Source organism: Puniceicoccales bacterium, from assembly GCA_031255005.1.
Taxonomy (GTDB): domain Bacteria; phylum Verrucomicrobiota; class Verrucomicrobiia; order Opitutales; family LL51; genus JAIRTH01.
In genome coordinates, this window is sequence record JAIRTH010000011.1 from 1 (window position 1) to 57671 (window position 57671).

The following is a 57671-nucleotide window of genomic DNA, read 5'->3' on the forward strand; positions in this document are numbered from 1 at the left end:
GTTGAATAATGGGTAATGGATGAGGTCCTTTTGGTAAGAGGAGTTTGTGTCATATTTTCTTTATTAGTGTTTAATTTCTCCATTATATACTTTTTGCTGGAGAAAAGTGCCGTGATCGTCGCTCCAAAACGTGTTTTGCAGGTGTTATTTTCCAGCAGCTTATTGACTGTCTCAAAGAAACTAACGTTCTGGCCACTAATATTAATACCCCCTATCATGATGCACTGATTATATTTTACAGAATTTGGATGTCAAATTTTTCTTTAATAATTTTAGTTGACGGAAGTTTATTTTTTTATAAAGCGCCAATGCGGTTGATATGAATCGCCGAGCGATGGATGCATTTATTTAATCTATTGTCATTGTTAAATCTACTGTATTATTTGCTTGGCCATATGATTTCGCCGCCAGTTCTTTAGGGTTTTCCGGATATTTACTTTTTGCCCAGGAGCACTTCGGTTTGTTTCCTTTCATATTATTGTCCATGTTTCTGCAGGTCTTATTTGGCGATGGCAGATTTAGCAGCTTACCGAGGACAGTGGTTCTTTTTGGAAATATTTAGAAAGTTTTGTGAATAAAAAATAGCTATGGCAGTGTATTCATGATGTTCAGGACGTTTTGTAATGCGTTGGTCATGGATTGCAAGCTACCCTTTTCACCTCTTAACATGACGCGCAGAATTGACTTACTTTTTTCGTCGAGAGGAGTGAATTCTGATTTTATGAGTTTCTCAAGAAGTGGTGAAAGCTGGATGAGATTGCTTTGGATCTGCATTAGGTCTACTTTTTGATCTGAATTTATATTAATTGCGCCGCCGTTGCTTTTTATCAAAACCACAGCTCCCTGGATATTGTCTGCTATTGAAAGAATTTCGTCGCGAAGTGTATTAATGTTAACATTTTGGCTGTCGATCATCTTTTTGATCGAATCTGTGCTATTTTGTATATTGTTAGATGCTTCTCTCGTTGATATGGATGTGTTCAATGGTTGTTGATTTGTATTGTCATAGAGGCCACTGACTTCATTTGGCTCCTGGTGATTGTTTTCATTAATTCCCTTTATTTCTGGAGTATTTGCTATAGCTTCCGATTTATTTTCTTCAAAATCTGGAGAATGGGTAATGGATGAGGTCCTTTTGGTAAGAAAAGTTTGTGTCATATTTTCTTTATTAGTGTTTAATTTCTCCATTATATACTTTTTGCTGGAGAAAAGTACCGTGATCGTTGCTCCAAAACGTGTTTTGCAGGTGTTATTTTTCAGTAGCTTATTGACTGTCTCAAAGAAACTAACATTCTGGCCACTAATATTAATACTTCCTATCATAATGCGCTGATTATATTTTATAGAATTTAGGTGTCAAACTTTTTTTTGATAATTTTAGTTGACGGAAGTTTATTTTTTTATAAAGCGCCAATGCGATGGATGCATTTATTTATTGTCATCGTTAAAAGTTCTTCGATAAAAAGAATTAAAAATGTCAACTTGGGTATTAAGATCAGTGATAGCTGTTTCTAACTTTGCAACTGCTTTTTTTAATTCTTCGTCCTCCTGATTCTGTGGTAATTTTTCTAATACTATAGCTTTAGCCTTTTGTGCAAACTCTAGTGCATTATTGGCCTCATTGCCTATTTTTTTTGTGCAATCATAATCGGTGGAGATCTGGGTATCTTCCAGGGCTTTTTTGTATTTTTTTACGGTTTCAGTGAGTTCGAGAATTCGTTCATTGGGAATTTCATGTTTGGTGATGTTATGTGGAGTAATTGCTGGTTCATTTGTAATAGTAGTGGTATTTGTTTGTGCTTTGGGTTTGCTCGTAAAATTTTTCGTATAATTTTTTATTTTATTGCGAAAATTACTCCATGCTTTCTTGTCAGATCTCTTTGGGTTTTGTTTGGTCAAGGATTTGTTTGGAACATTTGGTTGTTGTGATTTATTTATTGCATTACATAACATTTCATTTACTTTATCCCTTGGTTGAAATGTCAAGAGTAGAGCGCCAAAATAGCTAGTTTTATTGTTTTTCAATTGATTAGCTGCTTCAAAGCGATTACAATTGGCGCCATTAGCGTTAAATCTAGCAAAAACCATAACATAGTAATTATATTTAATATGTCCAAATTGTCAATTTTGAAATATTTTATTGGACAAGTATTTATTTTTTCATAGAAAAGTTAGTGCAAGTGGAGAGAGTAGTGAAGTTGTTTTTAGGTTTCTTAGGTGGCATGGCAATTAGTTCTATGGCTATGGCTGCTGGTGCCCATGGTGCTGCAGCAGAAACTTCCTCTCTGTCAGCCAGTCCAGAAGTGGTTTTTGGTCAAGGCATAACGGATACTCTGGTCACGAGCTGGGTCATTTCATTGGCCATAATATTATTAATGAAGTGGTTGGTTGGCGCTGGACCGACGAAGATTCCTGGGACAGGTCAGGCTGTGGTTGAGTCAATACTAGGTGGTTTGCAAACAATTATGGAACCAATTATGGGAAGAAAAGCCTTTCGGCATATTTTTCCGTTGCTGTTTGGCTATTTTGTTTTTATATTACTGCAAAATTGGAGTGGACTGTTGCCTGGCATTGGCTCGATTCTGCACAAAAGTGGCGGTGTCTATGTTGGCATATTAAGGCCGGTTAATTCGGATTTAAATGCCACATTGGCATTGGCGTTGATTTCATTGGCTGCATGGATGTATTTGTCAATCAAACATGTAGGAGTCGCTGGACTCTATGGTCATATTTTTGGCAACAAGGCCGAGAGGGAAGGTATTCCTGGTCTTATGTATGGATTTTTGTTCATTATTTTCTTTGGCGTTGGGCTCATAGAGTGCATATCGATACTTTTTCGAGGAGTATCATTGTCGTTCAGATTGTATGGCAATGTGTTTGGTGGCGACAATCTGCTTCATAACATGTACACATTCAGCGAGTTTTTGACCAATGACGGTTTTGTAAAGACCGAATTGTTTGGAACTGCTTTGAATGCTTTAGGTGGTGGTGCAAATCTTATTGCGTTTATAATAAAGTACTTAGGTTTTCTGTTGCCGCTGCCATTTTATTTTTTAGAAATTTTGGTTGGACTAATTCAGTCCTTTGTATTTACTCTATTGGTGGCTGTTTATGTCGGGTTAATTGTTAACCATGACGATGAACTGCATCATGTTAATTTAGAATAAGTTATGGTGTTTAATGATTTAATAAAAGGAATAAAATATGCCGTTTGATGTTATTGGTGTTATAGGTGAGGTGACCGGGAAGGGCCTGACTGGTATGTGTGGTTGTGTGGCTGCTGCGCTTGGAGTAGCGATGATTGGAACGAAGGCAGTGGAAGCTGTCGGTCGCAATCCTGGAGCTTCGGGCAAGGTTTTAGTGCAGTCGATTCTCGGCATGGCCCTAGCTGAAGCCGTTGCATTCTATGCTTTGTTCTTCTCTCAAAAGTAGTTATGTTCGGTTATTGAATTATTTTTTGATAGGTATTAATGGCCATTGAGTTGCCAGTATATTTTGCTTCTTCTGCTGTTGGTGCTATTTTTGGCAAGTTCGGCATAGATTGGCATTTGCTTCTGATTCAAGGGGTTAATTTTTTATGTGTGGTCTTTGTGCTTTATCGTTTTGCCTTTCGGCCGGTGCTTAGGACCATGGATGCGCGTAGGAGCGAAATAGAATCAGGATTGAAGTATGCCAGCGATATGAAAGCTGAGCTGGAGAACCTTAACAGTCAGCGCGAGAAGATGATAGACAAAGCGAAGACCGAAGCGTCTGAGATCATTGGAAACGCTCAGCAACAGGCCAAGGTCTATGTGGACCAGCAAAAAGCTGATATGGCTGCTGCTATGGAATCGATGTTTGCCAAGGCCAGGGCTGATATTGGCGCAGAGCGCGACGCTATGATTGAAAATACTAAAAGTGAACTGAAATATCTGGTGGTTGATTTGGCGTCTAAGGTTTTGGAAAAAACTCTGTCGCAAGATGATAAAGATAATTTTGTCCGAGCGGCTTCCATCGAAATGCGAGACGTTTTCTATGCAAAAAAGAACCAATGATGCGTTGATTAAAAACCTTGTTGCTCTGTCCTTTGACAGCGATTCCAAAGTGTCATTTCAAAAAACTAGGGCGGTGGTCACAGTACTGTCTGAATTTGTCGATGGCAAGGTCGCTTTGATAAAATATTTTAAGCTACTACGTAAGGCCATTCAGGACAATACATTAGTAATTGAGTATGCCGGTTCTTTAGATGAAAAAGAGATTAATTCTCTAAAAAATATCATTGAGGCAATAAAAAATCACAAGGTGGATTTGGTGGCAAAGGAAAATTCACAGCTGATCGCTGGGGTAAAGATTTCCATCGGAGATGAAGTTTATGACGCCTCTATCAAAACTCGACTAAATTCCCTAAAGTGATATGCCGCAACATGTTTTATAACATGTGACAGTTAATAATGAAAGTAGTTTACGGTATAAAAGATAGATTTTTATCCACTATTAGATTGTTTTTTGCCAGTGCGATTGACCGGGCGGATCGAGTGTCATTGATTTGCATTGGATGCCTAATGAGTATTGGAATTTTGGCGATACACTCTGCAGAAGGTGGCATATTTGTGCTGTCCAAAATGCAGTTAGTTTGGTCAATTATCGGAATGATGGCCTATATAATTGTGGGCCGGATAGATTATAACGTGTTGATGCGCAATGCTCACTGGCTGTATGGCCTAGGCATCGTCCTTCTGCTATTGCTGTGGACGCCCATTGGTGTTCGACGATTTGGTTCCCTGCGGTGGATCAATGTGGGGATTTTAATTCAACCATCCGAGCCGGCCAAAATAGGGACGCTCATTATGATGGCAAGTTTATTGGCGCGCTCCAATGTGGGAGCTGTAAGATATTCGCTGATAACCATGTTGAAGGCTGGGTTAATATTGATGGTGCCAACAATGTTGATTGTGTTGCAACCTGATCTTGGGTCGTCACTTACATTTTTTCCTATGGTTTTTTCATTGTTGTTTGTTTCAAATCTTTCGAGTAAATTTTTTGTGGTTGTCTTGAGTTCTATTTTACTTGCAATTGGTCTGGTGGCGGTAGATGCGTATTCGTATCATATCTTTCTGGATAGCAATAAGTTAAATCCTTATGAGGCGATTGGTCAGTATGAAAATCGTTCTTTTTTGCCATTGAAAGATTATCAACGAAATAGAATAATTTCGTTTGTTGCACCAGATGTTGTTGATCCAAAAGGTACTGGTATTAGTTGGAACCTGAGGCAGTCATTGATTGCCGTTGGGTCTGGTGGTTTCTGTGGAAAAGGCCATGGCAATGGCACCCAGGCAAAACTTGGCTATTTGCCAAAATCTGTGGCATCCAATGATTTTATTTTTTCAGTCATCGCCGAAGAACATGGATTTATTGGCGGGGTGATTATTTTAATTTTATATATTATTTTGATAGGCAATGGGTTAAAGATCGCATGCATGGCTCGTGATAGATTTGGCATGCTATTATGTGTTGGTGCCAGTGTTATTCTACTGATCCATATTTTGATCAACATTGGGATGACCATCGGGGTGATGCCGATTACTGGAATTCCATTGCCTTTCCTTAGTTATGGTGGCTCGTTCATGTTGGTGTGCAGCATTTTACAAGGCATCATACAGAGTGTTTTTAGATTTAGAAAGAGTTATAATTGAAAATTATGGGTAGATTTAATGATGAAAGGATAGTGGCAGAGTTGAGAAAAACTCCTAAGGAGCCAGTTTATAGCGGCCCATCGAAGGAAGTCCTTAAAGGCGAAGCGCTTATAAGGTCAAAGGAGCAGACTTTGTTGCAAAGAATAATAAGAGCTTTTACGCGGTCAGACAAAATTTTTCGAGAAATTATTATCAATTCATCATCCACAGAAAAACGAGTTGCATTGCTGGAAGATGGTGTGCTGCAAGAATTTGAGATCGAATATTCGGATATGAATAATTCCGTTGGGGCGATATTTAGAGGAAAAATTCAGAACCTTGAATCTGGTCTCAAAGCGGCTTTTGTGGAGATAGGAACTGAAAAAAATGCATTTTTGCACTACTGGGACGCCATTCCGGCAGCAGATTCATCGGTGGAGGTGGTTCGAGAAAATACGACGGCAAAAAAAGCAACCATTGCGGCCAGTGATATTCCGAAATTGTATCCAATTGGTTCCGAAATAATGGTTCAGATAATAAAATCGCAGATTGGAACCAAGGGGCCAAGGGTCACGACTAACATTGCATTGCCTGGCCGCTTTGTAGTATTGATGCCGTTCAGTGGCGAGTGTGGTATCTCAAAAAAAATAGAATCGAAGGTCGAACGATCGAGGTTGAAAGAGATTTTGAATAAAATAAAAATTCCCGACGGTATGGGATTGATAATTCGGACCGCTGGTGAAGGAAAAAAAATGAGATACTTTGTGAGAGATATTCATATTTTGCTGAAAAAATGGGAGACAATTAGCAATAATATGAAAAAAAATTCTGGCCCAGCGATGATCTATAAGGAACCGGATTTAATCGAGCGCACCGTTCGCGATTTCCTTACAGATGATATAGATAGAGTCATAATAGATGATGAAGATGATTACAATAAAATTTTAGATTTGGTGGGAACAATTTCGTCGCGTTCCAAACGAAAAATTCATTATTTTAGCAATGATATTGCCATATTTGAGAGATTCAATGTGGAGCGCCAGGTCGAGCAGACCATGATGAAATATGTATCGTTACCTTCTGGTGGAGAGATTGTTATAGAAGAAGTAGAGGCACTAACAGCCATCGATGTTAATACCGGAGCTCATCGAAATAAAAATGATGAGACGGAAAATAAGAATTTTATCTATCAGGTTAATGCTGAAGCTGCTAGAGAAATCGCCAGGCAAATAAAGCTCCGAAACCTTGGCGGGCTAATAATTGTGGATTTCGTCGATATGAAAAATCCGCGCGATAAGAAAAAACTTTATGAGTTGATGTGTGAATTGATCGGAAAAGATAGGGAACGAACCCAGATATTGCCGATTTCTCATTTTGGTTTGATGCAAATATCCAGGCAACGGCATTCGCAGAGTACGGCGAGAGATTTGCGTGATGCTTGCCCTTATTGCAGTGGCAAAGGATTCGTAAAGTCTTCGCGGGCAGTCAGTTTGGAAATTCAGCGCAGACTAAGCGGTATCCTGAGACGGCTAGGTGGCGATGCGAAAAACGGAAGTTCAACAAAATTGAAGCGGATAAGAATATTTATTCATCCCTCTGTGGGGCAATATCTTCGCGAACGTTACGAAAAAGTTCTATTGGACATTGAGCGTAATAATAATGTAAAATTGATTTTTCGAGCAGATTCTGCTTTTCATGCGGAAAATTTTAAGATAGTTGATGTTGATAATGGCAGAGAATTAAAGTGAAAGAATGTAACAAAATAGTTATATTATGTGGTGGTTACAGTTCATCGGAACGAGAAATTTCGCTGAAAGGTGGTGAGGCGGTATGCCGTGCGTTGGCAGATATTTTGAATGTGGTAAAAATACACTTGGATGCAGATGAAATTCCTGTAAAATTGGACCCAAAAACAGATGTAATTTTTCCGATTTTGCACGGGGAATTTGGTGAAGATGGTCAGCTTCAGCGTTTGCTAGAAACCACTGGATTTGGTTTTGCTGGCAGCGATTCGCAGTCTAGTGCGTTATGTATGAATAAGTTACGTGCAAAAACTTTGGCGTTGGAGCTGGGTATTAATACGGCAAAATTTGTCGAACTAGAGTCTAGGCAGTATGAATATGAAGAACTTTGCGATGCATTTTCTGGCCATCCTTTTGTATTGAAGCCGGTGGGCAAAGGAAGTAGTATTGGAGTTCACAGGATTTTTGCCAAAAGTGACTGGTTGGCGGTTTGTGGTGAAGTTTTGCGTGGCGACTGGTTCGTTGAAGAGCATGTCCGAGGCCGCGAGATAACGGTGCCAATTCTTGGACATAAGTCTTTGCCTATGATAGAGATAATGCCAAAGAGCGGGTTCTATGATTATAGGCATAAATATGTAGCCGGGATGACCGAATATATTGTGCCAGCAAAAATTGACCACGGTTTAGTTGCTGTATTTTCAGAGTGGTCCGAGAAAATATATGCCAATTGTGGCTGTCGCGATTTCGGGCGCATTGATTTCATCCTGTCCAATGAAGGTGTTGTCAACTTCCTTGAGATTAATACAATTCCCGGAATGACTGCCACTAGCTTGTTTCCAAAAAGCGCTGCCTACAATGGCTTATCGTTCCAAGAGCTTTGCGTTGAAATGATAATGCCAGTTCTGAAACGGTCGGGTATTTCGCTAAAAAATGTCCTATTATCATCAAATTAAATTGCTCCGAAATTGTGCATGAGATTGCTAAAAAATCGCCCAACTGTCTGAATCATGTGTTTAAAAAATTAGCACTTTGGCTATCGGTCGGAGCGATTATCATTGGACTAGCCTATGGAAGCTATCTATTTCTGGTTGAGCGATATCCTGTTCTCAAGCAGAATATATTTACCCAGCCGGTCAGGCAGATAGATTTTCTGTCCGATGGCGTTTTGTCAGCTCACTGGGCGAAAGGAATTATTTCAGTGAAAAAAAATATTGACATTATGGATGTGGATATTTTCGAAATCAGAGATAAATTTGAGCTATTCAGGCAAATAAAGCATGTGGAAGTCAAAAGATCATTTCCTGATACGATAAAAATTCATATCCATGAGCGATGGCCAGTTTTACGTGTGTTGGGCCAGGAGAATAACAGAAGTAAGATGGTCAGAACTCAAATGTTCATTGATTCTGAAGGGGTTATATTTCAAGGCATGGGATATTCGAGGGAGATGGTGGAGGGATTGCCGTATCTTGACGCTGCTATGATCAAGAAAGACAAGCGTTCCGGGCAGTATGAATGTGCCGATGGGATCGATGGAGTTGCCGAACTTATGTCTCTGGCTAGGAAGAAGTATCCGAACATATATTCTAAATTTGAGGTAATTTCCTGTGACAAAGTTATGGGGAAACATGCTGCGCCTTGGCGAAGGATAAAATTGCGATGTAGTTTTGCCAAAGAGGTGGTTTTCAGTGACAGCAATTTTGAAGAGCAACTCGAAAAACTCAATTTTATCCTTTCCGACACAAAGGTTAGCACTAAGCTTCCGGTTTATAGACTGGATGTTACTGCAGGTAAGGAAGTTGTGGTTAAGTTTAGGGATGATAATGGCGGTAAATAGGTGATAAATAAAATCATGAATGCGATAGATTTTTTTCAATTTCCAGAAAACTTTGGTCACTTTAGCGGATATTTTGATCTCCATCAGGCTCCATGGGAATGGCTTTGCAAGATAAAGATAGCATTGGAAGAAAGGAGGTTACAGAACTTAGCGCCGGGAATTAGCGGTGGAGTTTCCGTAGGCCGCAACGTATATATTCATCCGAGTGTAAAATTGCCGCATTTTGCCACATTGGGCAATAACGTGTTCATCGACAAGGAGACCGAGTTGAGGCCTGGTGCCTATGTAAGGGATAATGTCATCATTGGCTGTGGCTGTGTTATTGGCAATTCGTGTGAGCTAAAGAACTCTATAATAATGAATTACGTGCAAATTCCTCATTTTAACTACGTGGGTGATTCGATCCTTGGCAACCATTGCCATCTCGGTGCCGGCGTAATTTTGGCTAATCTGCGGCTGGATAAGAAGTGTGTGCGTGTTTTACAGAAGGATACCGGTCTCAGAAAATTTGGTGCAATCCTTGGTGATTTGGCCCAGGTCGGCTGTAATTCTGTTCTAAATCCTGGCACAATTCTCCACAAAAATGCCACGGTATCGTCCTGCATGTCCTTCGCTGGAGTGTTGCCATGCAACAAGATAGCGTTCATTGATAGAAATGGTGTGGCGATGGTGAAAAATATGAAAACTGATAATTGACAAATTTTGTTATTGTTTTATCAGCCAATAAAAATACAATTCTATAAGGATGGGTGACTTAATTAAATTTAAAAGAGTGGTTGGCTATTTAGCTGAACAATTGAAGCTCGGCAACTTGGAACCTGATGAAGAGGGAGCCTGTTACCTTGCCTTTGATGATGATTTAATAATGAAATGCGCTGCCATAGAAGATTCAAATCAGGTTGAGATGGTTTCTTATGTTGGTGTATTGCAAAGAGATAGCGTTGATGCGCTGAGGGAAATTTTAAAATATAATCATTTTTGGAGTGATACTGCCGGCGCAAATCTTGGTCTCTCCGATGAGGATAGCACAGTGATGCTAAGTCAGTACATAGACATGGACTTCATCGATGAAATAACATTTTATAAATCCGTCGAGAATTTTGTAAATGCCATGGATCATTGGAAAACGAAATTCCCTGAGTTGGCCAAATTTGCCGAAGATGGCGCTCCTCAACAGGCTGTAGATCAAGGAGTTCCGGTTTCTGGAGACTATAATCCTGGTTTTATGATGGGAGTATGAGTTCGCTATGAATGGCTTCGGCGGACTGGAAAATGCTCCGATGATTTTTTCAGAGGACGTGATTCTTAAAGCTTTATCATACAAAAATATTGATAACATAACAGCCTATTTGAGCGATAGGGAAACAGTTTTTTTGCTGACCTACACGCCCTATCCCTATACCAGAGAAATGGCAGAGTTCTGGATCCGCCACATAGACAATACCATGGCGCGCGGCGAAACCTTTTACTGGAGCATAAATGTTAAAAGTGATTTCATCGGCACCATTGGCCTATCCATATTCAGCGAGCATGATAAGGCCGAAATGCATTATTGGATTGGTAAGCCTTACTGGGGCAATGGTTACTGTACTGCTGCTGCACGCCTTGTCATCAATTATTGTTTCAACGTTATGAAATTGCATCGGCTGGAGGTGAATCATATGACTCGCAATGTCGGTTCTCGGCGAGTCATAGAAAAATGTGGATTCATCTTCGAAAGCGAAGCTGTCGACTACGTAAAAAGGTTCGGTAAATATGAAAACGTGATGTTTTATAGACTGATGATGGATGATGTGAAGAACACTCGTTCCAACTAAGGATCTAGCCTCGGGAAAAGTATTGCGCTTTCAATAAATCGATTGCCAGCCAACGAGTTGCTGAACAATAGGTCGGTCTTCCAACAGAGTTTTCCAGGATGCATCCCAAACAAATAAAATATCTTATCAGCCATATTCGGCATCAATGGATATAGAGCCAGGGCCGTTATCCTAACGCATTCTGCTGCAATGGCTAATGTTGCAAACAAGGTGTTTTTGTCATCACTGGAAGAGGATTTTGCCAGCTTCCATGGCGCCATGGTTTCTATATATTTATTGGTTGCTCTTATGAAAATAAACAGATCATCCAAGGCCAAATGAAACTGCAAGCCATAGCACTGATCAATGAATCTATCTTTAATCGTCGCCCATAGCGCTATCATGCCTCCATCATAGCCTTGATCTTGAGTATATTCTGGGCACACGCCATTGCAATAGCGCGACACCATGTTCAATATTCGGCTGACCAAATTGCCTAGATCATTGCCCAAATCATTGTCATATCTGGCACTGAATAAATCGTGGGAAAAATCACTATCTTGGCCAACTTTCATCTCGCGAATCAAAAAATAGCGAACAGGATCGGAGCCATATATTTTCGCATACTCCATCGGATTTATTACATTACCAAGGCTTTTGGACATCTTTGTGCCGGAACAGGTCCACCAGCCATGAGCGAGAAGTGTCTTTGGCATAGGGATATCTAGAGCATGAAGCATTATTGGCCAATAGACCGCATGGGCAGGCACAAGAATATCTTTGCCTATGGTGTGGTAATCCACTGGCCAATATTCTTCAAAATCATTTGTGCCGTAACCTACTACAGAAATGTAGTTTATGAGCGCATCGAACCATACATAGGTGACATATTGATCATCAAAGGGCAATGGAATTCCCCAGGATAATCGATGCTTGGGTCTGGAAATACATAGATCATTGATGTCATCTGCCAGAAACTCAAGGACTTGCTTTGCGCGAAACTGTGGAAAAATGAAATCTGGATGGCCATTTATATAATCTGCCAACCAATCTCTGTGCTTAGTCAGGCGAAAAAAATAATTGGATTCGCTCATCTCAATCACATCGCCAAACACTTCTTTTGGCCAGATGCCATTGACTTTATCCTTTTCTTGCAGAAACTGTTCTGTTACAGTGCTATAGTAGCCGCTGTATTCTGCTTTGTATATATCTCCTTGGTCAAATAATTTCTGTAATATATTGATAACCACTGCCTTGTGTCGCGGTTGGGTTGTGCGTACATAGTCATCATACAAAATCGAAAGTTCTCGACACATGGACCTAAATTCTACGGCGGTTGCATTGCATAATTCCTGAGGGGTCATGCCATTTTTTTCCGCCGTTTGTTGAACTTTTTGACCATGTTCATCCAATCCAGTCAGGAAATGGACTTCTTCTCCCATAAGACGATGAATTCTTGATATCACATCTGCCAAAATTTTTTCATAGGCATGGCCAATGTGTGGTTTCCCATTGGCATAATCTATGGCCGTCGTTATATAAAATTTCTTCATAATAGGTTATTTTGGCAAAACAATACCTGTCCATTGCCATGGCATACCAATGTATAGAATGACCGACGGTCAAGCCTAAACATCATTTGCGCTGGGAGTTTAACCATCCAGGATTTTTTATTGTATTTTTTATGCCAATGAATGTTATGACCAAATAAACCGCATACATGGTGGCCTGGGCGTATTCTTTTATGTTTATATTACGGATAAATAAAAATCCATTGCTGAATAACCATAATAAATAGCACAGTTTCAATCGAAGAGTTGCATTTAAGTAGGCACCAATCAGAGAAATTACCACTGAAATCCAAGTCAATATTTCAATAACCTCCATAGCTAATGACAAAAAATCAACGAAAGCCTAGGTTGTTAAAGTCACATCTTTGGATTTGTCAATGGATATTCTGCTATCTCGGGCTTGAGAATAGCTGGGCACAGTTAATTGAAAATTTTCCCAGGATAAATTTTTAAATATTTTTTCTGTTTTCAATGCAAGTTCCAAAGCCGTATTCCTGATGCCATCGGTATCGAAAATCGGTATGTTGTTCTTTAAAAATATGATCTTATTGTGGTTATTGGTCCATTCAATATTAATTGCTTTGGTGGAGATTTTTTCAAATTAGAGGCATTTTGGTCCAGGTCGCTTTGGATTGGGCAAGGGAGTCGAGCCTGCTATGGTCCAGGACTAGGTAGGTGAAGCCGTTGGCAATGGCCTTTTCCACTGCTTGGTTTAGTGATATGTAAAAAGTAGCATTTTTTTGTATGCGATTTATTAATCGAAAATGGTAGTTCACTGGCTGTTTTGCTAAGCATCCGCGCATTTCTGTCGAATTTTTTTGAACCAATCCTATCATAGAATGAAAAGAATGAGAAATAAAATTAGTAATTAAAGCTTGATATATTAGACTTTGATGCCAGAGTTATGCCCTATTGGCATTTTGAGGTGATGATCAGAGATTGTCGTGAATGGTCATGAAATTTTTGTGTTCTATGATGAAAAGTTATTTATTGGATATATATAAGTTATGAAGAAATGTTTATCGATTGGCATGATCCTGGAGGCTATGTTTTTTTTCTCGGCAGTGGTAATCACTGGACACTGCTATGGTGCCGAAGTGGGTTGCTGTATTGATGTAAATTCTCCGGTTACTGTAAAGCTTGGGCGAGATTTTTACGATGTGCCCGGTGATGGCAATTGTGGCTATTGGGCAATAGCTGTTGGAAATAGTCCGAAAAAAGGGATCTATGAGCGTGAAGATATGCTTAATATCCGTAGGATAGTGCATTCATCGCTGGATAATTATGTTAATGCCAAGGATAATATGCAGTTAGAATCATGCAATTGTATAAAAATTGCACAGAAAATAAATAAATCGATAGTTGTTTCTGGCCTTAATAATGACTCTGGTTCAAAGAAAATTAATCCTTGCAAAGTAACTATTTATAAAGCCTGCGGTGACACAGAAAATGGCGATTTTATCGATGGTATGGATAAAAATAATCAACAACTTGTTGGTGTCAAATGCTTAAAGGCTCAAATAAATGTGGATTATTTGAGGAATTCCAGGTATGAATTGTTTAAAAAATTGTATGGAAATGATGAATATTTTAAATCCAATGGCAATGTGAATGAAGCTGTGGTTGAACAAACCCAGGTTAATTTTATCAAAAATTTTTTCGATAAATGGATAAATATAAATGATGTGATGCCCTATCCGTCCGATGCTGAAATACAAAATTTCGATGCCAAATCGGATGGTGTGGATCGCTGTAATTTTGAGAAGATCTGGAGCAATTTTTTTTCCAATCAAATATCCCAGAACAAAAAATTGCAATGTGTTATCAGTGAAAATAATGCGATATTCATTCATAATATAGGTGCCCATTGGGTTGTGGCATTGCAGAACAAAAATGGTGGTTTGGAAAATTATGACGGATCCATTCGCTTCGAAAATACATTCAATATAGACTTAAATGCAAAAAATCCTTCGTCACCAAGTTCTTGTCATTCACTTGATCCATTATTGGGGACTCAGGTATTGAAAGTTCTGCCGTTTCAGCCGTTAAATGTGGCACAAAATACCATCCCAACCATGTCATATTTTAAGAAAAAATGTTTTCATTTTGGTACCAAACTTATTGCCTTTAAGAAAAATGATTCTCGGAATGTAAAAGTTTTAGAATCTGGTAAAAAATGTAGTCATTTAAAAATTAAGTCTGTTGCTAAAGCTGTTCCGAAAAAAAAACGAAGTCTAAGTAGAAGTGAGCGACGGAAATGATGGCGTTGAACAAATGGGTTTCAAAATAAATGGCCCTAGGCATTGAACCAGAAAAAATAGAAAATTTGCCGATTTATACAAAATATTAGATGTGGTGTAAATTTCTCTTGACATCTTTTAAATTTTAAGAGATGTTCAGCCATTCATGAAATTAGAAATCAATTAATATGAGTGTTTTTTGCAATCTAAAATTGGAGTCAGTAAGTAAAAGGCAAAAAATAGTGGCTTAGAATTATTTTGATGGAAAGTTAGTGTTTTGATTGGCATAATGGCATGGTATAGAATATTGATATAAGGAGGTTAAGTGAAGTAGAAGTCAAAAGTGATGAAAGTAAAAGTATTTTAATTCTGAATTGATGTCAATGGGTATTCGTGTCCGGATTTGATATAAGTTTATTGGCATTTTGTAGTTTTTTAATATAATTATAGATATTTAGATGTTATGAAAAGGATTAATTGTGGCAAATGCTCATTATTTGAGAGGGTTGTTGTCATTACATTTCTGTCGATTGTGTCGTTTATGACATTTGATTGTTACGGCATTTTTGTGAAAGAAGGAAAGTGGACCGGGGGCTATGGCAATTCTGTGTTGGCTAGATATCTTAGGCGCACATTATATAATGTATCTGGTGGCGGCTGGAATGGATGTGGATATTATGCTGTATGCGTAGGATTGAATCCGCAGAGCGGTCGATATAGCTGTGCTGATGCTTTGGCTATCAGAAGGATTGCTTATCCCAATGTTAGTGATGATGCGGATTGTCGTGACAGTGGGACTGCTTTTTCTACCCGTAATGAATGTAGCGGAAAAATTGCTCAAAGTCTTGGTGTTATCATAGCCATGTCTGGCGTGAGAGATAAAACCGGGAGAGAGGTTATCGTCATAAATTACAAAGATGGCAATAGGTATATTGAAGAGGTTAGCAATTTTGATTTTAGCAAAGACTATGGCTTTAATAATGGAGATACAGTGATTCTTCTTCATCGCATACCAGCCGAAGGCATGCCTAGCGGTATGCCTCATTGGGTAGTTGGATTGCCAAATAATTTGGGCCGCGCATCTAATGAATTTGAAAAGATTATATTGCCTAAGGCTAGAGTATTGGGCGGTGTTAGGGCACCAGAAACAAATGCGGTCCAAAGTGTTAATTCCAGTGTAGATAACAGAATAATTGCTGAGCCAAATGTACGATCTTCCAAAAAAATCGCGCAATCTAACGGCGGGGTTAAGAGGTCAAAAAGAAAAAAAGGTAACGCATTTAGTGGTTCATTTTCAAGGAAAAGTCAAAAAAATGCACGAGCTGGTGGCGGTGGCCGCAGGTCCAATGGACGCAAAAAAGGCAAAAAAAATAAAAAAGGCAAAATTGGCGTATCTCATGTGGCGAGTGCCAAAAAATTTAATGCTTCTGCAAAGAAAAAATTAAAGAGGAATAGAAAAATTTTGAAAAAAGTCCGAAATTCAAAAAATTAGAAACACTAAAAATTTTTGCTGATTTTGTGGATTAATATGATCTTATCGATACCGTGGAATGACCTTTCATAGTATTTTCGCCTTTGCATTTCATCAAGCTAGTTACGTAATGAAAAGAAGATGAAGCTTTCATATGGTCGCTGATGTAAAAATTAATATTTTGAAAATTATTAATAATTTTGTTGACATCCTAAAATAATAATGAAGAGAATATATCTGCCGTTGTGAAAATGAAAAATTTAATGATTAGTAGGTTTTGGGCAATTTTTTTTGCCATGTGGGTATTATTTATAGGTTTTGGTGCGAGTAATGAATTAGCTGCCGTTACCGCGTCCAGGCCCAATGTGGCGGCGGTTAATAAATGGACGCGCAACTCTAACGGCACTGGTAACTCATTAATTGTAAATGATTTAATTTTGCATAATGTGTCTGATCATGGATTATTTAGTGGCTATTGGGCGATAGCCATTGGGTTGAACCACGGAAGAGATTGTTCTATTTTTGATGCATATAAAATCAGAAAATATATTCATAAGAATCTTGATGATAAGCACGATTGTACTGAGGATACCATGCTGCAGAATTACAAATGCAGTGATATTGCGAAGGCCATTAAGCGGACAATAGTTATTTGTGGATTTAATGATATTAATTTTTCCAACAATGACAAATTTGCAGAGGTTTTTCTGTCCAATGGTAACAGTTATTATTGTGTCATGAATGGAGCTAATGGAGTAATTCATATTAATGATTGCAATAAGCTGAGAATAAAAAACAAGAAATGTAGCCAAGGTGAAAAGATTAAAGGTAGAGACGGTGTGAGTATTACTGCGAAGGTTTTAGAGGCGGTGTCCAGTAAGGATGCAATATTTTTATATGAAAATCAAAATGGTAGCTATTCTGTTGCATTATGGCGTGATTCAAATGTGCCGACAGTACAACCGGCAGCTAATCCAGTAAGTAACCCAGCCGTTGGTTTGGCAACTAGCTCAACGACAACTGACTCAATGGCAAATCCAGTGCATAATAATAATAGTCTGGCCAAGGGTTATGGGCGTAGAAATCGGTTTGGCAGAAGGGGCAGAAGATGGCGACGAAATAATGTGGCTGCACAAACCAGTAGAAATGGCAGAAAATTAAACAAAAGGCAGGCGAGAAATAAAAAATTATCAATTGATATGAAAAATATGAGTATATCGAAGATGGGTCATATAAAAAATAAAAGAAGCTAGTTAGCTTTTATGTTTTAACTATTTCAGTGCTTTTTATTTTAAAAGTTCTGATAGATGAAGCGTGAGAAGGTAAATGATTGTGGAATTAAAGCTGTGTATGACATTTGGCAGAGCGATGGCAAGCATGGTGTCTAGCGTAATTATAATGAAATTTTGTATTGCCTAGTGGCTTTTTGCTTACATTATAGAGGATATTCGATGGTGGTCATATATCTGTTGGTGTTGGACTTAGGCCTAGTGACGGTGGATTAACTACCAATGTAAATCATTTTACCGAAGCGTTAGGTGGTTCGGTTGTGGTATTTTCTGGCGATGATATGTTTCGACATTCATTGATAGCTAAGGAGATATATCAACTGAGCCCCTGTGATAATTTTTTTGGCAGAGCTTTTGCTTATATTAATAGGTATGAATTGGAAAGTGCTGAAAAATATGTAGTGAAATCGGCGAAGATCATTACCTGCCATTGTTTGTATAGATTTCATTGCCATTTTGTCCATAAGATGTTCCGACAGTATGGTATACCGTACAATGTTGTTCTTCATGGAGCTTTGGATAGATTCGTTAGATCTCAGAGAAAAATTTGCAAAGCTTTATGGCTGAATATGTTTGGAAAGCAATTTTTGGCCGATGCAAGATATGTGATCTGTGCAACCTCGGCGGAAAAAATTAAAGCCATGGAATTTTTCTCCAATGCAAATTATGTAGATTTATATTGGCCCACAGAGCTTTATGAAAAAAAATGGACAGAATTAGATAAGAAAAGACAAGAGCTAAGGATCCGATATGGAATCAAAGAAGGTTTTAGGGTTTTGTTATGTCTTGGTCGGTTAAACAGCGTCAAAAATCCACTCGATGTCATAATATCTTTAAAAGAAAATCGCGCCAAAATTGTTCTGTTACTTGTTGGGCCAGAAGATGATATATCGTTTAAGCAATGCTATGCTACGGCCAAAAAATGTGGTGTTGAAATTAGATGTACAGGATTTGCAGATCTGGAAAAGAAGGAAGAAATATTTGCGATTACTGATTACTATATTTCGCTGGCCCATCACGAAAATTTCAATTATGCTTTGGTTGAATCGTTGGCGAGAGGCATTCCGGCAATAATATCCCGCGGAAATGATTTGAGTCACGATATTACCGGCGAATCATTTTGCAATGTTGTTGATTCACGAAGTGATGTGAATTTTGTTTTGCAACAACTTGATAATATTAGTGGTTGTGAGTCAGGCGTGCGATTAAAGTCTGCCAAAGAATGGGTCAAAGAGCATATGCAGTTTAGCGACTTTAGAAACAAGTTGCTAATTTTATATCAATAATTATCACATATTTTCTTGCTAGATTGTCATTATTGTTACATAGTTTAAAACAGTACTGATGGAAGATGTTCGTGTTAGATTTGCTCCAAGTCCGACGGGGTTTTTACACATAGGTGGTGCCAGGACGGCGCTTTTCAACTGGTTATATGCTAGGCATACCAGTGGTACTTTTGTGCTGAGAATAGAGGATACCGATGCGCATAGAGATACGCAAGATGCTGTGGATGTTATATTTAAAGGTCTGCGATGGCTTGGCTTGGATTGGGATGAAGGTCCCTTTGCTAGGGAAAAATTTGGGCCATATTTCCAGAGTAGGCGCGGTGAGATATATAAAAAATATCTTGCTAAACTTAGGTCAAGCGATCGAGTCTATGATAAAGATGGTGCGATTTATTTCAAAATATCCGGAGAGCCGCAGGTGATAGATGATTTGATTCGTGGGCGCGTAACACGCAAAGAAGAGAAGGATTTTGTCATTTTTAGATCTGATGGGTCTCCGGTGTTTCATTTCGTTAACGTCGTCGATGACATAGACATGCAGATCACGCATGTGATTCGCGGCGAAGATCATTTATCAAATACCAGCAAACATATTGAGCTTTTTAAGGCTTTTGATGCAAAGGTTCCCCATTTTGCACATATCCCGTTGATTTTGAAAGAGCACGGGCAAGGAAAGATGAGTAAGCGCGACACTGGTGCATTGGTCGAGGATTATGAGAAACGAAAAATTTTGCCAAATGCTCTAAGAAATTATTTGTGTCTGCTGGGTTGGTCGCCGAAAGATGATACGGAAGTCCTTCCTATTGAAGATATTGTTGAAATGTTTGATTTGAAAGATATTAACAAAAACAACGCCAGGTTTGATGAAAAAAAGTTGGCTCATATAAATTCAGAATATCTAAGATCTATGCCGATGGATGAGTTTTGGGACATTGGTATAAAGATACTGCTTGACGAAGGCATCATTACGCAAGATACTGATAGAGAGTATGTTTTTGATGTTTTATCCATTTGCCAAGAGAAGATGCGTTCCTTCGAGGAATTGTCGAATTTTGTGAGCTATTTTTTTTCAGAAGATTACGAGTTTGACGATGAGGTAAAGGAAAAGCTAGCAAAGTTCGATCCGAAGAAAAGGATAGATGAAGTGGTCGACGGAATTATGAATATGACCGATTACTATCAGGATGAATTGGAAGGACTTATCGTTGCATTGGCGAAAATTCATCATGTCAAAACCGGAGACTATATCCATACAGTCAGATTTGCTGTTTCTGGAAGGTCCGTTGGGCCAAGCTTTTACAAATTACTATCTGTGCTTGGCAAAAAGACTGTTTTGGCTCGGCTAAAAAGAGCATTGGAGATTTTTCAATAATTTTATGGAATTTTCCAGGGAAATTAACAATTTGATCGCTGATTTTCGTAATTTACCTCAGGATGAGTCCTGTGCAATTTTTCACAGAGAAGTTTTGATGCATGACGCACTGAAGTGTCTATGTGCCATGTATTTAAAAAATTCGCTGAAATCTATGAATAGTAATTTAGTTGCTAATTGGGAACAGATTGTAGGGGGCGACTATGCTAGGTATTGTTTTCCGTCTAAAATTTTACCCAATGGTATGTTGGTGGTAAATGTTAGTAACAGTGTGATTCGCAGTGAGTTATGTTTTAAAGCGTCGGAGATTATTTCCAGAATAGGTAAAATTGGCTGTTGTGACCGTGTTTGCTCGATGAAATTCATACTTTGATGGACAAATGAGCGATGAACTGGTTGACTTTTGGTGCAAAAATCTTCCTGTCCAAGCAGTGATTTTAACCAATTCCGTTATTTTATCCGTGTTGCTTGTTCTCATTCTTAGTATGGTTAGGGTGAATGTTGTCATTGCGTTGACTGCCAGTGCGTTAATAGGCGGAATGGTGGATGGATTTAGCTTTGAAAAGGCGTTGGAAATTTTTTCCAATGGCCTTGGAGATGGCGCGAAAATTGCTCTGAGCTACGCTATGCTTGGAGCCTTTGCTGCGGCGGTTGCCCATTCAGGCATTTCGGTGATGCTGGCAGATAGGATAATTTTGTCGATAAAAAATGCTTCGGCGAGGGATAGCGAATGCACAAAATTTAAAATAATCATATTGGTTGCGATTGGTCTAATGTCGATTTTGTCTAAAAATGTCATTCCGGTTCATATCGCCTTCATTCCCATATTGATACCACCATTGCTTGGCGTATTTTCAAAATTAAAAATAGACCGTCGGCTGGTGGCCTGTATTATAACTTTTGGCCTGGTTGTTGCCTATATGGTTGTGCCCTATGGAGTTGGGCATATTTTTTTAAATAATATTTTGCTGCATAATCTAAATCTTAATGGGATGGAAGCGTCAATGAAAGAATTGATGCTGGGCATGATTTTTCCTACCATTGGCATGGTAATTGGGCTGATTTCTTCCTGTCTGATGTACCATAAACCACGGGAGTACAATGCTATAAATGACGATCGATGTAAACTCAATGAGAAGGAGGGTTCATTTAAAAATATCTTGGTGTCGATCATTGCAATTATCATTTCGTTGGCCATCCAGTTGAAAACAAAGAGTACCATTGCCAGTGCTTTGGGCGGTTTTTTGGTGTTTTCTGTGGGAGGTGTTGTTCACTGGATGGATTCAGATAATGTTGTGACTCAAGGGTTTAAGATGATGGCTATGATGGCATTCATAATGATAGCTGCGGCTGGTTACAGCGCCGTTATTCGGTCGACCGGCGATATTGGAGAGTTGGTGAATTGGCTTGCTTCCGGTTCCACAGGTGGCAAAGCCATGGTTTCTTTTGGTATGTTAATGATTGGCTTGCTCATTACCATGGGCATTGGCTCTTCATTTTCCACCGTTCCGATCATTACTAGCATCTATGTGCCGTTATGTATGAAGTTGGGATTCAGTACGTTAGCGACCATAACAATAGTTGCATCTGCGAGTATTACCGGTGATGCCGGAGCGCCGGTGTCAGACACAATGCTTGGTGCCACATCGGGGCTTGGTGCCGACGGCCAGCACGATCACATCTGGGATACCACAATCCCGGCGTTCATTCATTTTAATTTTCCGGTCATAATTCTAGGCTGGATTGGCTCATTGGTGTTGTGATGGAACCGTGTCCTTTTGAGAAAAAATTTTTATCGGTGCTGAGGAAAGATGATTTGTATTTTATGTCATTGGCCTACAATGAGGCAATAGATGGATGGAATGAAAACGAAATTCCTATTGGTGCGGTTATTGTTTTTGGCAACCAGGTAATTGCTTCGTCTCATAATAGTGTATGTAAGCTCGTTGATCCTACTGCCCATGCGGAGATGTTAGCTATCACTCAGGCGGCCAAGGCGATAGGTGATTGGAGGCTTAATGAAACTAGACTTTACGTGACAAAAGAGCCGTGTCCCATGTGTTCTGGTGCGGTGATAATGTCGAGAATCGGCGAGGTGATTTTTGGCTTTGGTGATGGTAAAATGGGCTGTCTTGGCGGTGCTATCGATCTGCGTTCCATCGATAAAATTAATCATCGACCAATGGTTCGTGGCGATGTTATGGCAACCGAATGTTATGCGCTGATCAGAGATTTTCTTGAACGAAAACGATGATTAGATCTAAAATTGTTCATGCAAGTTCTTGCAAGTGGTAGCGAATTTTCATCATCCACAACGCATTGCCCGGGTGGCGGAATGGTAGACGCTGAGGACTTAAAATCCTTTGTCCGTTAGGACGTGCGGGTTCGAGTCCCGCCTCGGGCACCATCAATTTACTTCGGGATGTAGCTTAGTCTGGTAGAGCGCTACGATCGGGACGTAGAGGTCGCTGGTTCGAATCCAGTCATCCCGACCAGAGTTTTAAGTTGTTGGCATGGATAGGGTTGCGAATAATTTTCTTCGGATGGAAATTTTTCATAATACCCATTCGGGCCATTAATCAGACCTCAGAATAGATTCTGGGATTTGGTTTCCATGGTGCATGGGTAATTGGCGTGTCGTAATAATTTTGAAATGGAAGTAAGTCGTTGAAGCGCACGGATTTGCTGATTGGATAAAAGAGCCTTGAGAGTTGAGGAAGAATTTTTTCATGGTCAAATCTAAATCGAAAAATCTAAAGGAAGAATCACAGAAATTGCTGTGAAAATGGTAAGTTCTGGTACAATGCCAGTTCCATTGGTGCGATAAACCAGTTTGCCGCTGTAAAACCTTGACCGTATTTTTTAATTTTATACAATGCGTTTAGAGATGGATGGCGCCAATTCTTTAGAAAATTTTTTAGAATCAAAGGTTTTACCAGTGTTAGGCAATGCCTTCAGAGACATAGCTAATGTGAAAATTGATATGCCAAAATCCTGCAGGTTGGTTACGGAGATAGATGGGCTGTATGCTAGCCCGGAGGAGTTCATTAAAAGATCGAAAGATTTTGATAATGCTTTCATTGGCAATGACATACGTGTAATTTTTGTCCATGAGGATAGAAGCCGTGAAGTTATTGGAAAACTGGTTACAAAGATTATGTTTAGCCGTGCCAATGGTCGCGATTTCGTTGTTATAACGATGGATTCGGATTTTGATAAAAATTTTCGAGATATGGAGCCGTTGGTAATTGGCTTTGATGGAATTATAAGTGCCTATATTAAAAGCTTTAGAGAAGAAAATGACACCAGTTACTCCGTGTATTTTGAACTTTGCAACAAATTTTTTGTATCAAAGCTAGCCATTAGGCTTGGTTTTTTCCCTGGTTGGCTGGATCATATTATGGCCAGCGGCAAATCCTATGATCATTTGAAAGCCCATTCATTGTTTTTGATTGATAAGTTCTTGGATATCAAGGATTGTAACTCAATTCCCATCGATACGTTGGTTTCCTGTTACAGCAAAATTGAAAAACAGGATATCGGCCCTGGAGTTGTGCCGCAAAATTGGCCAGACGGTTCCGTGTCCATGGTATTTTACTATCCAATTTGGAACAGGGATATGAACATTGAAAGTATGTATAAGATGGAAGGCGACTTCTGGAACAGAAATGCGCCGGGCAATACAAAAATTTTGCTTGATGAATTTTCTAAAAAATATGTCAATCGATTGCTAACCAAGGATGTTGTATTGAAAATTCTCGCCCAAAGATAGGCAATTTTGATGGGTGGCTGATGGTTTGGTTGGCGTCGACATGGATGTATTTTTAAAAAAATTGTTTAATATTTGATTAAAAAATGTTAAAAATTGCTAAAGTAGATATTATACTTGATAATAGTCATTAGGTTGTATCTATTGCTAGGCATATATTATTGATGTGCAATATTTTATTTTTTTGTATGTTTTTACTCGGTTTGGCTGTATGTGTCATTGTATTTCAATGCATAACCATGCGAAATCTCATGCGGCATTTGCGCAAGGAGCGAGAATCTAATATGATGAAAGGGGCGTTTGTCGGCCTAATATCTCATGAATTTCGAACGCCGATGGCTACGATAAGAGCGTCAGCTGATTTGGTTGCAAAGTTTCGCAACAGACTGAGGCCAGAGGAAGTTGATGATAGTTTGAAAAACATATCTGACTGCGTTGTTCGTATGACCAGCATGATGGATGATATTCTGTTTCTTGGCAAGGTGCAGAATAATCAGATAAAATTTTACACAAAACAAGTCGATATTGTGGCTTTGTTCCACGAAATAGTTAGAGATGTGGACAATGCTTCGGGGAATAGGCGTGTTGTGATGACGAGCAATGTGGGGGCAAAGTGTGATCTAATGCTTGACCAGATGCTGATATATCACATAGGCGCGAATTTACTTAGTAATGCATTAAAATATTCCGGAAAGGATAAAAAAGTTGAGTTATATGTTGGTCTAGATGAAGGGTTTTTGATCATAAAGGTTACGGATCATGGCATTGGTATTCCGAAAAATGAAATCGAAAATTTGTTTGACTTATTTCATAGGTGTTCGAATGTGGGCGGCAAATCTGGCATAGGTATGGGATTGTTTATGATCAGGCAATGTGTTTCATTGCATGGAGGGACTGTGACATTGCAAACATTAGAAAATGTTGGCTCGACATTTACTGTAAAAATCCCGATAGAGTGATGGAGCAAGTAATTCAATGAAAGTAATGAAAAAAGTTTTGTTTATAGATGACGATAAGGTGTTTTTAGATACGCAATCTAAGTTTTTGGCATTGAGCGGGTTTGATGTGATGAAGTCCATGGAGGGCTTGGACGGATTAGATAGTCTCGAACGGGAAACGCCGGATATTATTATTTGTGATATAAAGATGGAAAATTTTAATGGTTTTGATTTTTTGAATAAATTTTCGCAAACTCGGTTTTTCCACAAAATACCATTTTTATGCATAAGTGGTTATACCGCAGAAGGTATGGCTGCAAAGTGCGTGAATTGTGGTGCCGATGGATATCTGAAAAAACCTATTGATTGTGATATACTTATCTATGCAATTTTTGCACTTATTCTCTATTATTCCGGTGAATTGAAAATGGCATAGAATGCTATTGATTTTCTTTTTTTGAGAGTTTTCCTATTGACCATTGGCCAAAAAAATCACTTGTTTGTACAAACGGAGAGATGACAGAGCGGCCGATTGTGCAGCACTGGAAATGCTGTGTACCAGTAATGGTACCGAGGGTTCGAATCCCTCTCTCTCCGCCAGGGATTTATAATTCTGGGCTGTGGCTATTATCTGATAGAAAATTTTTGCCCTGGTTCCGAATGAAGGAATCGAAACATTCAGTTTAGATATTTTCAAAATTTTTCACTAGACTTAAGGGCAGCAATGATGGGGGTGTCAATGGAATGGTGCTGTTTTGGTGAGTCCAATGAAAATTATATGGAATGTGAATTTTTTTTAAAATCAATGGTAGAAGGCAAGAAATAATCACCATATTGTTTTTTTATTTTAGAAAAAACTTGCAAAATATCTAATAGCCGTAGGGTGCAAATATTACTTGTCCCGTTCGTCTAGTCGGTCCAGGACACCGGATTTTCATTCCGGCAACATGGGTTCGAATCCCATACGGGATGCCAGCATTTGATTTTTTTATATTTTTTATGAAATGTATGTTATGTGATAAATATTTTTGTTGACATTTGTGTAAAATGCATGTTGTATTATCTAATGAAAACAATTAATAGGCTTTATAAATCATCATGTGCGGCTTCTGAGTTTTTTTTATCCAATTGTACTAAAAGTAGTTAGAGCAAAAATGCGAAGAGTTATTTGATGAAATTGGTTTTATGGTTTTCAAAGTAGGTGGTGAGGTGGATTGAGTAGTATTAGAAAGGAGGATTTGTTAAAATAGATAAAAATTATTGATATTGGAGTTAGTGGCAAAGATATTGAGCTATATAAGTATTTAGTTCCATCGATAGGCCATTTATTTTGTGGGATTTACTGTTTGGATTTTAAACCGCAGATCATTTAGATGAGAATATTTTCGTTGATATTTTTCGTTGTTTTTATATCCTATAAAAACGATTATGAATAAGGCGATTGTTTATTTTTGTTTGATGATTGGCTTATTTCTTGGTATAGAAAAGTCTTATGCAATAAAAAGTTTTGCGATAGTCGAAAGCTATAATGGTAGTGTTTTTGAAGGTATACTTTTACTGTATAGTAGTGGAGATTATAAATATGAATTGCCATCCATTGATTGGTCGGATCCAGAAAGTGAGATTAATAATGGATGTGAATATATAAAAAATCAAATTGGGTGTAATGTCTGCTATTCGATGCTATTTACCAGGCTATTTGCCAGAGCAGAGCCAGAGCCTAATGATGATAGGTTTATTATTTTTACCATACTTCCTGGGGAGCGTCCAGAAAAAGGAGAGATATTTTCGGCTGAAAAAATCACTAATATATGCGAAAAAGGCAAAATAGATGTGCAATGTATTGACAAGCTTATAGCAATTGCAAGGCCATGGTCGTCTCTGAATAGACATTAAAATAGACTATATATTTGATGGTCAAATTATACCTTATCTAGCTCTTGGATAGTGGTTTGTCCGTTTTTTACGGCAATCATTGCCTGGGTTTTCAGTGGTATGAGGCCTTGGATCGTTGATATTTTTTGCAAACTTTCCAATGAGGCCATGTTTCTTATGGCTTGTTTGATTTCTTTGTCAATGTCCAGCCATTCGTATATGCCGAAACGTCCGGAGTATCCGCTGTGGTTACATTTCGGACAGCCGTGGCCAATATAACATTCGCAACCAGCAAGTTCTGGATATTTTACTGTGGTGTTTTTTTCAATAAATATTTTCTTTTTGCAATTTTCGCATATTTTGCGCAAGAGCCTTTGGGCGAGAATTCCACGTATGGTGTCGGATATTAAAAACGGTTCTATTCCCATATCAATGAGTCTTGTTATTGCGCCTGGAGCGTCGTTTGTGTGCAATGTGCCGAGGACTAGATGTCCCGTAAGTGCCGCTTGTATAGCGATTTTTGCTGTAATTGAGTCTCTCAGCTCTCCTATCAAAATTTTGTCTGGGTCATGTCTTAGGAATGCGCGTAGAGCTTTTTCGAAAGATAGTCCAATATCATCTCGTACGTTAACTTGCACCATGCCATCGATTTCGTATTCCACTGGATCTTCGATGGTTAGAATTTTCGTCGCTTCATCATTTATTTCGTGCAATGCACTATAAAGTGTGGTGGTTTTGCCACTGCCCGTTGGACCAGTTGTCAATAAGATTCCAGAGCCTGACCTTAAATTCTCTCGGATTTTTGTCAATATATTTTGAGAAATTCCCATTTTATCTAGGTTAAAATGCCAGGAAGTTTTATCCAATATGCGCAGGACAACGCTTTCGCCGTATTGAGTTGGCAGGGTGGAGACGCGAAAGTCTACGATTCGATCCAAGTAGATTTTTTCAATGTGGCCATCCTGTGGTAGTCTTTTTTCCGCAAGATCCAGACTGGCAAGGGTTTTTATTCTTGAAATTATCGCATCGCCCAGATGTCTATCTGGTGCAGGCAGCTCTTGCAGGACGCCATCTATTCGTAATCTTATCGCAACGGAGTCTGCAAATGTTTCGAAATGAGCATCCGAGGCCTTGTGGGCGATGGCGTGTTCCAAAACATGGTCCACGAATTTTATTATTGGAGATTCATTATCGAAAGACATACATTTATCTTAACATCTGTGGCATGAACCAGATACGCCTTGATGATCAGGATTTTGAGTAACAAAATTTTTATGTCAAAATGTTTTGTTATTTTGAAATTATAATATTGTTTCTGGACTTTATTAGAAACTTAAGTATTAGTCCACAATTATTTTATGTATTTTGAGACTTTTGGATCTTTATTGTCTGGGCTTTGGTCATGCATTTGTGTCATAGTATTTTTTGGTGGCTCCATCGTTATTCATGAACTTGGGCACTATCTTGCCGCAAGGAGGTTAGGGTTTTTCATACCGAGGTTTTCCATCGGCTTTGGGCCAAAGATATTTTCTTGGAGGCGAAGAGAGACAGAATTTCGGTTGTCACTGTTGCCGTTTGGTGGCTATGTTGCTCTGCCGCAATTGGCTGAAATGAAAGAAATAGAGGGTGAATTTAAAATTCCCGATGGTTTGCCGATGCCAACCTGCATGGGTAAAATAATTGTGGCATCCATGGGTGTGATATTCAATCTGATATTTGCGTTTATACTGGCGTCGATCATTTGGATTGTTGGATGTGAGAGGCCGAGCAGTTTGATGACGAATATCATTGGTTATGTGCACGAGGAAATTCAGATCAGAAATGGCCAAAATGTTAGTGGACCTGCTCATGTGGCTGGTCTAAAACCTGGTGACGAAATTCTAAGCATAGATGGTAATCGTGTTAAAAGTTTTTCTGAGATAATGACTTGCATCGTGCTTGGCACTAATCGAAGTCCGGATGATCGACCATTGTCGGTGTTGCAGATTCGGCGGGCAGGAGATATTTTTAATGTGAATGTTTATCCAGAGCTTGTGGTGAAAAACGAAGCTTCGGGCGATTCCATGCGTACCATAGGAATAGAAATGGCTCAGAAATTGATTGTCCATAAGGTACTTAAGCACACTCCTGCAGAAAAAGCTGGCCTACGTAGTGGTGATATTATTTTGAAAATTGACGATAATGATGTTTTTTCCGTCACACAGTTGAATGAGATTATTAATTCTGGAAATGAGTCGCATTTTATGACTATCCAATCAGGGAATGATCAAAAATCGTTGATGCTGAAATCTATAGCTATGCCATCGAAGAAGCCCTATATTAAATTACAGTTTGATGGCTGCTCTATGGAGATTTATCCAGATTATGTCAATAACCAAAGTGTAAGCGATTTATTTAACGACGGGATGGTTTGTAAGTTGTTGGAATGGAAGCGCTCGGAAGGCGATAAATCCAATAAAGCCGTGGAGATCGGCAGCAGACTTGTTTCGGTGAGTTCTAAAAAAGTAGCAACGATGGCTGATTTGGTATTTATTTTGAAAAATACTAAAAATCCAGAATTTAAGTTTATATCAAAAAAAGGTTCCATCATGGAGGTTAGTTATGGGGATATAAAAGCTATGGAACTTATGCAGCCGGAGAAGGTCAATAGCATTGGCGTCATTTTTTTCGAGGGTACGACTTTGGTTCATCACGATCCACTATCGCAGGTGTTCGACAATATTAAAAACACTTTGATGACACTTAGGGGTTTGGTTTCGAGGAGGTCCGATGTGTCATTAAAAAATTTGATGGGTCCTCCGGGCATAATAAAGACACTTAACATGTTTGCATTGAGCGACTTTAGGTTATTATTGCTTTTTGTGATCACGTTGAATGTTAATCTTGCCATATTGAACATTTTGCCGATTCCGGTATTGGATGGCGGGCAAATTTTGATGACGATTGCCGAAAAAATGATTGGAAAAAATTTATCTGGAAATATTGCAGCGGCGATCCAGTTTTGGTTCATGATTTTATTTATGTTGCTCATTGTGTATGTTAGTTTTTTTGATATTCGAAGGTTTTTTGGTGACCATGCCGATGATATTGAAATAAAAAAGCGCATTAAATTGATGTTGCCGGAGCAGATCATTTGGAATGGCATGCCTCAGTCAGAGCAATAAATTATTGCGCATAGGTTTTTGAATTAGAAGCTGGTGGGAGATACTGGGCTCGAACCAGTGACCTCTTGCGTGTCATGCAAACGCTCTAACCAACTGAGCTAATCCCCCTCTCTTTTGCCAGAGAACTAATTTAGGTGGCCGGATCAAGAAAAATGTACAGTTATGTTGATTTGTTGAAAATTTATACTCTACTGTAAGGTGTTAACTAGGAATCAGATAAGGGTTATGAGCTTAGAATCGGAAAAGCATAGTCGGGCCAGAGAAGTATTTCAAGGAATCATTCTTTTTGTGGTTGGGTTGCTAATGGCCATTGCATTATTTGGTTTTGATCCGAATCAGAGTCGGCTGGTCAGTACAGAAGCCATTGATACGCAATTGCATAGAAGTTTAATTAGTGGGCTAGGCATTTCTTTTTCGTTTTGGGTTAACCGGTTCGTTGGGTTTGCAAGTTTTACGATTCCATTATTTTTGCTATGGTTTTCCTCTGTAATATTATTCAAATTGCCGCGGGTATTTTCAAAATTTGTTTGGATTTATTCATTTTTCGCTATTTTGGCGCTGGCAGGATTGTTTTCGATTTTTCATATATATCTTCTTAATGGAAAAGTTCTTACAGGGTTTTTTGATAACAAATTTTCAGCTGGATTGGGCGGGATAATTGGTACAAAAATATTCGATCAATTTTTGATGCCATTGGTTGGATTATTTGGCAGTTTTGCTGTGTTATTGGCGATATTTTTAGCCAGCGCGTGGCTGATTTTTAGAAGAACAAAGTCTATGGAGGATGGTGAAAAAAAAAGTCCGCAGCTGTTAAAGTGGATAAAAAAAGTATGTAATTTTCTATGGCGTTTTGCATCTCGTTTATTGCTTGTATGTTATGGATTTACTAAAAAAACATTTTTGGCGATTTTATCGGCTGAAAGAGCTATGGTTTCCTGGATTAGGGCGAAAAAGCTAGGCAAATCCGTGGCGACGGATTTTGCTTTGGATCTTTCCAAAAGCCAACCGATGGATTCACCAAAAGACGATGTGATTATTTCCGGAGCTGGAGGAAAAGAACTTGATGGAGCTGAGATGGCTGATTTTACTTCGAATTTTTCTGAAAATTTGCCAAAGAGTTTACCAAAAGACGATGTGATTATTTCTGGAGCTGGAGGAAAAGAGCTTGATGGAGCTGGGATGGCTGATTTTACTTCGAATTTTTCTGAAAATTTGCCAAAGAGTAACGCCGCAAATATATCTATCACTAGCCCTTTGGTGGAGTCTGTTGTGGTTAGGGATTCGCGTAAAGTCGGTGATTATGTGTTTCCTGGCACCGAGTTGCTGGAGCGTGGAAGTCTGAACCTTGTATCGAACGATGATCATGAAGTTGTTGCAGCTAGGCTTGTTAACATACTTGCTGAATTTGGTGTATCAGTAAGGCCGAGCGAAATTCATCGTGGTCCAGTCATAACCAGATATGAAATTTTGCCGGAGCCGGGTGTTAGGGTAGAAAAAATTGTGAGTTTAGATAAAAATATTGCCCTTGGGTTGGCAGCCAAATCTGTACGAATCATCGCACCGGTCCCTGGGAAAAGCTGTGTTGGCGTGGAACTGCCTAATAGAGAACCGGTTACAGTGAGGCTGAGAGAAATCTTAGAATCCAAAGCCTGGGCCGAAATGCGTGCAGATATTCCGATTGTGCTTGGCCGCGGGGTTACTGGTGAGCCAATTATAGCAGATTTAGCCAAGATGCCACATTTATTGATTGCCGGGTCAACGGGCTCTGGTAAGACAGTTTGCATAAATGCGGTCATTGCTTCGTTGCTATTCCATGGTTCGCCAGACGACCTTAGGTTTATAATGGTTGATCCAAAAATCGTTGAGATGCAAACGTTTAACGATTTGCCTCATATGCTAATTCCTGTGGTTACGGACCCAAAAAAGGTTCCCAATGCTTTGAAATGGTTGATATCGGAGATGGAAAATCGCTATCAGATATTTGCAAAGGTAGGTGTTAGAAATATAGCCAGTTTTAATGCAAAAATTTGCAATGGACAGCTAAAAGAGCCTCTGATGGAAGGAGATGAGGTACATGGTTTGATGGGGAAAAAGATGCCATACATTGTTTGTATAATAGACGAATTAGCGGATTTGATGATGGTGGCGCCGGGTGACATAGAGACTTGCATTGCCAGATTAGCTCAGTTAGCGCGGGCAGCAGGTATTCATTTAATCCTTGCTACACAACGACCTTCGGTGAATGTGATCACAGGAATAATAAAGGCAAATCTTCCGAGCCGGATTGCTTTTAAAGTGGCTTCCAAGGTCGACAGCCGGACAATTCTTGATGTTGGTGGAGCAGAATCCCTTCTTGGTCAAGGAGATATGTTGTTTTTGCCTCCTGGCTCAGGTGGGTTATTGCGGGCCCAAGGTGCTTTGGTTTCCGATGATGAAATAAATGCCATTGTTAGATTTTTGCATGCTACCAATGGGGCACCGAAGTACGAGGAAGCGGTGCAAGAGCGCATAGAGATTGGCGACCTGGAGGATGGTGATGATGGTGAAGGATGGGAGGATAATATGATTCCTAAGGCCTTGGAAATCATACGCTCTAATGACAAGGCATCCATTTCGTTTTTGCAAAGAAAGCTAAAAATAGGTTATAATCGGGCTGCGAGGATCATGGATACTTTGAAAGAAAAAGGTCTAGTTCCTTCTGGTGAAGATATCCAGGATTAGCTTTGGCGATTGATTTATAAGGTCTTTTGTATTAGCGAATTAAGTGTTGCGAATTTTTCAATTTTTGATAACATCAAATTATGGATGTGAAGGTAGAAAGGTTTCTGAGATTCCTGGAAGTCATTTCTAGTATTTTTATTGCGATTGCGCTCTTGCCAATCATGTTCATAGTAGCCGCCCTGTCCAGATTGGAAATTAAAAAGGTTAGTATTTTTTTTCTCCAAGAAAGAATTGGAAAAGATGGTAAGCCGTTCAATATAATAAAGTTCAGAACGATGCGCCGAACCATTGCAGATGCAGAAGATGATGGTATTTTAAATTCATTCACAGAAAAATTGGTTACGAAATTTGGCAAATTTTTGAGAAAAACTAGGTTGGATGAATTGCCGCAAATCTTCAATGTTATCAAAGGTGATATGAGTTTTATTGGTCACCGTCCGTTGACGATGAGTTTTTTTGACCTAATAAATAATGATGTGGAGTACAGAAAAATTTTGAAATTTAAGCCAGGAATCACTGGCTATGCGACGTTGAAAATCCTTGACTATGAAAATAATGTGCTGAGCAATGCTGAGAATAGGATCGATGCCTATAGGCGGTTTATTTTTCCAAAAAAAATGAAATATAATCTTGAGTACTTGAAAAAGAAGGGCTTATGGCTCGATATGAACATAATATTTATGACTGGCGTTGTATTTTGTAGGTACTTTGTTGCGGCATCAATGATGGCCATTGCTGATTTTTTTGATGAAAGTAAAGCAAAAAATATGCCCATTGTTGAAAAGAATAAGAAAGTTATCAAGCGTTAATATAAAATGCCGATGGAAATGTTTAACTACTTGGGATTCAATTTGTTTGGATTTCCAAGCTCCGGGACGCAGGCCAAAAGTTTTGCTGTGTATGGGCTTTTGGGATTTTTAAATATGGCATCAACGGTGTTTGTTTCTTCGATTTTGCCATTTAGCATTACCATGGCTCTGTCCGCGAACCCATTGATTATGCCGAAGTTATGAGTTATTAGCAGTATTGCTAATTCATATCTTTTTCGAATGTCTTTTAACAGATCCATGATTTGTTTTTGTATGGTCACATCTAGTGAGGTGGTCGGTTCATCGGCGATTAATAGTTTTGGTTTGCTGGCCAGTGCTATGGCTATCATCGCTCTTTGCTGCATGCCACCGCTAAGTTCATAGGGATAAGCATGATAGGTGCGCTCATTTGTTAGCCCAACCTCTGCCATAAGATTGATAACATTTCTTTTAGATTTCGGTTTCATTGATTCGCTGATTTGGTATCCTATGGTGAGAGAAGGGTTTAGCGCGAGATTTGGTTCCTGAAAAATGTACATTATTTTATTGCCTCGGTAGGTGGCCATATCTTTTTCAGAAATTGACAGTAAGTCTGTGCCTTCGAACATGATATGACCAGATATATCCATAATTTTTTTCTTGAATAGATTGGTTATGCTCAGTGCAACGGAGGTCTTACCACTACCACTTTCTCCAACAATTGCGAAAATTTCTCGAGGTTTAAGGTAAAATGAAATGTTGTTTATCGCCACTACGCCAGTGTTTTTGAAAATGACGTTCAAGTTGCGGACATCTAGTAATTTTTTTTTGTCGTCATGCATGATAAATTATTTATGGTGTGTATATTGCAGATCATGCGCTGGATCGCGTAATCGCAAATTTACATTCTTTCATGATTGCAAATAAAGTCCAGAAATTTTAAATTCAAATTGGATTACATAATATAGAAAAATATGGAAAAAGATATAATCGTATCCGGTGTGCATCTGACTTTAACGGAAGCACTTAAGCGAAATGTTCATGAAAAAGCAGAAAAATTGTTTAGGCATGGCGATGGCATAATTCGTATAAGAATTGAGTTGCAACATGAACAAAGTAAAGACCATAGCAGCGAATTCGTGGCCAAGGGGCATGTGGAAATTCATGGACCGGACATCGTTGCCACGGCTGCCAGTGAGGATCTATATAAATCTATAGATGTGCTCATGCAAAAGTTGGATCGGCAGTTAACGGACAGAGCGCATAGAGAAAAAAAATGACTTCAATTGTGCTATAAGTTTTGATGCCGTTGCCTAAGTGCTTCGTAAATAACTATGGCAGTTGCAGCAGAAACATTTAGCGAGTCTGATATACCCAATTGTGGAATTTTGATAGAAGTAGAATTTTCTTGATGCAGCCAAAAATCTGAGAGGCCATTGGCTTCATTTCCAACGATGATGGCCAAGTTTCCTTTTAAATTTTCATTCCAATAGATGCGATGAGCTTTGGGTGATGTGCTGAAAATTTTTATATCATTGGCTGTGCAAAATTTACCAAAGGCTGCGGAGGTGCAAAGTACCATCGGTACTGAAAATATGGCGCCTTGGGATGACCTTAGGGCATGGGGGTTGTACACATCGGTGGATGAGTCCAATATCACCACGGCATTTGCGTTGGCCGATTCGGCGGTGCGGACTATTGCGCCCAAATTACTAGGTTTTTCCAGGTTTTCTGTGGCTATTATTAAATAATTGCTGCTTCCTTGAATAGCATCCAATGATTTCGCAAATGGCTTCCCCACTCCCACCAAACCATCGCCATTTTCTCCTATGGATATTTTTTGGTAGGCCTGCTCACCAAGCTCAATCAATGGAATATTTTTTTTGGATAATTTTGTCAATAGATTATGAAATTTATCGCCAGTGAATAACTTCTGACAAAAGTATAATTCTGCCAGAAGTCCACTTTCAAAGGCCCTGGTGAGTTCCCGCCAGCCTTCGATCAGGTAGGTCTGGTACCGCTCTCGATGGGACCGCTTCTTCAACTTATCGAGAAATTTTATCTTTGGATTGTTCTTACTTTCTATGATCACTGGTTAAGTATCTTCTGCCAACTTGTTGCAAAAAAGCAATGCCAGCTGTTTCAAAAATTTGCGCAAAATGATCCATCGAGAGATCTTTTCACAAGTTGTTTTATTTCAAGGGTTTGTAATGACTTTAAAACCGATGCGGTAATCACTTGTGTATGGATCACTACGTCGTCAATGCTCGCATTTCCGTAGGATTTCAGAAAGTCAAATATTTGGCGTTCCACAGGGTCTGGAATTTCTATCTTTTCTTTTGGTATGTCAATGGAAAATTTCTGCTGTTTAGGAAAATTTATTTCTTCCAAAATGTCATCCACCGAAGTTACGAGCGTTGCTCCATTTCGGATCAATTCATTGCAACCTTCGCTGGAAAGCTGATCTATTCGGCCTGGCACGACAAATACATTTTTCCCTTGGTCATAGGCAATATTGGCCGTTATAATGCTGCCTCCATGCTTAGCCGTTTCGATGACAATTACGCTGCCACAAAGTCCTGAAATCAACCTATTTCGTATGGGAAAAGTCTGTTTGTCAGCCCACTTTTCCAGTTGAAATTCCGAGACAAGGCACCCGCGACCTGCAATTTTTTTATATAAATTGCTATTTTCGTAGGGGTAGATGACATCGATGCCGCAGCCAAGCACAGCGATCGTATCGCCACCGGCCGCCAAAGCCCCTTCATGGGCTGCCGTGTCTATTCCTTTGGCCATGCCGCTGATAATGCAAAATCCAAGGCTTGCCAGATTCATCGCGAATTCCGTCGCTATTTTTATACCGTAAAGTGTTGGTCTTCTTGTACCTACGATGGCTATACATCGAGAATTTAGCAATGATTTGTTGCCAATGCAATACAATCCTAGGGGAGGATCGTGTATATTTTTCAGTGATTTTGGGTAATTTTCATTGTCACAATGGCTGATAAAATCTCCTCTAATCGAAGCCAATTTCGTTTCGGTTTTGTGAATGTTGAAAAATAATTCCCACTTTAGTATATTATTTGCAATGGTTTCTGATACATGGCCAATTTCCATCAACTCCGCTTTTGTGGCTGAAAATATACTGCGCAGATTTTTTTGAAAGTTATTGTATAATCTAAAAAAAGTAATGCTGCCCAGGGCTGGGATGGCTCCCAGTATCATCATCAGCTGGGTATCGGTCAATCCATTCACACTCATTGGTAATTTCTCTCACGAAATTTTACTAATGTCAAACAATAAATTTCACAATTAGATATTAGTTTTTTCAGTAGCAGTCAAAGGTTTTGCCAAGCCATCTTCATGTAATGTCTTTTCTAGCAAGTTCTTAATTGGCAACATCAGGGTCAACTTATGGCCATTGGGGGCAGTCTGAATGAATTTTATATAATCACTTTTTATATTGATTTCAGCCAGTGAATAGGTGATTTTTTTTACACGAAATGAGTCATTTATCTCTGTTAGTGTAAATGTGTTAGCTGTGCTATTCGCTCTTATTACTATCACATATTTATCGTCATAGAATTTTGTGTGCCTGGACAAATGGATTGTTTTATCCAATGCATGGTCATGTATGGTGATCACTGGCTCATTTTTTAGCGATGGGTCTGGCAAAGGCGATTTTTCCTCGAATCCAGCTATGGTGATATTTTGCTCTTTCAGATTGTCGCCAACTTCGCATCGAAAGCTATGATTTTTTTGGATATCATATAGCATTAATGTGAATTTATTAGCTTCCTTTACCCCATCAGGTTTCTGGAAATATCCAGAAAATTGCACCTTATACTTTTGCTTCGAGATCGAAACAATGGATAGGTCTGCGATTTTTTGTGGTTCCGAAGGCAATGAAGCTGAAAACTTTCCATTATAAAGAAAGATTTGTGGTGGTGTGAATAGATCAAATAGCCAATAGTTGCCGCGATGGGATGCCGATGGAGTATGCCAGGAAAATTCTTGAAATTCATACATGGATAGGTTATCATTGATTGATGTGTCTATTTTTGAGTAATTATATTTTTCAAGAAATTTCGACTGCTCTTTTTTTAGGTCTTCTATGTTAAAAAATTCGCTGAAGCTACATAAAAAAAGTAGAAAAATTGCTATTAATGTCGATATTTTTGAATTAATCATTCCTTTATGGCCTGTTGAGAAAGTTCGTTATCATGATTCATAAATAACCATTCCAGAGTTATTTGTATTTTTGACTTATGATGTTCAGCGATTATCGCCGGCACTTTTTGGTTGTCCTTATCATCGCCTTTCGGTGTATCTATGGCGGAAATTTTTATTTCTCTAAAAAATATGGGTAAGGTTTTTTTTACCACACTGTTCATAAAATTGCGAAGACACTTGGTATATCCGATAAATATTATCCTAAATAGGGATGATTCTAGGTTTTTGGTTTTTGATTTATGAGATTTAGTGTCAACAATAGAAAAGGTATAGGGGCCTTCAAGGTTGTTTTGATCTTTGGCTATGGATTCTCTTTCTATGGAAATAAATTCAAAGCCTGGGTCTTTGGATTTGAAAAGAATTTGCAAGAGCTTTAGTATTGCTATGCTTTGTCTATAAAGCAGATGTATTTCATCTGTCGATGGAATTAGGTCCTTTTTTAGGTAGGGTTCGAAACTGAAACAGCAGTCTTTGGGAATCCAGATATCCAGAGAATTTGCCTTTTCGTGAAGCATTTTTACTGAGGACATTAGTGAAAAATATAAGTCAACTTCATCCTTTGGCCCATGATTGTTTGCTATTGTCGATGAATATTTTTGGTATTCCTCCATGTATGCCTGGCTTCGCAATTCATAGATGGCTGTGGCGCGTTTCATGGATGCGAGTTCTGATTCCGAAGGTGGTTGAGGGTAGAGTTTAAAAGTTTCGATGGAAATTCGATCGTTTGCTCGGTCCAAAGCTTTATTTTCCATAAATTTTCTCAATGCTCCTATGGATAGACCTGTGGACAATAACAGTAGACTTAGAAAAAAAGTTGCTGCGATCAAATGGATCATGTGTTTTTTGGTGATGTTCATGTGTCAAAAATTGGTGATTTTGGATCTAAGACGATGTTGCATCGGAAATTTACCAGGTAGTTTTCTGGGTTTTGCACTTTTATTTCGTGAATTTCGCTGACATGGCGCATTTGTCGGATTTTTCCGAGCAGTGCATCAAATCGTGTGTGGGTCAAGAGTTCAAATTTGGGTGAAGTGGACATATTTTCCACGAGCATTTTCCCGGCTATTTTTACAAAATGCCTGTATTGATTTGTTTTTTTACTCTGCGCCATGGCATCGCCATTCAGCTCAAATATATCGAGCCATGTTGTACCTGCTTCGGCTATAGCCATTTGTAGGCCATTAAAAAATTCAATCAAGGCATCCTGGTGGGCTTTGATGAAATCCACCGCCTGGGCCATTTTTTTCTTTTCTGCAGCAATTTTTTCAACGGCTGAAATGGATTTAGCAAGTTCCTCAAACCTGTTTCTGGTATTTACTAAGCGTACGCTTGTGTTTTTTAAAATAACATTTTTTCTGAGAGAAATGAGGTAGGTGAATAGCATGGAGGCGGTTAGAAAGAGCATTGGCATGATGGAATTATATATCCAGATTGGCCAGTAATTGTGAAAATATTCCACTCGGTTGATGTTTTTTGGGAATTTCAATTCATTATCTTTTTTAGATGGAGTATTAATGGCTCCGATGAGTACCGGGAGGATTTCGAAAATATTCTTATCTTGTTGTGGTGCAGTGCTTAACTGTATATTTAAAATTTCATCAATGCCATTGGTATTTTTGGTTTTCATCAGATTAGATAAATTTGGCATGGCTACAAAATCTTTATATGGGCCGGTTAGGATTAGAAATTTTGGGCGATTTAGTTCCATATTATCGATAAATTCTGTCAAAAATTTTTCCAATTCTTTCTCTAAATATATGGAAATTTCGGTGCTAATTTGTTTAATTAAATCGGCATTTTTATCGGATTTCAGCGATGATTTTGAAGAAAACATGGCCACTTCCAGGTGCTCGAGAGACAGGTCATTATTTGATTCTGATTTGATTTTTTTCATCATTTCGTCAAATTTGAATGGAATTATTTTGGTCTTATTCCGTTCTTTTTTATGGATATGCACCAGCAGTGCGTTTTTCATGAGATGGATCGCCAGGCAATTTTTTTTGCATTTACTGAATGCATTGAAGCGTATAATTGGATCCAAGAATATTATTTTGGGGTATATTCTGGCGTTTCTTAGGATCGATTGTAGCGCATGGATTCTAGGAATTTCTACGGCAAAGCAGTTTAAGACATTTTCTTCATTGATGAAATTTTTTGCCATTTGATAGGTCCATTGATTTGTCTTTTTCCCAAAAATACTTGCAAATTCCAATGCTATTGCTTCTTGTAGTTTGTCTTTTCTTATGTTATAGACTTGTAGTGGCAGGTATTTTATGAATGAATCGGAGAGGATTAGTGTTGATAGATTTTTTTTGATTTTATCTGGTAGGGATGCCAAGATATCGCTAACATCTTTTAGGTCAATGAGTTCCTTGCTCTCTATGACATTTACAAAATAGGTACTGCCAAGACAAGTGATTTCACATACAGTCAGAAAATTTTCAGTGTAGTGAAGTATAATTTTGCTTACTTCATTCATTATAACAGTGACAGATTGATGCCCTTAGGCAGTTACTCAGCTTAGCTAGGCAATGCATTTGTCAATCCAATGCTGTTTTTTAATGTTTCGTAATTAATTGATGCAGTTGGGGTTATCGAATTTTTCTCCATTTATGGCATTTCCAAAGAGACTATAGCCGAGGCAAGTGATTCCACGTTGTATGGTTAAAAATTTTTCAGTGCGGAAAATTTAACTAGGCAACTCATGTGCCTATTCAGTGGAGTTTTCAATGTTTTGTAATTAATTGATGCAGTAGAAGTTATTTTTTTCTTTCATGGGATGTCATTTTATCTAGGGTCAAAAAAGATGTATGCTTACGATGAAAGGATAGTTATAACTGGTGTGGGATTGACAGCACCTAACGGTAACTCACTGAAGGACTTCAGGAAAAATCTGTTGGCCGGAAAGGCGAATATTGAGATGCTTGATATTCGTTATATTGGAATGGTTCCGGCTGGCCTATGTGATTTCGAAACCGTTCGTTATCAAAGCAAGAAAGATATTAGAAATGGGACTCGGGCCGGCAGTATTGGTGTTTATTGTGCCAATGAGGCAATTTTGGATAGTGGAATTGACTTTGCGATCGTTGACAGATCCAGGATTGGCGTTTACGTGGGCATAACGGAGCATGGTAACGTGGAGACAGAGAACGAGATATATAACCTGTCCCAGTTTGGGTATGATGTTAAGTATTGGGGGCATTATCATAATCCGCGGACGATAGCCAACAGTCCGGCCGGCGAAATTACCATAAATCTTGGGATAACCGGGCCTCATTATACCATTGGAGCTGCCTGTGCGGCGGGTAATGCGGGATTAATCCAGGCCTTTCAAATGTTGCGATTGGGTGAAGTGGATGTGGCCATTGCTGGGGGTGTCAGCGAAAGCATAAGGTCTTTTGGCATATTTGCTGGGTTTAAGAGCCAAGGTGCTTTGGGTTATAATAAAGATCCGAATCTGGTTAGTCGGCCCTTTGATCGTGGTCGGAATGGCATTGTGGTCAGTGAGGGTGGATGTTTGTATGTGGTTGAGCGGCTTAGAGATGCAGTGGCTCGCTCGGCGAAAATATATGGTGAAATTGTTGGCTATGCGATAAATTCCGATGCCACCGATGCTGTCAGACCGAATCCACCAAGGCAGGCAGAATGTATTCGATTGGCGTTGAAAAGGGCTGGGCTGCAACCTGATGAAGTGAATGTGGTTAGTACCCATGCCACGTCGACGGCCCAGGGAGATGTTTCGGAATGCATAGCCCTGCGAGAGGTATTTTCTGGCAGCTGTGATACCTATTTCAATAATACTAAGAGCTTTATAGGTCATGCCATGGGAGCTGCCGGGGCGTTGGAGTTGGCAGGAAATCTACCGTCATTTGAAGATGGATATGTTCATGCGACGATCAATGTTGATGATTTAGATCCGGACTGCCAGATTGATAACCTGATCTGTAACAAGGCTATAAAGTTAAATTCTCCAAAAATTATTTTAAATAACTCCTTTGGCATGATGGGAGTTAATTCGGTGATTGTGGTCAAAAAATTTTCGAGCTAAGTCAATAGACATCACGTAGATATCGTTTATCTTTGCGCATTTGTTTGACGAAGTCGTCTGCATCGGCAATGTGTTTGGCAAGTATCGTTTTGAGAGTAGTTTCCACATCTTTTGCCATTTTTGATGCATCCCCACAGACATAAAAACAGGCGCCGTTGACAATCCATTCCAACAATGGCTCGGCGTTCTCTAACATCTTGTCCTGGACATAGATCTTGGTTTCTTGATCTCTAGAAAAAGCTAGATCTAGGCGCCATAGATCTCCGCTGGCGAGCAGCGAAAGCAGCTTATCTTGGTAGTAAAAATTTTCAGATCTATGTTGTTCGCCAAAGAATAACCAGTTGCGGCCGACAGACTTACCCTGAGCTCGGCGCGTGGCTCTTTCCTGAAGGAAAGACATGAATGGGGCTAATCCTGTGCCCGGTCCGACCATAATCATATCGGCAGAATCTTCTGGCAATGAAAAGGTGGAATCGACGATGAAAGTGTCGGCAGATTCGCCCAGCTGTAGTCGGTTACAGAGATAGGTTGATGCCACGCCAAGGCGTTCTTTGTTGTTCTCTGCCAGATACTTAACTGCCGCAACCAATAGATGTATTTCACCTGGTGTGGCTGTGGGAGAGGAGGCTATGGAATAGAGTCGTGGTGGCATTTTTCGCAGAGCATTGGCCAGATCTTGGGCTGACAGTGCGATGCTCTTAAATTTTTGCAAAATATCATATAAACCATTGTTTTTCAAAAAGATATTGAACGTTTGCTGATCGCCATTATTTATATCGAAGTATTCGGCTAACTCCTTTGGATCGCTGATCCTTTCGGCCAATAGTTCCCAGAAATGTTTTGTCAAATGTGTCAAACATAGTTTATCTGTAAGTGCTTTTCCAATAGGCATTTCTGTTTCGCCGATCGAAATATTTTCATTGAAATCTAGGCTAAGCCTATTTAATAACTCAATGACATCTTTCTCTGAATTTTTTGGCATTATGGCCAATGAATCTCCACTCTTGTAGCGATGATGATCTGGATTTTCAAATACCAAATGATAGCCAATTTTTTCCGCATTGGCGCCACTAAGTCTTTTTCGGTCAACTAGTTTTGCTTTAAATATTTTTCTCACAGAAGAACTTTGCTGTGGTGGCTGGAGGGGTTGATTATGGCTATTGCTGAGGGCCAATGTTGTTCCCTTGGCCACAGCGATGGATGTTTCTGTGTTATATGGTTCTATAACTGTTTCTTTGTCAACACATAATGCCAAAGTTGTGGGACTTTGCTCCGGTATTACAATTAGTTGGGCAGAGTTTTGTTCCGTTGGTTTTGGTTTGGATTGTTCCAATTTCGGTAGGGCGACTAACTTACCATCCTCATATTCAATGACATAGCCTTCATGAATAAGCCAATTTAGGTGTTTAGCCACGGCTTCGAAGGGCATGTTAATGCCGCTATCTGGCTGGCGAATTTTCTGTTCAACGGCGGATATATTTATGCCATTGTTTTTCTCTATGAATTCGACCAGTTGGCGAATTTCTTCGGTGAAAACATGATTATTTGGCACGAATTTTCTGCGTACGGCACAGACGTAGGATATGCCATTTTTTCCCTTTCGATATATGGAAAAATGTAGGCTTCTAAGCTTGCCGCGCAATCTGTTAGCTGTATCCAGCGGGAATTTTTTTTGTTTTTGCCAGACATAGTCTATGGATCTTTTGATCATGGAGCGCGGCATGGAGGCGAAGGTTGTGCCGAGCAAGCGAAATGTAATTGCTTTTTTTATGGCTTTATCTCTTAGATTCTCGAGCAAATACTGCTTTACCTGTCCCATAGATTGCATTGCCGGGATGTCTTCATTGGATCCTTCTTGAAGTTGTTTAGGCTTGTACATCAAGCGCTTAGACATTTGTTCAAGCCATTTTTGAATTTCCGACTCATCATTGACCGTTTCTATTTTTGATTTAAACCTGCCAAAGGACATGAATTTCAATTCTGAGTCGTAGTGTTCTTGGAGTATCATATTATACATGTGGTAGTTAGGTGCTGACAATAATTTACCGGTGATGCCGCATTTGTGCACACAGGTGAATCGTCCTTTGGGCCTATCCACATGGGCTTCGGTGATCTCAAAAAATCTATCAAGGTGATTCTTAACTATATGGGCGACAGCATCTTCTTCGGTTTCGAAGGGAATGCCGTCTGGCAGCGATAGGTATAGCGGCTCCACTTCACCGGTTGCATTAGGTTTTCTTCTTATTGTTACGACAAAACGTTCTGGTTTTTCTAATATCAATTGTGTTATTTTGAATAATTCATAGGTTTTACATGAAGATTTCATCATTGTAACCATTGGTTCGAATGGTATGTCGTTCTGGTAGAATGCAACATCGATAGTTGGTACGAAGGGATGGTAGGCAGGAGATGTGTCATTGCCATATTTTCTGTGGTTGTTAGGTGCCCCATCATAATGGCGCTTGGACTGGCCGTAGTTTCGGATAGATGACGCAGCTGTAGCTTGGCGATGTTTTTTATCTAATTTAGTGATAACATCTTCGCTCCATCTGACACCAAACTCAAAATCTGAAAGAGATTCTGAATCATTTTGGTTTGGTTCTTTCATTTGATTGCTGAATTCTTCTACTTTGTTCATGGTATGACGTTCTGGTTAAATTATAGATTTAATTGGATTAATTTGAAAACTGTTACAAACACAACATTTTTGTTGCTAATCATGGCGAATATATTTCGATTTTTGCAGTTTTTAGCTCAGGTGGTGGAATGGTAGACACGCATGTTTGAGGTGCATGTGCCGTAAGGTGTAGGGGTTCGAGTCCCCTCTTGAGCACCATTTTAAAAATTAAAAAAGGCATCGAATTCCATCGATGCCTCTCCATCATTATTTGCAAATTCTTAACCTCCAATGGGTAACATTAGCGCAGGTGTTATCCCTCCACCCGAATTTCCTGACTGGAGATTGAATAGGTAATTTAATAACATAAATGTGGATTTAGAATTTAGGTCACTGTCACTTATGTAGAACCAAAATCCTCTATACTTTATCGAGACAAATGCTGTTGTCGGTTCCTCTGCGGAATGATGTATGTTGAGCCATCGTCCTGACATGTTGCTGGTCCAATCGAAAATATTACCATTTTCGTCGGAAGTCGACGTAACGAGACCGGCATCCACATCTTTGGTTGGAACTTCGATGGCATGAGATAGATAGAAAAGCACTTCCATGATCGATCTAGTGCGCAGTGACAAAATATTTTCAGAATTATCTATGAGATTATTCCGAAGGCTGAACTCATCGAGGTCTGCTGATAGTCCAAGCAATTTGTTCAATTCAGATCTTTCCTTGCTATTTTTTGATTTTGGCAGGAATCTCAGGACGGGTTCTCCACTTCTGCTCACACCTAATCCCAATTGTCTACCTTCGGCAATTCCAATGACAATATTGCCATCACTATCCAATGTGGTTAGTAACTCTGTGGCCCGGAAAAAATCTTCGTAATGAGGTTTTATTTTTGGAGTTGGGCCCGAAGCTGTCGAAGCGTTATCGAGGTTATTGATTTTTTCGACGCATAGATCGAATACTCTATCTATGGTCCAGCCGGCCTGGGCCATGGTCAGCACAGTTCCCAAAGGAATTGGTGTTACCAAATTCTTAACAAACTTTTCTCCATGAAGCGGAGAGTAGGTTATGGTGGGCGAAACATTTTCTTCTGTGCCTAGTAGAGGAAATGCCATGACGGCCGTTGGCCCGGAATGGTGAGCGTTGACATTCCATTGGGTCTTTCCCAGCCCAATAGAAGCCTTCAATGTTCTCGATTCAGTTATGCCGCTGACTTCCAAAAAGTATGGTGTGTCTCTGTATTTTAACCGAATGAGATTCAATAGCATCTGTTCGTTTGCTGTTTCAGCCAATGCATAATTATATCTGGGCTGTGCTTCCTTAATGGAATTTGGTCCGATGGAATGACACCCACTTAATAACGTAGCAGCACTTCCTAAAAAAACTGTAAAATAATTTTTTATTATATTCATTCCCGCTTGCTTGATGAGCATTTATGAAATAGTTTACAGCTTTAAGTCAATGAAAATTTACCATTTTTACAGTTTTTCATATTATTTTCCTAGGAGTTTTTATATTTTTCAAGAGCATCTTCGGCGAGTTCCAGTAGGAAATTGCGAGCGAAGATATTGCCGACATTGGCTTCCAGCTGAGCTAAGCGATCGGCTATTTTCTTTGGATCAGCAACTTCTGGCATATTTACATCATATATATATATGTAATTGCAGCCGTTATCGTCTTCTTTTTCCTTGATCAATTTGTCGACATTTTTCTTTGCTATATGTTTCATAAGCTGCTGGAGTTTAGCGGATGATAGTTCACGATGGAGTTCATCCAAAGTTTTGTCTTTATGGTCTTGGATTTCCAGTTTCTTTTCCAATGCAGCGGCTTGAAAAGTCATGCCATTTTTGATCAAGGTTTCTATTTCTTTAAATGTTTCGGAGCATTTTTTATCGAAGGCTATCCGGGCTTCTTTTTTAGAATAGTCACTTCGCACCAACGACTTAGCTTCATCGAAGGCCATGGGACTTGGGGGAATTTTTTCTTTTAAAAATAACACCACAGCATTGCCGTTTCCCGTTTCATAGGGGTCCGAAAAATACTTGGTTTGGTCGAGATTGGCTAGATTTTTGAATACTTTTTTTGGTAAATCTAGATCGGATGGCGGCTCATGGGGATCTAAATTTGGCAGAAGTTTTTCACTTATCTTGTTATCTTTCAAGAAGTTATTGAAACTTTCACTGCCATAGATCAGGCCTTTATCGTAGAGGCCATAGACGAAATCATCGGCGGCTTTCATTGCTAATTTTTTTAGCTGAAATTTCTCATATTCATCGATTATGGCTGTTTTCAATGCATCTTTGTCAGCTTCAAATTTTTCAAATTGATGTTTTCTGTCCATGTAAAAATTTTTTAAAACATCTTTTGTGGCCGGAGGCATGAAATTCCGAAAGACATCTTTTTCAAATTCAACATAGGATGCTGCAAGTTTTTCTGGGAACTGGTATCTAATTTTGTTTGACTCAAAAAATGCCATCAACTCTTCATCGGAAAAACTGTCCGGTATCTCGTCGGCTTTCAGGCTTGCCAGACTCATAGACCATTTGGCTTCATCAATCTTAATTTGTTCTTCTGCTTGTTGTTCGAAGGCAAAGCCACAACCGCCGATGGCATTTTCGATGAACTGCAGACGAAAATCGTTTTCCATTGCGTGTTTTAGAATTTCTGCATCGTCATCCTGCTTTACCAGCGATCCAACGATGGAATTGTAGGCCGATGGGCTAAATTTGCCATCTTTATCACTGAACATCCTGTATTTTTCCACAAAATCATCAAGGGCTTTTTTGTCCGGAACGGGGATGTTCATTTTGTTGGCCATATCTATTTTTATTGCACGCATAAGTGCTTCATCTTGAAGTCCTCCAAAGTACAGTAAATCAAATCTACCATTTAAAACCGCGCTCATCCTGGTTTCTTCCAGCAGCGATTTGGTATCTTTTTGAGAATTTAGATCGTAGCCGAAAAAAATTCTTGGCTTGGCTTTCCTTCTTCCTATGCCCGGCGAGGATCCCACAGTGAATACAAAACTGACAATGACGATGAATAATAATATGGAAAATAACCACTTATGGTGTTTTTGTAACAAATTTTCTAAGGAAGAAATCATAATCTTAAATCAATTAGGTCGCGAGAATAAAAGTTCTTAGTAAATTACAACAAATTTTACAATAAATTATTGCTAATGTAACATAGCTTTAAGTGGATTAAAATATTATATTGCAAAAAATATTCTTGTAAAAGTTAATAAAATTTGAGTATATGGCGGCGAGTGGGCGTTCTAAGTAATATATTTGCCATATCATTTATAACTTTTATTTCAAGAGTTTTAGGATTGATACGAGATATGTTGGTGACGGCTGAATTGGGCACAAGCTTTATGCATTCTGCCTATCTTTCGGCATTCACCTTGCCTAATCTTTTCCGGCGATTGCTTGGCGAAGGAGCTTTGACGTCGGCGTTGATACCTGTATTTTCCGATGAATTTCATAGATATGGCTTGCAATCGGCTTTTGTGCTACTCAATAAAGTGATTACCTGGGTGGCGTTGCTGTTGATTGCTTTGCTTGGCCTTGGCATGACGTCCATATCTTTTTTATCTAAAATTGAAGGACTTGAACTACGCTGGTACTATGTCTTCAACTTTTCAATGATGCTATTGCCCTATATGATTTTTATATGTTTGACCGCTGTTTTTTCCGCTGTTTTAAATGTATTGGGCAAATATTTTCTTCCGGCTATGAGTGCTATCTGGTTAAATATAAGCATGATAGTGTTTTTAGGTTGGTTTGGTGTAACCTTTGCTTCGTCCCAACTTATGGAGATCCGTTGGTTGATCGCCGGTGTGATTGTGGGTGGAGTAATTCAGCTGATTGTGCCGATGGTGCAGCTTTATATGATTGGCTGGCGGCCGAGGATTAGCCTTTGGATTAGTGCGCCGTTACTGAAGATTACTAAGCTATTTATACCCGGATTAATTGGAGCATCAATAATGCAGGTAAATGTGGCTATTTCTAGGTTGCTGGCCTTTGAGCTATCCGATGAAGCAGTGGCGATTTTGTATTTATCAAACAGACTTGTTGAGCTTCCGCTGGGCGTATTTGTTATAGCGGCGGCTACGGTGATATTTCCAGATTTGTCCAAGTTTGCATCCAATGGAAATCACGATGAATTGGCGAAGATTTTTCGCCGTGGCATGGATATGATTATGGCAATAGTTATGCCGGCAGCGGCTGGACTTTTGGCTTTGAGGTATGAAATTTTGACGATTTTATTTGAATGGGGAGCCTTTGGTCGAAGTGATGTGTTATCTGTGGCGCCGGTTTTAGGAGTATTGGCATTGGCTATGCCATTTTATGCGATGTCAACATTTTTGACCCGAGGCTTTCACTCTATAAAAAATACCAGGACGCCGGTGCAGATATCTTTGGTTAATTTTACGGTAAATATTGTGGCGACGTTGGTGCTCATGAAGCCGTTTGGTGTGATGGGAATAGCCTGGGCGAATTTTTTATCGGTGGTGGTGCAGACAATTTTGTTGTATCTATTTCTCATTAAGGCTGAATCATCTTTTGAGCTAGAAGGTTTTGTGTATCCATTATTTGTGACATTTTTTGCCAGTGGCTTCATGTATGTGGTTGTTCTTTTTTGTCAGGCCTGTGTTGGTAGTGCATTTGTGGCAGGTAAGCTTTGTGCTCTTATGGCAGTGGCTGGCTGTGTAATTGTTGGGATGATTGCCTATTTCATTGTGCTTAATCTATTGGGGATGAATAGGATTTTCGATAAAATTTTGACTTTTATGATGGAGTTCTTGAAAAATTGCAAAATTTGTAAATGATCATTGACCAGGAATCTATTTGTTTATTTATCATAGCCGAGCGGGTTGTGGCGTAGTCTGGTAGCGCACTTGCATGGGGTGCAAGGGGTCGAGAGTTCGAATCTCTCCAGCCCGACCAAAGGTTTAGTTAATTTTTCTTTCCATTAGTCCGAAAAATATTTTGTATTCTAAGTTGATGGGAACGCGATGGCTAAGCAGTACAAGCGCATTATCAAAGCTACTTTTGCCAAAGTTTGCCCCTATTTTTTTGAAATGCATGGCGGCGTCTTTGGCCGAAGGGAAGGCTAGGTTGAAAATTTTAGTTTCCATATTTATCATTTTGCCCATGGATTGACAAAAATGGACGAGCTCTTTTTCGGTTCTATATTTAGGAAATGGCGAAGCTTTGCCCTGGCTTTCGAATATTTTGGAAAATTCAAGAAAGCTTCCGTCGACTAGGGTAGAAAAGGCAAAATATTTTGAGGTTTTAAGTATTTTTTTTGTGAATTTTTCGAAATCATTGAACCATTGGACGCAGAGATTTGAAATGGCCAGATCACAGGTGGTGGTAAATTCCTGAATTTCAGCGTCGCAATGGGTGTATATCACCTTATGGTCCTGTAGCTTATGTTTAGCCATGGTCAGCATTTTTTGAGAGATGTCGCAGAGATGTAATTTTAGATTTGGAAAATTTTTTAGTAATTCTATGGCGACAAAGCCTGTGCCGCAGCCGATGTCCATGGCCGAGTTGATTTTTCCAAGGCCTTTAATAAAATTAACTAGGTGGATGGCAGATTTTTTTTTGGACAATTGCCTGGTTGTCATAGTGTGTGACTGCCGAGTCAAATTTAGCGCCGATATGATTATTTCTGGTCATGGATAAATGATGTTAGAAGTTCGATTATTTCGTCGGATTTCTCATGGCCGAGGCCATGGCCTGCACAGTTTAGGTACTTTATTGTTACGTTGGCATGGTTTTTGAAATTATCTTCAATCAGAGATTTAGGGACGATTTTGTCCTTGGTGCTGCCGATGATAAGCGTGGGTATTGGCCTAGGCGTGAATTTTTCATATAGCATTTGCAGTTCTGCCGATAGTTTTTCCAGCTCTGGGCTATTGTTTGATTTTGCCTGATAGCCGCAGGAATTGTAAAATTGTTCCAGGCAAGTTTTTGGGTTATGCTGGAGGGCTCGGACCATTTCATCCAGCTGTGGCTTTCGGATTCGGCGAAGTTTTTCGTCCTGGCCAAGGAAGTTACAGAAGCATTGCAGGCCCAACATGGCATGGAAGTTTATCCTTGAATTGCTTAGCGTTGCAAAACCGAGAGAATGGCCCAGCCCGACATATTTTTCCTGTGAATCCAAAGCTAAGTCGTGGCTGAAGAATAGGTATTTTATGTTTCTATGGTCCAGTTGATGGATGAGATTTTTCCAATAGCCATGGTCAAAGCCGAAGCCGTGGGCTAAAATCAGTGTGTATTTATTCATGAAAAGGTCCTTAATAATTTATCTATGTCGGTTTGACTGTGCTTAGTGTTAAGCGCAATGCGCAACCGTTGTCCAGGTACCGTTGGGCGGCGCAGGCCGGAAACTAGAATGCCGTTTTTATATAAATCATCTTTTTTTCTAAGCATTTCGTGGCTATCATTGAATGGCAATGGAATGATGTTGGTGTTGCTACCTAATGCCTTATGCCCGAGGGCTTTAAGTGAGTTTCTTAGGCCATTGGCTGCTTTTATTAGTGCTTTTCTTTCCTTTGGCTTAGTTTTTAATATTTTCCAGGCGCAGGCGGAGGCTCCGATGCAGAATGGAGATAGAGATGTCGAATAGATGAAACTTGGGCATCGGTTTATTAGTATATTTTTAATCATAGCGTTACAGGCTACATAGGCTCCGGTTGATCCCAGGGCTTTACTGAAAGTGCCCATTAGGATGGTTTTGGTTTTATCCAGATCGAAATCTGTGGCCAGGCCATAGCCGTTTTCTCCTTGTAGACCAATGGCATGAGCTTCGTCTAGATATAGAATGGCATTGTGATGGGCAGATAGGTTTGCCAGAATTTTTAGATCGGCTTGGTCTCCATCCATTCCAAATACGGTTTCCGATGCGATGACAATGGTTCTGTGGTTATGGGCATTTTTTTTCAAAACATCATCAAGCATTGTGTAGTCTAAATGATTGTATCGTAACAAGTTAGCGCCACTGAGTCTTGCTCCATGGTATAAACTTGCGTGGTTTAATTTATCGAAAATCACCAGACTATTTTTGTCCAAGATTGATGGCAGGATTCCAAGGTTGGCATCGAAACCAGAATTGAATAGCAGAGCCGTTTCGCTGCCACAATCCTTGGCTATTTGGGTTTCGAAATCTTCAAATAGATCGCTGTTGCCGGATAGGAGTCTTGATCCAGTAGTACCTGAACCATATAGTTTTGCCGCTTCATATCCGGCTTCTAGTAGTGAAGGTGAGTTGGCTAGGCCCAGATAATCATTGCTGGAAAAATCTAACAAATTTCGATGTTTTGGTGTGATGGATCTCAATAGACCAAATTCTTTCAATTCAGCCAGATAGGCTATGTAGTTGGTGACCATTTTCTATCTTTCCACCCGTCCTTGCATCTCTAGACGGACCATGGGATAATTTGTGCAAAATTCAAGAATTTTTATCTGATGTGGATATTATTTTATTTTTTTTATTTATATCATCCGGATTATATTATTTGCGTCGTTATTTAAGTTAGAACTCTTTGTAGATGTTATACTTTCGACGGGTGGAGTGGTGTCTTCTTGGCTTTGGTTATTAATGGCAGAGGAATTTGTCGTAGGTCCTTTAGTGGATGAAATGTTGCTGGTTTTTTTAGTAGAATTTATTGGATTTCTGTTGGTTATTGTTTCGGCCTTTGGCGCGAAGTTTATTGACTTTTGGTTATTTGCAGCTGTGAGATTTGCTTTGATCGCAGATTTGTCGAACTTTTTAAATCTGGTTTTATCTAGTTTATGCGATGGTTTGGTGTTAGTCAGCACTTCATTTTCAAGATTTTTGCGCATAGCTTTTAGGCTATCAGCTTTGTGTTGTCGCATTTCCTTTTGCACATTTCGCCCATTGTCAGGGGATTGGACTTTGGCATCCACATTTGAGGTTATTCCCAGTGAAGTTTGGGCCATAGCTCCAATTTTATTGGCTTCATTTTTCTTCGGATCTTCGTCTCCCAGAGCCATGGTGAAGTTAAATTGCAACAATGACATTATTGAGGAGATTAGAGAAGATTTAGCCTGTTCCAGTGCAGCGCCTTTTGAGTCATGTGATCGATTTGTGTTCGACGCACTGCCCGTTGCATCGATATCGTCGGTGATGCCATCGCCATCGCTGTCTATCTTTATGTTGACACTATCATCTTCGCCATCGAGGCAATTTATTATCCCATCGCCATCATTGTCACCGGTATCAACTTTTGGCTCATTGCCGTGATGTTCAACCATAGCTACCGACATGATTTCCAGAGAGTCTCCGACGGTTTTAAAGCCACTTAGATCAATGTTTCCAAATGCATTGGTCATGAGTTCCGAAATGATACCAAATGTCTCGATCGTCGAAATCGTTGGTTCTAATACATTTGTATCATGATTTACGGCGTCGAGATAATCATTTATCATGCTTATCTGATCCGTACTTTTTTTAAAATCTACTGTAATATCATAGTCCATGTTACACCATTGTCAGCAATGAAGAGAATTTATCTGATTCTTCTGGAGATTGTTGTGGAATAGATTGAGAAAACCCTTCGATTTTTTTTGATACTTTTTGGACTGTGGTAAAGAAATTGCAAAGTATATTTGATATCAGTGTGGCATTTAGCACTTCGCTAGGAATGGTATAGAATAGTACTATTTTATTGGTTTTGGCATCCAGTCCAAGGCTACATTGATTGGTTTCTAATCCGTAGAGATTCAGTTTTAAAAGATATTCCATTGCATCGGATTTATTTATGGTTGGTAGATCTCCAACCGGAGAATACATGTATAATATATCGCCGGTTTTTGATAATTCGATTATATATTCGAAATCGGATTGTTCCTGTTTTATGACACAAAGCCCATCGCTCCTCAGGCCCAAATTAAGGCCCAACGATGTGCCCACGTCTCTGAGCATTCCATTGACAGCAGTTCTGGCATTCATCATCACACCTCCGGAATATATGGTATAAAAAAAAGAAAAAAATTCAATTTAAAATGCGATCAAAAAAGAATCATGGTGCCCAGCGATAAAAATACGAATATGCCAAAGGAGTCGGTGATGGCTGTGAGCATGATGTAGGAACTGCTGGCCGGATCGAACCGTAACTTTCTCAGTAGCACTGGGATCATGGTGCCGCAGAGGCCGGCCATTATCATGTTTAAGACTATCGATATGAATATGACGCAGGCAAATAGAATATGATGATTGCATACCAGTGCCATGGTTGCTGCGGCCAGGCCAACTATCAGGCCATTCATTAGGCCTTTAACAGCCTCTCTCAGGCAAACTTTCCTAGCATCTCCGCTGTGGAAATCGCCCAGCGCAAAGCCTCTTATGGCAATGGCTAGGGTTTGGGCTCCGGAATTTCCTCCAAGAATGGAAGTGAGATTCATAAATGCTGCCAGGGCGGTCATTTCTTGGATTTGCATCGAAAATGTGGATATGATTTTTGTAGAAATCATTGCGGTGAAAAGGTTTATAATTAGCCATGGTATGCGCCTATTGGCGCTGTAGGTGATGGAGTCGTTTATGGTTTCGTCGGAGCCAGCACCGTGAAATTTTTGTATATCCGATGTGGCGGCTTCCTGAAGTATGTTTATGACGTCATCGTGGGTGACTATTCCAAGGAGTCGGCCCTGGGTATCGATGATCGGGAGTGTCTGCAGGCCGGATTCGGTCATTATTTGAGCGACTTTTTTATCTTCGGTTTGATAGTTACAGGCGTGGGTGATATCAGCATCCATGATGTCTGACACCTTTTGGTCAGATTTGGCCCATATTAAATTTCTCACCGACGTGGTGCCTACTAGTTTTCTTTGATTATCAATGACGTATAAGGTATCAGTATTTTCTGTTTCATTTTTTTCTCGCCGTATATGTTGGATGGCTTCGTCCACGATCATGGATACTCGCAGAGTGGTGACATAGGGAGTCATGACGCCGCCGGCGGTGTTGGGGTCGTATTTGAGTAGATTGCGAATGGTGATTGCAACTTCTTTGGGCAGTTTTGTTATAAGTCTCTCTCTATCTTTGATTTCTAGGTTTAAAAGCAGATCTACGGCATCGTCGGGTTCTAGCTCTTCGATGATTCTGACTGCCCGAAAATCCCTCATGGTTCTTATTATTTCGGCCGAATCGTCCGGTGCCATGGATGCCAGCACTTCCGATGCGATGGGTGCGGACAATTTTTGTACAATAAATTGTTGTTCCACAGATGTTAATCGCTCTAGAAATTTGCCAACATCCGTGGGTAGCGTATAGGAAAGTTTTTTTGCATCAATGGAATCTATGCCGGTGTCGAGCAATTGAAGCAGTTCTTCAAGGCTATACTGTTCAGAATTTTTTGGTGCTGTATAACTTTTAGATGTTTCGGGCATTTTATGAAATATCTTCTGGGTTAGTAAATCATGGACTCATTATATGAAGGAGTTATGGATCATACAATAGAAATTACAGCCGAGATACCATATCAATGCATATTCTATAATTTTTTTACTTTACGCGAGCTAGTAGATTGATATTGGCACAATAGTCTAAATATTTTTAACATAAATGGTGTCAAATAAAGATAGTCTCGAGTGGTGTGTGGCTCGGTTGGGCGATGATTTCAATTGGTGGGTAGACAAGGTCAGCAGCGATATTCAGTGGGATGTGGATTGTCTGAGTATTATAGACCCGAAGCAATTCGACCATATTGTGGATCTTATTGGGCCTCTGAAGCCCTACGGTTTTCGAGATGATATACTGGAAAATGCATTCTATAAGTTTCGTATAGAAGACGCTATGCCTGGTAATAGGGTGAAGCTTGCCAGGGCAGATGTCAAGGCATTGGAGTCCGTTGAGAGGTTATTTTGCCTGCCCAATGTGATTTCCGAAAGCGAAGGGCCCTATGCTGAATTTGTGGATCACATAATATTGATGCGAGTTAAGTTGCTGAATGATTTGCTTGAATTCAAGCGTCCCATTGATCCTCAGGAGCTGGAAGAGAGCATACGAGATGTGCAAAATGAGAGATATGTGGTCGGTTCAGCGGTGCATTTATTCGATGAAATTGGATTTATACTTGATTATATACCAGCTGGTTATGATTTAGATGATGACGGTTCTGGTGATGATGAATTCGGGGAGGATTACGATATTCCTGATGAGGAGATTATGGATATTTCCGGCGAGAATTGGAGTGACGATGATTTACATAGTTTGGAGGCATTGGATTGATGATGGATCCTGGAGCTGTGATTCCCCATCGGCCTCCGTTTTTGTTTGTGGACAAAATTATCGAGATTGGAGATAGCTATGCAGTTGGCCAAAAGACATTTAAAGAAGATGAATTTTTTTATAAAGGTCATTATCCAGATTATCCCATAACGCCGGGAGTTATACTGTGTGAGTCAGTATTTCAGGTGGCTGCCTTCTTTGCAATCAACAAATTAGGTTCCGTTTCCATGGAAGAAGGGATACCAGTATTGGCCAGGGTAGGTGAGGCCAGATTTAGGCGAAGTGTTTTTCCGGGTAGCACAGTGACATTGAGAGCGGAATTTTTAGAGTCCATGGGCAAATTCATGATGATGCAAGGGGCGGTTTTGCAGGGAGATAAATTGAGTGTTTCGGTGAAATTTTCGATGGCTTTTACCGACTCGAAATAAAAATTTTTGCTTTTTTTGAGAAATTTTGTTGCCTAATGGAATAAAAATATAATTACCAATACAGTTTATGTTTGTTATGAAAAAGATTTTATTGCCTATTTTTTGTGTATTTTCCGTGGTACTGTTAGCCTGTGGAACTATGGTTGGTGGAAGCGGGACAGGGAGTAAGATGACATCAAAGGTATCTGATAACGGCATTCTGGTTTTGGATGTTCAGAAGGTTTTTGATGGATATTATAAAATTGAAGAGATAAAAAAGGAGTTGACAGCCAAAGTAGATGCTGCTCAGAAAGAGTTTCAGGCGATGATTGATCAGCATATGAAGCTCGATAAAGAGGTCAAGGATCTCAATGAAAAAGCTCAAAATCCGGCCATAGCAGCGGAGGCAAAGGATAAGTTTAAAAAAGATGCCGAAGCTAAGGAAATTGAACTACGTCAGAAGATGATGGAGGTGGCTAAATTTAAGAATGAAGCCGATGCTCAGTTGAATCAGCTGCAGCAATCCAAGCTTATGGAACAGATGGAGGTCATTAAAGGTGTGGTGGGTGAAGTGTCGAAGGAGAAGGGAGCATTGGTTGTCTTTAGTAAAGTTGGACAGGATGTGGTCTATGCTGATGATTCGTTGGATATTTCCGATGAAATACTCAAAAAGTTGAATGCATCTGCTCCGAAGGTTGCTACCAATGCAGAAATAAAAACCGAAGCCAATGCTGGAGGAAATGGCGCTTCGACGGCGGCGTCGAAATCATAGTTATCTATTTTGTAAGCTGGTTTTTGTGTGTTATAGGCTGGTTTTTGTATAGTGAATATTGCGAACTGTGTGACTTTGTCCAGGGTGCCATCACTGTTTATCGTGGTGGTATTATTATATATTGATGTTAGGTTTGCTTCGACGGTGAGTTTATTTGTATTTATTTTTGCTTCCTGGACGGATTGGTTGGATGGTTATTTGGCTCGTCGCTGTGACATGGTATCGAATTTCGGAAAATTCATGGATGCTTTGATGGATAAGGTATTTATGGTTGGGCTGTTTGTGTCGATACTGGCGCTGGGTATGTTGCCTAGATGGTCACTTTTTTTTGTTTTATTAGTCATTGGTCGTGAGTTTCTTGTGACTGGATTGCGGTTGATTGCTTCGGCCAATGGTATTGTTATTGCTGCTGAGAGATTGGGAAAAATAAAAACTGTGATTCAGATAGTGTCCGTGGGTGTGATGATAATTTGGAAGGCATTGTCCAGGGATTGGGCTTCGATGGTGCCGAGATTGGTGATAGACTTTTTTTACTATGCCGGGTTGATTTTGTTTTTAATTGCGGCGATACTCACATTGATTTCAGGCCTATTTTACATTACCAAATACAAGGATATTTTTAATATGGATTGATATGTATGTATTTCGTCCATTTTGGGTTAAAATTCTTTCATCCAGGATTATCATTGGGATGGCAACCCTTTTCATTGGTGAGAAAATTATGGCTCCTGGGACCATGGGATCATTTTTAGGGTTGTTTTGGTATACTTTGTTTTTTTATGGAGATCACTTTATTATTTTTTGGCTAAAGTT

Annotated in this window: 56 protein-coding genes and 7 tRNA genes (1 of these 63 running past the window's edge); 40 read left to right on the plus strand and 23 right to left on the minus strand. The window is 39.4% G+C overall.

Annotation, left to right across the window (positions count from 1 at the left end; genetic code table 11):
- From LBH49_01100 to LBH49_01110, 3 genes are all read right to left on the minus strand, one after another.
- Window positions 1–218 (minus strand): hypothetical protein (locus LBH49_01100; GenBank protein MDR0351232.1); only part of this gene is annotated, 218 nt, incomplete at its 3' end.
- A 367-nt stretch (window positions 219–585) separates the two neighbouring features.
- On the minus strand, window positions 586–1323 hold the full coding sequence (locus tag LBH49_01105) for a hypothetical protein (GenBank protein ID MDR0351233.1): 738 nt from the start codon (window positions 1321–1323) through the stop codon (window positions 586–588).
- Window positions 1324–1428: 105 nt separating this feature from the next.
- Window positions 1429–2088 carry a hypothetical protein gene (locus tag LBH49_01110; protein ID MDR0351234.1) on the minus strand — a complete coding sequence of 220 codons (660 nt, stop codon included), beginning with the start codon at window positions 2086–2088 and terminating at the stop codon, window positions 1429–1431.
- A 134-nt stretch (window positions 2089–2222) separates the two neighbouring features.
- Here LBH49_01110 and LBH49_01115 point away from each other — a divergent pair, with 134 nt between their 5' ends.
- Genes LBH49_01115 through LBH49_01165 form a run of 11 tightly spaced genes read left to right on the plus strand, consistent with a single transcriptional unit; the run spans window position 2223 to window position 11047 of the window.
- On the plus strand, window positions 2223–3167 hold the full coding sequence (locus LBH49_01115; protein MDR0351235.1) for a F0F1 ATP synthase subunit A: 945 nt from the start codon (window positions 2223–2225) through the stop codon (window positions 3165–3167).
- Window positions 3168–3204: 37 nt separating this feature from the next.
- Window positions 3205–3432, plus strand: coding sequence for an ATP synthase F0 subunit C (locus tag LBH49_01120; protein ID MDR0351236.1), 228 nt, complete (start codon window positions 3205–3207; stop codon window positions 3430–3432).
- A gap of 38 nt (window positions 3433–3470) precedes the next feature.
- Window positions 3471–4034 carry a F0F1 ATP synthase subunit B gene (gene atpF / locus LBH49_01125; GenBank protein ID MDR0351237.1) on the plus strand — a complete coding sequence of 188 codons (564 nt, stop codon included), beginning with the start codon at window positions 3471–3473 and terminating at the stop codon, window positions 4032–4034.
- Entirely contained in the window at window positions 4015–4392 is a 378-nt protein-coding gene (locus tag LBH49_01130) for a F0F1 ATP synthase subunit delta (GenBank protein ID MDR0351238.1), read from the plus strand. The genes atpF and LBH49_01130 overlap by 20 nt, the downstream gene beginning before the upstream one ends.
- A 38-nt stretch (window positions 4393–4430) precedes the next feature.
- Window positions 4431–5672 carry a rod shape-determining protein RodA gene (locus LBH49_01135; GenBank protein MDR0351239.1) on the plus strand — a complete coding sequence of 414 codons (1242 nt, stop codon included), beginning with the start codon at window positions 4431–4433 and terminating at the stop codon, window positions 5670–5672.
- A 5-nt stretch (window positions 5673–5677) separates the two neighbouring features.
- Window positions 5678–7399, plus strand: a complete 1722-nt coding sequence (locus LBH49_01140; GenBank protein MDR0351240.1) for an Rne/Rng family ribonuclease — start codon at window positions 5678–5680, stop codon at window positions 7397–7399.
- Entirely contained in the window at window positions 7396–8346 is a 951-nt protein-coding gene (locus tag LBH49_01145) for a D-alanine--D-alanine ligase (protein MDR0351241.1), read from the plus strand. The genes LBH49_01140 and LBH49_01145 overlap by 4 nt, the downstream gene beginning before the upstream one ends.
- 56 nt (window positions 8347–8402) lie before the next feature.
- Window positions 8403–9230 (plus strand): FtsQ-type POTRA domain-containing protein, encoded by an 828-nt coding sequence (locus LBH49_01150; protein ID MDR0351242.1) that lies wholly within the window; start codon window positions 8403–8405, stop codon window positions 9228–9230.
- Window positions 9231–9245: 15 nt separating this feature from the next.
- Window positions 9246–9926: a UDP-N-acetylglucosamine diphosphorylase gene (locus LBH49_01155; protein ID MDR0351243.1), complete on the plus strand. Its 681-nt coding sequence runs from the start codon at window positions 9246–9248 to the stop codon at window positions 9924–9926.
- Between the two features lie 49 nt (window positions 9927–9975).
- Window positions 9976–10470, plus strand: a complete 495-nt coding sequence (locus tag LBH49_01160; GenBank protein MDR0351244.1) for a type III secretion system chaperone — start codon at window positions 9976–9978, stop codon at window positions 10468–10470.
- A 7-nt stretch (window positions 10471–10477) separates the two neighbouring features.
- Complete coding sequence (locus tag LBH49_01165; GenBank protein ID MDR0351245.1) at window positions 10478–11047, plus strand: GNAT family N-acetyltransferase; 570 nt, start codon at window positions 10478–10480, stop codon at window positions 11045–11047.
- On the opposite strand, the gene metG is transcribed toward LBH49_01165, so the two are convergent.
- The 3 genes from metG to LBH49_01180 all read right to left on the minus strand — a co-directional run bounded on the left by metG (window position 11044) and on the right by LBH49_01180 (window position 13433).
- Window positions 11044–12579: a methionine--tRNA ligase gene (gene metG / locus LBH49_01170; protein ID MDR0351246.1), complete on the minus strand. Its 1536-nt coding sequence runs from the start codon at window positions 12577–12579 to the stop codon at window positions 11044–11046. The genes LBH49_01165 and metG overlap by 4 nt on opposite strands.
- Before the next feature lie 82 nt (window positions 12580–12661).
- Window positions 12662–12913, minus strand: coding sequence for a hypothetical protein (locus LBH49_01175; protein ID MDR0351247.1), 252 nt, complete (start codon window positions 12911–12913; stop codon window positions 12662–12664).
- Between the two features lie 280 nt (window positions 12914–13193).
- Entirely contained in the window at window positions 13194–13433 is a 240-nt protein-coding gene (locus tag LBH49_01180; GenBank protein ID MDR0351248.1) for a hypothetical protein, read from the minus strand.
- A gap of 171 nt (window positions 13434–13604) precedes the next feature.
- On the opposite strand from LBH49_01180, the gene LBH49_01185 reads away from it, so the two are divergent.
- The 16 genes from LBH49_01185 (at window position 13605) to LBH49_01260 (ending at window position 26858) form a co-directional block, all read left to right on the plus strand.
- Window positions 13605–14858: a hypothetical protein gene (locus tag LBH49_01185; GenBank protein MDR0351249.1), complete on the plus strand. Its 1254-nt coding sequence runs from the start codon at window positions 13605–13607 to the stop codon at window positions 14856–14858.
- Between the two features lie 442 nt (window positions 14859–15300).
- Complete coding sequence (locus LBH49_01190) at window positions 15301–16329, plus strand: hypothetical protein (GenBank protein ID MDR0351250.1); 1029 nt, start codon at window positions 15301–15303, stop codon at window positions 16327–16329.
- 230 nt (window positions 16330–16559) lie between these two features.
- Window positions 16560–17561, plus strand: coding sequence for a hypothetical protein (locus LBH49_01195; GenBank protein MDR0351251.1), 1002 nt, complete (start codon window positions 16560–16562; stop codon window positions 17559–17561).
- A 296-nt stretch (window positions 17562–17857) separates the two neighbouring features.
- Window positions 17858–18883, plus strand: a complete 1026-nt coding sequence (locus LBH49_01200; protein ID MDR0351252.1) for a glycosyltransferase — start codon at window positions 17858–17860, stop codon at window positions 18881–18883.
- Between the two features lie 58 nt (window positions 18884–18941).
- On the plus strand, window positions 18942–20255 hold the full coding sequence (locus tag LBH49_01205; GenBank protein MDR0351253.1) for a glutamate--tRNA ligase: 1314 nt from the start codon (window positions 18942–18944) through the stop codon (window positions 20253–20255).
- 4 nt (window positions 20256–20259) lie between these two features.
- Complete coding sequence (locus LBH49_01210) at window positions 20260–20628, plus strand: DUF721 domain-containing protein (protein ID MDR0351254.1); 369 nt, start codon at window positions 20260–20262, stop codon at window positions 20626–20628.
- A gap of 7 nt (window positions 20629–20635) precedes the next feature.
- Window positions 20636–22018 carry a hypothetical protein gene (locus LBH49_01215; protein ID MDR0351255.1) on the plus strand — a complete coding sequence of 461 codons (1383 nt, stop codon included), beginning with the start codon at window positions 20636–20638 and terminating at the stop codon, window positions 22016–22018.
- Window positions 22018–22509 carry a nucleoside deaminase gene (locus LBH49_01220; GenBank protein ID MDR0351256.1) on the plus strand — a complete coding sequence of 164 codons (492 nt, stop codon included), beginning with the start codon at window positions 22018–22020 and terminating at the stop codon, window positions 22507–22509. The genes LBH49_01215 and LBH49_01220 overlap by 1 nt, the downstream gene beginning before the upstream one ends.
- Before the next feature lie 67 nt (window positions 22510–22576).
- Window positions 22577–22662, plus strand: a tRNA-Leu gene (locus LBH49_01225).
- Window positions 22663–22673: 11 nt separating this feature from the next.
- Window positions 22674–22750, plus strand: a tRNA-Pro gene (locus LBH49_01230).
- A gap of 392 nt (window positions 22751–23142) precedes the next feature.
- Window positions 23143–24027: a hypothetical protein gene (locus tag LBH49_01235; protein ID MDR0351257.1), complete on the plus strand. Its 885-nt coding sequence runs from the start codon at window positions 23143–23145 to the stop codon at window positions 24025–24027.
- Between the two features lie 185 nt (window positions 24028–24212).
- A complete protein-coding gene (locus LBH49_01240) occupies window positions 24213–24983 on the plus strand; it encodes a HAMP domain-containing histidine kinase (protein ID MDR0351258.1) in 771 nt (256 codons plus the stop codon).
- A gap of 25 nt (window positions 24984–25008) precedes the next feature.
- Window positions 25009–25398 (plus strand): response regulator, encoded by a 390-nt coding sequence (locus tag LBH49_01245; GenBank protein ID MDR0351259.1) that lies wholly within the window; start codon window positions 25009–25011, stop codon window positions 25396–25398.
- A 74-nt stretch (window positions 25399–25472) separates the two neighbouring features.
- Window positions 25473–25562, plus strand: a tRNA-Ser gene (locus LBH49_01250).
- Between the two features lie 298 nt (window positions 25563–25860).
- Window positions 25861–25937: transfer RNA gene (locus tag LBH49_01255), tRNA-Glu, on the plus strand.
- Window positions 25938–26390: 453 nt separating this feature from the next.
- Window positions 26391–26858, plus strand: coding sequence for a hypothetical protein (locus LBH49_01260; GenBank protein MDR0351260.1), 468 nt, complete (start codon window positions 26391–26393; stop codon window positions 26856–26858).
- 26 nt (window positions 26859–26884) lie between these two features.
- On the opposite strand, the gene LBH49_01265 is transcribed toward LBH49_01260, so the two are convergent.
- Window positions 26885–28039 carry a GspE/PulE family protein gene (locus LBH49_01265; GenBank protein ID MDR0351261.1) on the minus strand — a complete coding sequence of 385 codons (1155 nt, stop codon included), beginning with the start codon at window positions 28037–28039 and terminating at the stop codon, window positions 26885–26887.
- A 156-nt stretch (window positions 28040–28195) separates the two neighbouring features.
- Here LBH49_01265 and LBH49_01270 point away from each other — a divergent pair, with 156 nt between their 5' ends.
- Window positions 28196–30001: a site-2 protease family protein gene (locus LBH49_01270; protein ID MDR0351262.1), complete on the plus strand. Its 1806-nt coding sequence runs from the start codon at window positions 28196–28198 to the stop codon at window positions 29999–30001.
- Between the two features lie 31 nt (window positions 30002–30032).
- Here the strand turns inward: LBH49_01270 and LBH49_01275 are convergent.
- Window positions 30033–30109: transfer RNA gene (locus tag LBH49_01275), tRNA-Val, on the minus strand.
- Window positions 30110–30226: 117 nt separating this feature from the next.
- Here LBH49_01275 and LBH49_01280 point away from each other — a divergent pair.
- Window positions 30227–32722, plus strand: a complete 2496-nt coding sequence (locus LBH49_01280) for a DNA translocase FtsK (GenBank protein ID MDR0351263.1) — start codon at window positions 30227–30229, stop codon at window positions 32720–32722.
- 80 nt (window positions 32723–32802) lie between these two features.
- On the plus strand, window positions 32803–33531 hold the full coding sequence (locus tag LBH49_01285) for a sugar transferase (protein MDR0351264.1): 729 nt from the start codon (window positions 32803–32805) through the stop codon (window positions 33529–33531).
- 26 nt (window positions 33532–33557) lie between these two features.
- On the opposite strand, the gene LBH49_01290 is transcribed toward LBH49_01285, so the two are convergent.
- Window positions 33558–34352: an ABC transporter ATP-binding protein gene (locus LBH49_01290; GenBank protein ID MDR0351265.1), complete on the minus strand. Its 795-nt coding sequence runs from the start codon at window positions 34350–34352 to the stop codon at window positions 33558–33560.
- Between the two features lie 132 nt (window positions 34353–34484).
- Here LBH49_01290 and raiA point away from each other — a divergent pair, with 132 nt between their 5' ends.
- Complete coding sequence (gene raiA / locus LBH49_01295) at window positions 34485–34790, plus strand: ribosome-associated translation inhibitor RaiA (GenBank protein MDR0351266.1); 306 nt, start codon at window positions 34485–34487, stop codon at window positions 34788–34790.
- An 11-nt stretch (window positions 34791–34801) separates the two neighbouring features.
- On the opposite strand, the gene LBH49_01300 is transcribed toward raiA, so the two are convergent.
- From LBH49_01300 to LBH49_01320, 5 genes are read right to left on the minus strand one after another with little or no spacing between them, the layout of a single operon-like run.
- Entirely contained in the window at window positions 34802–35602 is an 801-nt protein-coding gene (locus LBH49_01300; protein MDR0351267.1) for an RNA methyltransferase, read from the minus strand.
- 50 nt (window positions 35603–35652) lie between these two features.
- Window positions 35653–36771 (minus strand): DNA-processing protein DprA, encoded by a 1119-nt coding sequence (gene dprA / locus LBH49_01305; GenBank protein MDR0351268.1) that lies wholly within the window; start codon window positions 36769–36771, stop codon window positions 35653–35655.
- Between the two features lie 51 nt (window positions 36772–36822).
- Window positions 36823–37701: a hypothetical protein gene (locus LBH49_01310; protein ID MDR0351269.1), complete on the minus strand. Its 879-nt coding sequence runs from the start codon at window positions 37699–37701 to the stop codon at window positions 36823–36825.
- Window positions 37698–38600 carry an Amuc_1100 family pilus-like protein gene (locus LBH49_01315; GenBank protein ID MDR0351270.1) on the minus strand — a complete coding sequence of 301 codons (903 nt, stop codon included), beginning with the start codon at window positions 38598–38600 and terminating at the stop codon, window positions 37698–37700. The genes LBH49_01310 and LBH49_01315 overlap by 4 nt, the downstream gene beginning before the upstream one ends.
- Window positions 38597–40222: a hypothetical protein gene (locus LBH49_01320; protein MDR0351271.1), complete on the minus strand. Its 1626-nt coding sequence runs from the start codon at window positions 40220–40222 to the stop codon at window positions 38597–38599. Before LBH49_01320 ends, LBH49_01315 begins: the two co-directional genes overlap by 4 nt.
- Before the next feature lie 300 nt (window positions 40223–40522).
- Between LBH49_01320 and LBH49_01325 the strand changes: the two genes are divergently transcribed.
- Window positions 40523–41791, plus strand: a complete 1269-nt coding sequence (locus LBH49_01325) for a beta-ketoacyl-[acyl-carrier-protein] synthase family protein (GenBank protein ID MDR0351272.1) — start codon at window positions 40523–40525, stop codon at window positions 41789–41791.
- A 1-nt stretch (window position 41792) separates the two neighbouring features.
- Here the strand turns inward: LBH49_01325 and LBH49_01330 are convergent, their stop codons facing one another.
- Entirely contained in the window at window positions 41793–44429 is a 2637-nt protein-coding gene (locus tag LBH49_01330) for a hypothetical protein (protein MDR0351273.1), read from the minus strand.
- A gap of 114 nt (window positions 44430–44543) precedes the next feature.
- On the opposite strand from LBH49_01330, the gene LBH49_01335 reads away from it, so the two are divergent.
- Window positions 44544–44627: transfer RNA gene (locus LBH49_01335), tRNA-Leu, on the plus strand.
- Between the two features lie 62 nt (window positions 44628–44689).
- On the opposite strand, the gene LBH49_01340 is transcribed toward LBH49_01335, so the two are convergent.
- Both LBH49_01340 and LBH49_01345 read right to left on the minus strand, forming a co-directional pair.
- Entirely contained in the window at window positions 44690–45826 is a 1137-nt protein-coding gene (locus tag LBH49_01340) for a hypothetical protein (GenBank protein ID MDR0351274.1), read from the minus strand.
- A gap of 89 nt (window positions 45827–45915) precedes the next feature.
- Complete coding sequence (locus LBH49_01345) at window positions 45916–47520, minus strand: peptidyl-prolyl cis-trans isomerase (protein ID MDR0351275.1); 1605 nt, start codon at window positions 47518–47520, stop codon at window positions 45916–45918.
- 162 nt (window positions 47521–47682) lie between these two features.
- Between LBH49_01345 and murJ the strand changes: the two genes are divergently transcribed.
- Complete coding sequence (gene murJ, locus LBH49_01350) at window positions 47683–49248, plus strand: murein biosynthesis integral membrane protein MurJ (GenBank protein MDR0351276.1); 1566 nt, start codon at window positions 47683–47685, stop codon at window positions 49246–49248.
- A 41-nt stretch (window positions 49249–49289) separates the two neighbouring features.
- A tRNA-Pro gene (locus LBH49_01355) sits at window positions 49290–49366 on the plus strand.
- Between the two features lie 5 nt (window positions 49367–49371).
- Here LBH49_01355 and LBH49_01360 read toward each other — a convergent pair.
- From LBH49_01360 to mgtE, 6 genes are all read right to left on the minus strand, one after another.
- Window positions 49372–50073, minus strand: a complete 702-nt coding sequence (locus LBH49_01360; protein ID MDR0351277.1) for a methyltransferase domain-containing protein — start codon at window positions 50071–50073, stop codon at window positions 49372–49374.
- Window positions 50074–50090: 17 nt separating this feature from the next.
- Complete coding sequence (locus LBH49_01365; protein ID MDR0351278.1) at window positions 50091–50714, minus strand: alpha/beta hydrolase; 624 nt, start codon at window positions 50712–50714, stop codon at window positions 50091–50093.
- The gene (locus tag LBH49_01370; protein ID MDR0351279.1) at window positions 50711–51817 is read right to left on the minus strand and encodes an 8-amino-7-oxononanoate synthase; all 1107 of its coding nucleotides are present in this window, start codon (window positions 51815–51817) and stop codon (window positions 50711–50713) included. Before LBH49_01370 ends, LBH49_01365 begins: the two co-directional genes overlap by 4 nt.
- A gap of 105 nt (window positions 51818–51922) precedes the next feature.
- Window positions 51923–52930 (minus strand): hypothetical protein, encoded by a 1008-nt coding sequence (locus tag LBH49_01375; protein MDR0351280.1) that lies wholly within the window; start codon window positions 52928–52930, stop codon window positions 51923–51925.
- Window position 52931: 1 nt separating this feature from the next.
- Window positions 52932–53405: a type III secretion system chaperone gene (locus LBH49_01380; protein ID MDR0351281.1), complete on the minus strand. Its 474-nt coding sequence runs from the start codon at window positions 53403–53405 to the stop codon at window positions 52932–52934.
- A gap of 56 nt (window positions 53406–53461) precedes the next feature.
- On the minus strand, window positions 53462–54838 hold the full coding sequence (gene mgtE, locus LBH49_01385) for a magnesium transporter (GenBank protein MDR0351282.1): 1377 nt from the start codon (window positions 54836–54838) through the stop codon (window positions 53462–53464).
- 175 nt (window positions 54839–55013) lie between these two features.
- On the opposite strand from mgtE, the gene LBH49_01390 reads away from it, so the two are divergent.
- The 5 genes from LBH49_01390 to LBH49_01410 form a co-directional block, all read left to right on the plus strand.
- On the plus strand, window positions 55014–55679 hold the full coding sequence (locus tag LBH49_01390; protein ID MDR0351283.1) for a hypothetical protein: 666 nt from the start codon (window positions 55014–55016) through the stop codon (window positions 55677–55679).
- Complete coding sequence (locus tag LBH49_01395) at window positions 55679–56107, plus strand: beta-hydroxyacyl-ACP dehydratase (protein MDR0351284.1); 429 nt, start codon at window positions 55679–55681, stop codon at window positions 56105–56107. Before LBH49_01390 ends, LBH49_01395 begins: the two co-directional genes overlap by 1 nt.
- 76 nt (window positions 56108–56183) lie before the next feature.
- Window positions 56184–56858 carry an OmpH family outer membrane protein gene (locus LBH49_01400; protein MDR0351285.1) on the plus strand — a complete coding sequence of 225 codons (675 nt, stop codon included), beginning with the start codon at window positions 56184–56186 and terminating at the stop codon, window positions 56856–56858.
- A gap of 51 nt (window positions 56859–56909) precedes the next feature.
- A complete protein-coding gene (gene pgsA, locus LBH49_01405; protein MDR0351286.1) occupies window positions 56910–57491 on the plus strand; it encodes a CDP-diacylglycerol--glycerol-3-phosphate 3-phosphatidyltransferase in 582 nt (193 codons plus the stop codon).
- 58 nt (window positions 57492–57549) lie between these two features.
- Window positions 57550–57671: the beginning of a phosphatidylglycerophosphatase A gene (locus tag LBH49_01410; GenBank protein ID MDR0351287.1), read on the plus strand. The gene runs 325 nt beyond the window's last position; the window shows 122 of its 447 coding nt (coding positions 1–122); the start codon lies at window positions 57550–57552; its stop codon lies off the right edge, out of view.

Excerpts from the sequence above, each read along its gene's own strand:
- LBH49_01330 (MDR0351273.1), bottom strand. The coding sequence starts at position 44,429 with ATGAACAAAGTAGAAGAATTCAGCAATCAAATGAAAGAACCAAACCAA.
- LBH49_01290 (MDR0351265.1), bottom strand. The coding sequence starts at position 34,352 with ATGCATGACGACAAAAAAAAATTACTAGATGTCCGCAACTTGAACGTC.
- raiA (MDR0351266.1), top strand. The coding sequence starts at position 34,485 with ATGGAAAAAGATATAATCGTATCCGGTGTGCATCTGACTTTAACGGAA.
- LBH49_01120 (MDR0351236.1), top strand. The coding sequence starts at position 3,205 with ATGCCGTTTGATGTTATTGGTGTTATAGGTGAGGTGACCGGGAAGGGC.
- LBH49_01310 (MDR0351269.1), bottom strand. The coding sequence starts at position 37,701 with ATGATTAATTCAAAAATATCGACATTAATAGCAATTTTTCTACTTTTT.
- LBH49_01135 (MDR0351239.1), top strand. The coding sequence starts at position 4,431 with ATGAAAGTAGTTTACGGTATAAAAGATAGATTTTTATCCACTATTAGA.
- LBH49_01105 (MDR0351233.1), bottom strand. The coding sequence starts at position 1,323 with ATGATAGGAAGTATTAATATTAGTGGCCAGAATGTTAGTTTCTTTGAG.
- metG (MDR0351246.1), bottom strand. The coding sequence starts at position 12,579 with ATGAAGAAATTTTATATAACGACGGCCATAGATTATGCCAATGGGAAA.
- LBH49_01340 (MDR0351274.1), bottom strand. The coding sequence starts at position 45,826 with ATGAATATAATAAAAAATTATTTTACAGTTTTTTTAGGAAGTGCTGCT.
- LBH49_01375 (MDR0351280.1), bottom strand. The coding sequence starts at position 52,930 with ATGGACTATGATATTACAGTAGATTTTAAAAAAAGTACGGATCAGATA.
- LBH49_01190 (MDR0351250.1), top strand. The coding sequence starts at position 15,301 with ATGAAAAGGATTAATTGTGGCAAATGCTCATTATTTGAGAGGGTTGTT.
- LBH49_01175 (MDR0351247.1), bottom strand. The coding sequence starts at position 12,913 with ATGGAGGTTATTGAAATATTGACTTGGATTTCAGTGGTAATTTCTCTG.
- LBH49_01395 (MDR0351284.1), top strand. The coding sequence starts at position 55,679 with ATGATGGATCCTGGAGCTGTGATTCCCCATCGGCCTCCGTTTTTGTTT.
- LBH49_01215 (MDR0351255.1), top strand. The coding sequence starts at position 20,636 with ATGAGCGATGAACTGGTTGACTTTTGGTGCAAAAATCTTCCTGTCCAA.
- atpF (MDR0351237.1), top strand. The coding sequence starts at position 3,471 with ATGGCCATTGAGTTGCCAGTATATTTTGCTTCTTCTGCTGTTGGTGCT.
- LBH49_01365 (MDR0351278.1), bottom strand. The coding sequence starts at position 50,714 with ATGAATAAATACACACTGATTTTAGCCCACGGCTTCGGCTTTGACCAT.
- LBH49_01380 (MDR0351281.1), bottom strand. The coding sequence starts at position 53,405 with ATGATGAATGCCAGAACTGCTGTCAATGGAATGCTCAGAGACGTGGGC.
- LBH49_01285 (MDR0351264.1), top strand. The coding sequence starts at position 32,803 with ATGGATGTGAAGGTAGAAAGGTTTCTGAGATTCCTGGAAGTCATTTCT.
- LBH49_01370 (MDR0351279.1), bottom strand. The coding sequence starts at position 51,817 with ATGGTCACCAACTACATAGCCTATCTGGCTGAATTGAAAGAATTTGGT.
- LBH49_01195 (MDR0351251.1), top strand. The coding sequence starts at position 16,560 with ATGAAAAATTTAATGATTAGTAGGTTTTGGGCAATTTTTTTTGCCATG.
- LBH49_01185 (MDR0351249.1), top strand. The coding sequence starts at position 13,605 with ATGAAGAAATGTTTATCGATTGGCATGATCCTGGAGGCTATGTTTTTT.
- LBH49_01245 (MDR0351259.1), top strand. The coding sequence starts at position 25,009 with ATGAAAAAAGTTTTGTTTATAGATGACGATAAGGTGTTTTTAGATACG.
- LBH49_01155 (MDR0351243.1), top strand. The coding sequence starts at position 9,246 with ATGAATGCGATAGATTTTTTTCAATTTCCAGAAAACTTTGGTCACTTT.
- mgtE (MDR0351282.1), bottom strand. The coding sequence starts at position 54,838 with ATGCCCGAAACATCTAAAAGTTATACAGCACCAAAAAATTCTGAACAG.
- LBH49_01160 (MDR0351244.1), top strand. The coding sequence starts at position 9,976 with ATGGGTGACTTAATTAAATTTAAAAGAGTGGTTGGCTATTTAGCTGAA.
- LBH49_01140 (MDR0351240.1), top strand. The coding sequence starts at position 5,678 with ATGGGTAGATTTAATGATGAAAGGATAGTGGCAGAGTTGAGAAAAACT.
- LBH49_01130 (MDR0351238.1), top strand. The coding sequence starts at position 4,015 with ATGCAAAAAAGAACCAATGATGCGTTGATTAAAAACCTTGTTGCTCTG.
- LBH49_01400 (MDR0351285.1), top strand. The coding sequence starts at position 56,184 with ATGAAAAAGATTTTATTGCCTATTTTTTGTGTATTTTCCGTGGTACTG.
- LBH49_01265 (MDR0351261.1), bottom strand. The coding sequence starts at position 28,039 with ATGTCTTTCGATAATGAATCTCCAATAATAAAATTCGTGGACCATGTT.
- LBH49_01115 (MDR0351235.1), top strand. The coding sequence starts at position 2,223 with ATGGCAATTAGTTCTATGGCTATGGCTGCTGGTGCCCATGGTGCTGCA.
- LBH49_01205 (MDR0351253.1), top strand. The coding sequence starts at position 18,942 with ATGGAAGATGTTCGTGTTAGATTTGCTCCAAGTCCGACGGGGTTTTTA.
- LBH49_01235 (MDR0351257.1), top strand. The coding sequence starts at position 23,143 with ATGGATGGCGCCAATTCTTTAGAAAATTTTTTAGAATCAAAGGTTTTA.
- LBH49_01165 (MDR0351245.1), top strand. The coding sequence starts at position 10,478 with ATGAATGGCTTCGGCGGACTGGAAAATGCTCCGATGATTTTTTCAGAG.
- LBH49_01315 (MDR0351270.1), bottom strand. The coding sequence starts at position 38,600 with ATGAACATCACCAAAAAACACATGATCCATTTGATCGCAGCAACTTTT.
- LBH49_01220 (MDR0351256.1), top strand. The coding sequence starts at position 22,018 with ATGGAACCGTGTCCTTTTGAGAAAAAATTTTTATCGGTGCTGAGGAAA.
- LBH49_01280 (MDR0351263.1), top strand. The coding sequence starts at position 30,227 with ATGAGCTTAGAATCGGAAAAGCATAGTCGGGCCAGAGAAGTATTTCAA.
- LBH49_01270 (MDR0351262.1), top strand. The coding sequence starts at position 28,196 with ATGTATTTTGAGACTTTTGGATCTTTATTGTCTGGGCTTTGGTCATGC.
- LBH49_01110 (MDR0351234.1), bottom strand. The coding sequence starts at position 2,088 with ATGGTTTTTGCTAGATTTAACGCTAATGGCGCCAATTGTAATCGCTTT.
- LBH49_01240 (MDR0351258.1), top strand. The coding sequence starts at position 24,213 with ATGTTTTTACTCGGTTTGGCTGTATGTGTCATTGTATTTCAATGCATA.
- dprA (MDR0351268.1), bottom strand. The coding sequence starts at position 36,771 with ATGAGTGTGAATGGATTGACCGATACCCAGCTGATGATGATACTGGGA.
- LBH49_01345 (MDR0351275.1), bottom strand. The coding sequence starts at position 47,520 with ATGATTTCTTCCTTAGAAAATTTGTTACAAAAACACCATAAGTGGTTA.
- LBH49_01210 (MDR0351254.1), top strand. The coding sequence starts at position 20,260 with ATGGAATTTTCCAGGGAAATTAACAATTTGATCGCTGATTTTCGTAAT.
- LBH49_01180 (MDR0351248.1), bottom strand. The coding sequence starts at position 13,433 with ATGATAGGATTGGTTCAAAAAAATTCGACAGAAATGCGCGGATGCTTA.
- LBH49_01390 (MDR0351283.1), top strand. The coding sequence starts at position 55,014 with ATGGTGTCAAATAAAGATAGTCTCGAGTGGTGTGTGGCTCGGTTGGGC.
- LBH49_01325 (MDR0351272.1), top strand. The coding sequence starts at position 40,523 with ATGTCATTTTATCTAGGGTCAAAAAAGATGTATGCTTACGATGAAAGG.
- LBH49_01320 (MDR0351271.1), bottom strand. The coding sequence starts at position 40,222 with ATGAATGAAGTAAGCAAAATTATACTTCACTACACTGAAAATTTTCTG.
- LBH49_01260 (MDR0351260.1), top strand. The coding sequence starts at position 26,391 with ATGAATAAGGCGATTGTTTATTTTTGTTTGATGATTGGCTTATTTCTT.